47 protein-coding genes (2 of these 47 cut by a window edge) are annotated in these 57,671 nt (G+C 72.7%); 9 read left to right on the top strand and 38 right to left on the bottom strand.

What is annotated here, in order from left to right; genetic code table 11:
• Both ACZ402_RS04395 and ACZ402_RS04390 read right to left on the bottom strand, forming a co-directional pair.
• Positions 1–57: the 5' end (the start) of an NAD-dependent epimerase/dehydratase family protein gene (locus ACZ402_RS04395; protein ID WP_375824209.1), read on the bottom strand. 903 nt of this gene lie to the left of the window's left edge; the window shows 57 of its 960 coding nt (coding positions 1–57); it begins with the start codon at positions 55–57; its stop codon lies off the left edge, out of view.
• Positions 54–1,058, bottom strand: a complete 1,005-nt coding sequence (locus ACZ402_RS04390) for a glycosyltransferase (RefSeq protein ID WP_253053201.1) — start codon at positions 1,056–1,058, stop codon at positions 54–56. Before ACZ402_RS04390 ends, ACZ402_RS04395 begins: the two co-directional genes overlap by 4 nt.
• A gap of 83 nt (positions 1,059–1,141) precedes the next feature.
• On the opposite strand from ACZ402_RS04390, the gene ACZ402_RS04385 reads away from it, so the two are divergent.
• Both ACZ402_RS04385 and ACZ402_RS04380 read left to right on the top strand, forming a co-directional pair.
• Positions 1,142–1,708 (top strand): GtrA family protein, encoded by a 567-nt coding sequence (locus tag ACZ402_RS04385; RefSeq protein WP_465285819.1) that lies wholly within the window; start codon positions 1,142–1,144, stop codon positions 1,706–1,708.
• Positions 1,705–2,544, top strand: coding sequence for a glycosyltransferase family 2 protein (locus tag ACZ402_RS04380; RefSeq protein WP_375824207.1), 840 nt, complete (start codon positions 1,705–1,707; stop codon positions 2,542–2,544). The genes ACZ402_RS04385 and ACZ402_RS04380 overlap by 4 nt, the downstream gene beginning before the upstream one ends.
• 10 nt (positions 2,545–2,554) lie before the next feature.
• On the opposite strand, the gene ACZ402_RS04375 is transcribed toward ACZ402_RS04380, so the two are convergent.
• From ACZ402_RS04375 to ACZ402_RS04310, 14 genes are all read right to left on the bottom strand, one after another.
• Positions 2,555–4,777, bottom strand: a complete 2,223-nt coding sequence (locus ACZ402_RS04375; RefSeq protein ID WP_375824206.1) for a hypothetical protein — start codon at positions 4,775–4,777, stop codon at positions 2,555–2,557.
• Positions 4,774–6,024 carry an acyltransferase family protein gene (locus ACZ402_RS04370; RefSeq protein ID WP_375824205.1) on the bottom strand — a complete coding sequence of 417 codons (1,251 nt, stop codon included), beginning with the start codon at positions 6,022–6,024 and terminating at the stop codon, positions 4,774–4,776. The genes ACZ402_RS04375 and ACZ402_RS04370 overlap by 4 nt, the downstream gene beginning before the upstream one ends.
• A complete protein-coding gene (locus ACZ402_RS04365; RefSeq protein ID WP_253053191.1) occupies positions 6,021–6,917 on the bottom strand; it encodes a glycosyltransferase family 2 protein in 897 nt (298 codons plus the stop codon). Before ACZ402_RS04365 ends, ACZ402_RS04370 begins: the two co-directional genes overlap by 4 nt.
• Positions 6,917–8,587, bottom strand: a complete 1,671-nt coding sequence (locus tag ACZ402_RS04360; protein WP_375824204.1) for a glycosyltransferase — start codon at positions 8,585–8,587, stop codon at positions 6,917–6,919. The genes ACZ402_RS04365 and ACZ402_RS04360 overlap by 1 nt, the downstream gene beginning before the upstream one ends.
• Entirely contained in the window at positions 8,584–9,330 is a 747-nt protein-coding gene (locus tag ACZ402_RS04355) for an ABC transporter ATP-binding protein (protein WP_253053187.1), read from the bottom strand. The genes ACZ402_RS04360 and ACZ402_RS04355 overlap by 4 nt, the downstream gene beginning before the upstream one ends.
• A gap of 11 nt (positions 9,331–9,341) precedes the next feature.
• A complete protein-coding gene (locus tag ACZ402_RS04350) occupies positions 9,342–10,205 on the bottom strand; it encodes an ABC transporter permease (protein ID WP_375824203.1) in 864 nt (287 codons plus the stop codon).
• Positions 10,202–11,389, bottom strand: coding sequence for a UDP-galactopyranose mutase (gene glf / locus ACZ402_RS04345; RefSeq protein ID WP_375824202.1), 1,188 nt, complete (start codon positions 11,387–11,389; stop codon positions 10,202–10,204). Before glf ends, ACZ402_RS04350 begins: the two co-directional genes overlap by 4 nt.
• Before the next feature lie 98 nt (positions 11,390–11,487).
• The gene (locus ACZ402_RS04340) at positions 11,488–13,548 is read right to left on the bottom strand and encodes a DUF6541 family protein (protein WP_375824201.1); all 2,061 of its coding nucleotides are present in this window, start codon (positions 13,546–13,548) and stop codon (positions 11,488–11,490) included.
• A 3-nt stretch (positions 13,549–13,551) separates the two neighbouring features.
• The gene (locus tag ACZ402_RS04335) at positions 13,552–14,385 is read right to left on the bottom strand and encodes a glycosyltransferase (RefSeq protein WP_375824200.1); all 834 of its coding nucleotides are present in this window, start codon (positions 14,383–14,385) and stop codon (positions 13,552–13,554) included.
• Positions 14,382–15,341, bottom strand: a complete 960-nt coding sequence (locus ACZ402_RS04330) for a glycosyltransferase family 2 protein (RefSeq protein ID WP_375824199.1) — start codon at positions 15,339–15,341, stop codon at positions 14,382–14,384. Before ACZ402_RS04330 ends, ACZ402_RS04335 begins: the two co-directional genes overlap by 4 nt.
• Before the next feature lie 140 nt (positions 15,342–15,481).
• Positions 15,482–16,792, bottom strand: a complete 1,311-nt coding sequence (locus ACZ402_RS04325; protein ID WP_375824198.1) for a nucleotide sugar dehydrogenase — start codon at positions 16,790–16,792, stop codon at positions 15,482–15,484.
• A gap of 178 nt (positions 16,793–16,970) precedes the next feature.
• Positions 16,971–19,085 carry a cell wall-binding repeat-containing protein gene (locus tag ACZ402_RS04320; RefSeq protein ID WP_375824197.1) on the bottom strand — a complete coding sequence of 705 codons (2,115 nt, stop codon included), beginning with the start codon at positions 19,083–19,085 and terminating at the stop codon, positions 16,971–16,973.
• Positions 19,086–19,249: 164 nt separating this feature from the next.
• Positions 19,250–20,383 (bottom strand): acyltransferase, encoded by a 1,134-nt coding sequence (locus ACZ402_RS04315; protein WP_375824196.1) that lies wholly within the window; start codon positions 20,381–20,383, stop codon positions 19,250–19,252.
• Between the two features lie 67 nt (positions 20,384–20,450).
• On the bottom strand, positions 20,451–21,677 hold the full coding sequence (locus ACZ402_RS04310; protein ID WP_353708689.1) for a cell wall-binding repeat-containing protein: 1,227 nt from the start codon (positions 21,675–21,677) through the stop codon (positions 20,451–20,453).
• A gap of 275 nt (positions 21,678–21,952) precedes the next feature.
• Here ACZ402_RS04310 and wecB point away from each other — a divergent pair, with 275 nt between their 5' ends.
• A complete protein-coding gene (wecB, locus tag ACZ402_RS04305) occupies positions 21,953–23,032 on the top strand; it encodes a non-hydrolyzing UDP-N-acetylglucosamine 2-epimerase (protein WP_353708688.1) in 1,080 nt (359 codons plus the stop codon).
• Here wecB and ACZ402_RS04300 read toward each other — a convergent pair.
• The 13 genes from ACZ402_RS04300 to ACZ402_RS04240 are packed head-to-tail and all read right to left on the bottom strand — an operon-like array spanning position 23,022 to position 38,031.
• A complete protein-coding gene (locus ACZ402_RS04300) occupies positions 23,022–24,101 on the bottom strand; it encodes a glycosyltransferase (protein ID WP_375824194.1) in 1,080 nt (359 codons plus the stop codon). The two genes, wecB and ACZ402_RS04300, sit on opposite strands and share 11 nt — an antisense overlap.
• Positions 24,098–25,207 carry a glycosyltransferase gene (locus ACZ402_RS04295; RefSeq protein ID WP_375824193.1) on the bottom strand — a complete coding sequence of 370 codons (1,110 nt, stop codon included), beginning with the start codon at positions 25,205–25,207 and terminating at the stop codon, positions 24,098–24,100. The genes ACZ402_RS04300 and ACZ402_RS04295 overlap by 4 nt, the downstream gene beginning before the upstream one ends.
• 22 nt (positions 25,208–25,229) lie before the next feature.
• On the bottom strand, positions 25,230–25,868 hold the full coding sequence (locus tag ACZ402_RS04290) for a hypothetical protein (protein ID WP_375824319.1): 639 nt from the start codon (positions 25,866–25,868) through the stop codon (positions 25,230–25,232).
• A gap of 8 nt (positions 25,869–25,876) precedes the next feature.
• Positions 25,877–26,365 carry an acyltransferase family protein gene (locus tag ACZ402_RS04285; protein WP_375824192.1) on the bottom strand — a complete coding sequence of 163 codons (489 nt, stop codon included), beginning with the start codon at positions 26,363–26,365 and terminating at the stop codon, positions 25,877–25,879.
• Positions 26,362–27,498, bottom strand: a complete 1,137-nt coding sequence (locus ACZ402_RS04280) for a glycosyltransferase family protein (protein ID WP_375824191.1) — start codon at positions 27,496–27,498, stop codon at positions 26,362–26,364. Before ACZ402_RS04280 ends, ACZ402_RS04285 begins: the two co-directional genes overlap by 4 nt.
• Positions 27,495–28,637: a glycosyltransferase family protein gene (locus tag ACZ402_RS04275; protein WP_375824190.1), complete on the bottom strand. Its 1,143-nt coding sequence runs from the start codon at positions 28,635–28,637 to the stop codon at positions 27,495–27,497. The genes ACZ402_RS04280 and ACZ402_RS04275 overlap by 4 nt, the downstream gene beginning before the upstream one ends.
• Before the next feature lie 29 nt (positions 28,638–28,666).
• The gene (locus ACZ402_RS04270; RefSeq protein WP_375824189.1) at positions 28,667–29,797 is read right to left on the bottom strand and encodes a glycosyltransferase; all 1,131 of its coding nucleotides are present in this window, start codon (positions 29,795–29,797) and stop codon (positions 28,667–28,669) included.
• Positions 29,794–30,924 carry a glycosyltransferase gene (locus tag ACZ402_RS04265; protein WP_375824188.1) on the bottom strand — a complete coding sequence of 377 codons (1,131 nt, stop codon included), beginning with the start codon at positions 30,922–30,924 and terminating at the stop codon, positions 29,794–29,796. Before ACZ402_RS04265 ends, ACZ402_RS04270 begins: the two co-directional genes overlap by 4 nt.
• Positions 30,921–33,557, bottom strand: a complete 2,637-nt coding sequence (locus tag ACZ402_RS04260; protein WP_375824187.1) for a glycosyltransferase — start codon at positions 33,555–33,557, stop codon at positions 30,921–30,923. Before ACZ402_RS04260 ends, ACZ402_RS04265 begins: the two co-directional genes overlap by 4 nt.
• 2 nt (positions 33,558–33,559) lie before the next feature.
• Positions 33,560–35,362, bottom strand: a complete 1,803-nt coding sequence (locus ACZ402_RS04255) for an ABC transporter ATP-binding protein (protein WP_375824186.1) — start codon at positions 35,360–35,362, stop codon at positions 33,560–33,562.
• Entirely contained in the window at positions 35,359–36,609 is a 1,251-nt protein-coding gene (locus ACZ402_RS04250; protein WP_375824185.1) for a glycosyltransferase family 4 protein, read from the bottom strand. Before ACZ402_RS04250 ends, ACZ402_RS04255 begins: the two co-directional genes overlap by 4 nt.
• A 1-nt stretch (position 36,610) precedes the next feature.
• Complete coding sequence (locus tag ACZ402_RS04245) at positions 36,611–37,573, bottom strand: glycosyltransferase family 2 protein (RefSeq protein ID WP_375824184.1); 963 nt, start codon at positions 37,571–37,573, stop codon at positions 36,611–36,613.
• Positions 37,574–37,575: 2 nt separating this feature from the next.
• Positions 37,576–38,031 (bottom strand): GtrA family protein, encoded by a 456-nt coding sequence (locus ACZ402_RS04240; RefSeq protein ID WP_375824182.1) that lies wholly within the window; start codon positions 38,029–38,031, stop codon positions 37,576–37,578.
• Positions 38,032–38,164: 133 nt separating this feature from the next.
• Here ACZ402_RS04240 and ACZ402_RS04235 point away from each other — a divergent pair, with 133 nt between their 5' ends.
• On the top strand, positions 38,165–40,162 hold the full coding sequence (locus tag ACZ402_RS04235; RefSeq protein ID WP_375824181.1) for a SpoIID/LytB domain-containing protein: 1,998 nt from the start codon (positions 38,165–38,167) through the stop codon (positions 40,160–40,162).
• A 12-nt stretch (positions 40,163–40,174) separates the two neighbouring features.
• Here ACZ402_RS04235 and ACZ402_RS04230 read toward each other — a convergent pair whose 3' ends face one another.
• The 4 genes from ACZ402_RS04230 to ACZ402_RS04215 form a co-directional block, all read right to left on the bottom strand.
• Positions 40,175–42,973, bottom strand: a complete 2,799-nt coding sequence (locus tag ACZ402_RS04230; protein ID WP_375824180.1) for an FG-GAP-like repeat-containing protein — start codon at positions 42,971–42,973, stop codon at positions 40,175–40,177.
• A 126-nt stretch (positions 42,974–43,099) separates the two neighbouring features.
• On the bottom strand, positions 43,100–44,086 hold the full coding sequence (locus ACZ402_RS04225; RefSeq protein ID WP_375824179.1) for a Gfo/Idh/MocA family oxidoreductase: 987 nt from the start codon (positions 44,084–44,086) through the stop codon (positions 43,100–43,102).
• Positions 44,086–45,186 (bottom strand): DegT/DnrJ/EryC1/StrS family aminotransferase, encoded by a 1,101-nt coding sequence (locus tag ACZ402_RS04220; RefSeq protein ID WP_253053137.1) that lies wholly within the window; start codon positions 45,184–45,186, stop codon positions 44,086–44,088. Before ACZ402_RS04220 ends, ACZ402_RS04225 begins: the two co-directional genes overlap by 1 nt.
• Positions 45,183–45,779: an acyltransferase gene (locus ACZ402_RS04215; RefSeq protein ID WP_375824178.1), complete on the bottom strand. Its 597-nt coding sequence runs from the start codon at positions 45,777–45,779 to the stop codon at positions 45,183–45,185. Before ACZ402_RS04215 ends, ACZ402_RS04220 begins: the two co-directional genes overlap by 4 nt.
• Before the next feature lie 140 nt (positions 45,780–45,919).
• Between ACZ402_RS04215 and ACZ402_RS04210 the strand changes: the two genes are divergently transcribed.
• The 4 genes from ACZ402_RS04210 (at position 45,920) to ACZ402_RS04195 (ending at position 49,909) form a co-directional block, all read left to right on the top strand.
• A complete protein-coding gene (locus ACZ402_RS04210; protein WP_375824177.1) occupies positions 45,920–46,642 on the top strand; it encodes a glycosyltransferase family 2 protein in 723 nt (240 codons plus the stop codon).
• A gap of 12 nt (positions 46,643–46,654) precedes the next feature.
• The gene (locus ACZ402_RS04205; RefSeq protein ID WP_253053131.1) at positions 46,655–47,059 is read left to right on the top strand and encodes a DUF2304 domain-containing protein; all 405 of its coding nucleotides are present in this window, start codon (positions 46,655–46,657) and stop codon (positions 47,057–47,059) included.
• A gap of 179 nt (positions 47,060–47,238) precedes the next feature.
• Positions 47,239–48,456, top strand: coding sequence for an LCP family protein (locus tag ACZ402_RS04200; RefSeq protein WP_375824175.1), 1,218 nt, complete (start codon positions 47,239–47,241; stop codon positions 48,454–48,456).
• Positions 48,457–48,460: 4 nt separating this feature from the next.
• Entirely contained in the window at positions 48,461–49,909 is a 1,449-nt protein-coding gene (locus ACZ402_RS04195; RefSeq protein ID WP_375824174.1) for an LCP family glycopolymer transferase, read from the top strand.
• A gap of 3 nt (positions 49,910–49,912) precedes the next feature.
• Here the strand turns inward: ACZ402_RS04195 and ACZ402_RS04190 are convergent, their stop codons facing one another.
• The 4 genes from ACZ402_RS04190 to ACZ402_RS04175 form a co-directional block, all read right to left on the bottom strand.
• Entirely contained in the window at positions 49,913–52,054 is a 2,142-nt protein-coding gene (locus ACZ402_RS04190) for an acyltransferase family protein (RefSeq protein WP_375824173.1), read from the bottom strand.
• Entirely contained in the window at positions 52,051–54,153 is a 2,103-nt protein-coding gene (locus ACZ402_RS04185) for an acyltransferase family protein (RefSeq protein WP_375824172.1), read from the bottom strand. Before ACZ402_RS04185 ends, ACZ402_RS04190 begins: the two co-directional genes overlap by 4 nt.
• Positions 54,154–54,282: 129 nt before the next feature.
• Positions 54,283–54,822: a 5-(carboxyamino)imidazole ribonucleotide mutase gene (gene purE / locus ACZ402_RS04180; RefSeq protein WP_375824171.1), complete on the bottom strand. Its 540-nt coding sequence runs from the start codon at positions 54,820–54,822 to the stop codon at positions 54,283–54,285.
• Positions 54,819–56,072, bottom strand: coding sequence for a 5-(carboxyamino)imidazole ribonucleotide synthase (locus ACZ402_RS04175; protein ID WP_375824170.1), 1,254 nt, complete (start codon positions 56,070–56,072; stop codon positions 54,819–54,821). Before ACZ402_RS04175 ends, purE begins: the two co-directional genes overlap by 4 nt.
• 158 nt (positions 56,073–56,230) lie before the next feature.
• Between ACZ402_RS04175 and ACZ402_RS04170 the strand changes: the two genes are divergently transcribed.
• The gene (locus ACZ402_RS04170; RefSeq protein ID WP_375824169.1) at positions 56,231–56,755 is read left to right on the top strand and encodes a GtrA family protein; all 525 of its coding nucleotides are present in this window, start codon (positions 56,231–56,233) and stop codon (positions 56,753–56,755) included.
• Positions 56,756–56,785: 30 nt separating this feature from the next.
• On the opposite strand, the gene ACZ402_RS04165 is transcribed toward ACZ402_RS04170, so the two are convergent.
• Positions 56,786–57,671, bottom strand: partial view of an ATP-binding protein gene (locus ACZ402_RS04165; protein ID WP_375824168.1) — the 3' portion only. 446 nt of this gene lie beyond the right edge of the window; 886 of the gene's 1,332 nt are visible here — the last part of the coding sequence; its start codon lies beyond the right edge, outside the window; its stop codon occupies positions 56,786–56,788.

Below are 57,671 nucleotides of genomic sequence, written 5' to 3'. Positions count from 1 at the left end.
GCCGAGCAGGCCCCCCGCGCCCACGACCAGGGTCGTCGCGCCCCCCGCACGGTTCATCGATCGCGTGCGCGTCCGAGCGGGCCCTGCGCAGGGTCGCTCACGATGAGATAGAGCGGCCTGCCCATCGCCATGTTGACGGCCACCCCGATGTACTCGGCGACCACACCGATCGCGAACAGGATGAGACCGGTCGCCAGCAGCATCACGACGATGAGCGACGTCCAGCCGGCAGGGACGGACTCGCCTGCGATGCGGGCGATCGCGAGCGCGACCGCGACCACCACGCCCGCGACGCCGAAGACCGCACCGAGCACGCTCACGATCCGCAGGCCCCGGGTGCCGCTCGAGAGCACCATCCGCCAGAAGTGCGACAGGAGCCGACGCAGCGAGTACCCGGAACGGCGCTCCCCCTCGTCGCGGAGCGCGACGGGTGCCGTGGTGACGGTTCCCGCGACCCAGCCGAGCGCCACGTCGAGATAGACGCTGGGGCCCGCGTACGCGGCCACGGACCGACCGATCTCCCCGAGGACGAGCCGATAGCTCTGGTAGAGCGACGTGTCGGTACCTCCCGCGAGCGCCTCGATCACGCGCTTCGCCGCCTTGGACGTCACGTTGCGGAACGCGGAGTGCGGAGGCGCGTTGGTCGGCGCCGCGTAGACGACGGTCGCCCGCTGCGCGAGCGCCGCGTCCAGCAGCACGCCCATGTCCGCAGGGTCGTGCTGGCCGTCCTCGTCCAGCGTGACGATCCAGTCGCCGCCCGAGGAGGCCATCCCGGCGAGGGTCGCGGCATGCTGCCCGAAGTTGCGGCTCAGCCAGACGGGTCGGACGACGTCGTACTTCGCCGCGAGGTCGCGGATGACCGCCGCGGAACCGTCAGGACCGTGGTCGAAGACGAGCAGGACCTCGGTGACCTGGGCCTGCGCCCCCGCCGGTGTCGCGAACGGGACACAGAGCCTCTCGATCTCCTCGAGGAGTGCCGGGAGCGTGCGCTCACCCTGGTACACGGGAACGACGACGGAGATCTTGTGAAGGACGCCGTCGAGGTCTTCGTTCGTCACGCTGGAGACTATAGTCGTTGGGTTGTCGCAGCCCGTCCGCCCTCGGGTGCGCCCGCGAGCTCCGAGAAGAGGTACCCCGCCCGATGGTCATGGACCCGGAGCCCCCGACGACGGACGCCCCCGGATCGCCGACCCCGGCCCCTCCCGCAGGGATGCACGGGTCGCTCGGCCCCCTCTTCACCCTCGTCAAGGACCAGCGGGTCGCGTTCCTCATCGTGGGCGGCCTCAACACCGTCATCGGCACCGCGTGGTTCGTCGTCTTCGAGATGCTCCTGCGCGACCAGCTCGGCCGGTTCGGCTACATGGCGAGCCTCGTCTGCGCGCACGTCGCGGCCGTGCTCTGCGCGTTCGTGCTCTACCGCAAGTTCGTCTTTCGGGTGACGGGGCACGTCTGGCTCGACCTCGCCCGCTTCGAGGTGGTGAACCTCAGCGCGCTCGGGGTCAACCTCGTCGCCCTGCCGTTCGTCGTCGAGCTCTTCGGGCTCGCGCCGATCCCCGCCCAGCTCCTCATCACCTGCGTCACCGCGCTCATCAGCTACTTCGGCCACAAGGGCTTCTCGTTCCGACGCAAGAAACCGGCGGCCGCGCCCCCCGACGTCGCCGACACCGGTGCCGCCGACAGCCACAGCAGAAAGGACGCCCCCACGTGAGCCCTCGCGTCTCGGTCGTCGTGCCCGCGTACAACAACGGCGACTACATCGCCGCGACGATGCGCTCCGTGCTGGACCAGACCTTCGACGACTTCGAGCTCGTCGTGGCGGACCACTCGTCCACCGACGACACGTGGGAGCAGCTCCAGGCGTTCGCGGACGACCCCCGGGTGCGGCTCGTGCAGACGGACGCGGGCGGCGGAGCCCGGAGGAACTGGAACCGGGTGAGCGAGCTCGCCCGGGGTGAGCTCATCAAGCTCGTCTGCGGGGACGACCTCGTGCACCCCACCATGCTCGCCCGCCAGGTCGCGGCGATCGACGCGGCAGGTCCGGAGGCCGTGCTCGTGGCGTCGCAGCGAGACCTCGTCGACGCGCGCGGAGACGTCTTCGTCCGTGCACGGGGCCTGGGCGACCTCGACGGCGTCGTGGACGGCGCCGAGGCGCTGCGGGCCACCGTGCGCTCAGGCACGAACCTCTTCGGCGAGCCCGCCTGCGTGCTCATGCGCACCGACGCCCTGCGACGCGCGGGGTGGTGGCAGGACCTGCGGTACTACATCGACGCCGGCTCGTACGCCCACGTCATGGTCCAGGGACGGGTCGTCGCACTGCGCGAGTCCCTCGCGTCGTTCCGCGTCAGCGCGAGCCAGTGGTCCGTCCGCCTGATGCAGCAGCAGGCGGAGGAGGCGGCGGAGTTCCACCGCCTGGCGCGTGAGCTGGCGCCCGCCACGATCACCGAGCAGGACGTGCGCCGCGGTGACCGTCTGGCGAAGGTCGTCGCTCTGCAGCGCCGGGCGGCGTACGTCGTCCTCGGGCGCCGGATGCGCCCTCGAGACTGACCCGCCGCGCTCACACCTCGGTGCCGGCGGGGGTCGTGCTCCGTCGGCTCCGGAACCCCTGGAACGCGCAGAGCCCCACCGCGCCCAGCAGCGCCACGACCAGGCCACCGAGCTCCAGCGTCCACCCCGGCGGCCGGAACGACACCTCGACCGTCTCGCCGACGCTGTCGCCGTCGAGCTCGACCGTGAGGAGGAAGTCTCCCGTCGGTGCCGCCAGCTCACCGCCGGCGACGCGGTACCCGGGCCAGGCCATCCGGCTGAGGACGATCGTCCCGCCGGACTCGGGCACGTCCGTCACGCGGAGCGTCGTCACGTCGTCGCTCACCGACTCCTCCACCACCTCGACCCCGTCGGAGGCGTAGGTCACGTGGCCGGGTCCGGGCACCGCGACGTCCCGGGTCCACAGCTCGGTCGAGTGCCCGGTCGTCGCGACGTGCCAGCCCGCAGGCGGCGTGGGAACACCGTCCGGGAACGCCGACAGGACGAGCTGGACGTTGCCGATCCCCATGAGGTCGACGAGCGGGGACGACGTCCCCTCCACCTCCGCGAACAGCGCGTCGAGCGAGCCGGCGCACGACTCCCCCCGGTTGCTCACGCACAGGGTCTCCGAGTACGCCGCGAACCCCACGGGCGTGTAGACGTTCTGCACCGGAGCCGGATTGAGGTACCACGTGTTCGCGAGCAGCGTCTCCTCCCAGACCTCCGGGCCGGGGGCCTGCGTCGGGGCACCCACGACGAACACGTTCTCCTCGACCCCGTCGAGCTGTCGCTGGTACTCGGCCACGGCCGACGGCATGCCGAAGTCGGCGAGCGGTGGGTCCGGCTGGTAGCGGTGCTGCACCACGACGTTCGCCGAGGTCGCCAGGACGGCCACGAGCGCGAGCGGCAGCGCACGCCGCCCGGCGGTGGTCCGGAGGAGGACGAAGTACGTCGCGCCGACCACGAGCAGGACGGCCACCGCGACGGCGAGCGGCCTGCCCCACCCGGGTACCTGGACGAACGCCAGGTAGGCGCCGATCAGGACGAGCGCGACGAAGACCGCGCCCCGCGCGAGGGTCACGCGCGCGACGAGCGCGCGGCTGAGCACGACCGCGAGCAGGACGAGCGCCGCGAGCGAGACGTACGGCATCATCCGCACCGGGATGCGGAGCGGGCCGGCATAGCTCGGCCCGACGACCCACAGGACCATGACGAGGAGGAACAGCCCGATCCCCACGAGCTCCCGAGCGTCGCGTGCGATCTTGCGGACGTCGACGAACGCGACGAGCGGGAGCGCCCAGGAGATGTAGAGCATCGGGACGACGGCGAACGCGCCCCACCAGGCCGAGACCTCGGGTCTCGCCGTCGAGATCGCGGAGGCGAGAAGTCCGTTGAGGTCGGCGACGAGGAAGCCGTCGTTGAGGATCGAGCTTCCCTGGCGCACCGTGACGTCGGCGGAGAGGACGCCGGGGAGGTAGACCGCCACGGCGACGAGCCCGAGCAGGACGCTCGCGCCGAGGACGACGAGAGCGCCCCGCCGCTGGCCCGCGATCATCGCGTCGACCAGCACGGCACAGATGACGAAGACCAGCGCGATCGTGCCGTGGACGTAGCCGACCGTCACGACGAGATACCCGGCGACGAGCATCCCGACCGGGTTGCGACCGCGGGCCGCGCGGCGCGCCATCCACCAGAACCACGGGATGCCCGCCGAGGTGAACAGTCCCGTCACCCAGGTGGTCGCGTCCATGTAGAAGGTGAACCCCGCCAGCGGGAAGCCGATGCCCGCGAGGAGCGCCCAGTGGCGGTGCCCCCCGAAGTCGCGGACCAGGCCGTACGCGCCGACGGCTGCGACGCCCATCACGGCCGCCTTCACCGCGGTCGAGAACACGACCGCGTCCGGAGCGTAGGACGCCAGAAGACCGATCAGGAGCACGACGGGGTTCAGCAGCCCCCACTGCCCCTCGACGAAGTAGTTCCCGGCCGCCCAGGTGTCCGTCTCGAGGAACGAGAACCCGCCCTCGCGCAAGAGCTCGCCGATGCGGAACCAGATCCCGTACGCGCCGATCTGCGTGTCGTCGTTGAAGTAGTAACGAGGCGCTCGCACGAGCGGGACCAGGGCGAGCAGCATCACGACGAGCGCCCCCGAGGCCGCCCACGCGACCTCGACGGCACGCCCTGCCCGCGGTGAGGCGGCCACCGCGCCGGTACCAGCGGCGGACGTCGTCCGCGGTGTCTCGGTCCCGGCGCTCATCCGACCCGCTCCTCGGGCGCCGTCGTGGGTACGCCGACGGACGGGCGTGGTCGCTCGACCGGGCCGGGCGGCGGCGTCCTCCCGGACGACGACATGCGCTTGATCGCCAGCCGCGCAGGCTCCTCGAACCAGCGCCAGAGCGCGTAGCCCACGGCGAGCGCGGCGAACGGCAGGAGCACGAACGCGATCTTCGACCCGGGCGTCCCGGGCGCCATCCACGCAAAGCGGCCCTGCGACCACCACACCGGCTCGATGAGGAGCATGTGCACCATGTAGACGCTGTACGAGGCGGCCCCGCCGATCACGAACCACCGGGTGCCGAGGAGCCTGACGACGTGCCGGTCCCCGATCGCCAGGAGCCCCACGAGGAGGACGAACAGCGGCGTCACGAGCGGTGCGAGCTCGGGGTGGCCGACGGCGTCGACCCCGTACAGCCAGGCCAGGATCAGCAGGATCACCCCGAGCGCGGCGTGGCTCGCGACGGCGCGCGAGCGGGTGGTGAGCCGAAGCTGTCGCACGCCCTCGTAGACCAGGGCGCCCGCGACGAAGCAGCACAGGATGCGGAGCATCCAGGCCCAGGGGTAGTACATCGTGCCGTACGCGACGACGAAGACCAGCAACGGGACGAGTGCGACGAACGCGAGCACGAAGAGGCTGGTCGCCCGGAGCGAGCGGCCGAGCCGGAGGAACAGGAGCGCCATGATCGGGAAGAGCGCGTAGGCGAAGGCCTCGGCGGAGACGGACCAGGCCGGGCCGTTCCACATCAGGCGGTCGGTGTCGCCCTCCGTCCACAGCGCGACGAGGAAGCTCTGGCGCAGGAAGCTCGGCACCGTGAAGTCCCGGGGCGGGACCGGGTCGGTGCTGACACGCATGATCAGCCCGTGCCAGAGACCCGCCGCGAGGAGCGTCACGAAGAACACCGGCCACACGCGGGCGATCCGCGCCCAGTAGAACCGCGCCGTCGACACCCGCTGCATCGAGCGACCCATCCGGGCCGAGTAGTTGAGCGCCAGCACGAACCCGCTGAGCGTGAAGAAGAGGTCGACGCCGAGCTCGCCGTGCGACAGCAGCGGCCCCGCCCAGGACTCCGTCCCGGGGAACTCGCTGTAGAGGTTTCCCCGGATGTGGAAGACGACGACCCAGACCGCCGCGACGATCCGCACTCCGGTGAGGGCACGGACGTGCCCGATCTCCGTCGTCGGGACGTCCGCCCCCGGAGAGGCGGACGCCGCCGCGCCGTTCGTCATCGCGTCGTTCTCGGCTTCTCGATCTCGGGACGGAACACCACACCCTTCGCGGCCGCCTTGACCAGCCGCAGGCGCAGCCGCCACGGCACGCTCGACCGGGTGAGCTGCTTCGTCATGTTCTCGACGAGCGACGCCGCGAGCGTCGGGCTGCGGAAGGCGCGCGCGGACGCGATCTGGTTGCGGACCCCGTACTCGAACTTCCAGATGTTGCCGTCGTTGACGTCGCCGAAGTTGACCCCGCGGTTCTGCGGCAGGAGGTGGTTGACCTTCGACGACGGGAGGAAGATCCCCGGGCGGTACTTCGCCAGGCGCTGGGTGTACTCCGCGTCGTCGTACCAGATGAAGAAGTTCGCGCTCGGCAGGCCGACCGCGTGCACGGCCTCTCGCGTGATGAGGACCGAGACGAACGAGCACGACTTCATCAGGGTGAAGTCGGCACCCATGGCCAGCGGGCGCGCGAAGTCCCACGTCGGCTCCGGGGTGTTCATCTCGCAGAGGGAGCCGTCCTTCCACAGGACCATGCTGCAGGCGAAGCTCGGCAGGTACCCGAGCGTCTCCGTGGCGCGGTCGAGCCCGGAGACGAGCTCGCCGAGCGCCTCGACCTGCGGGACGGTGTCGTCGTCCATGAGCCACATCGCGTCGTACCCGAGCTCGTACGCGAGCTCGGTCCCGGTGGCGAAGCCCCCGGCGCCCCCGGTGTTCTCCGGGAGCCGGCGCACGGTGGCCGGGACGGAGAACTCGCGCGACGAGAGGAACTCGGCCGTGCCGTCGTCCGAGGCGTTGTCGATGATCACCAGGCGATCGGGCAGCCGGTCCTGCGCCTCGAGCGCGTCGAGCGTCTGCTCGAGCAGCGCTCGACGGTTGTAGGTCACGACGACAGCGGCGACGCGCATCAGTTCTTCTCCTTCAGTTCCTCGAGCCGTCGCGCGAGGAACGCGCTGGCCGGCTCGACCTCGTGCAGTGCCTGGATGAGCTGGGTCTGCTCACGTCGTGCGCGCTCGTAGGCGTCCGGGTCTCCGGCCAGGCGTACGAGAGCCTGCGTCGCACCGCTGAGAAAGCCACGGGGCGCGCGGGGGACGAGGAGCATCGGGGCGACGACGGTCCGCTGGCTCCCGACGTCCGCGGACAGCACGAGGACGCCGTGCTCCTCCGCCTCGAGGGACGTGAGCGTCAGTCCCTCGTTGTCGCTCGAGATCACGAGCACGTCCACGTCGTCCATGAAGTCGCCGACGGGCCCCCAGGGGCGCCGCTCGATCACGCCCTCGAGGCCCTCCTTGCGGATGCGGTCGCTCGTCATGGCGCCGAGCACGCCGCTGCCCTGCATGACGAACGCGAAGTCGGCGGGTGCCTTCGCGTGCAGCCGTGCCGCGAGCGCGACGAAGAGGAACGGCCGCTTCTGCGGCGCCAGGCGCCCGAGGTACCCGATCCGCAGCGGGCCCTCTGACCGCCGTCGTGCCGCGGGGACGGGCGGGACACCGGAGGTCAGGGGCCGGTAGACGAGCTTGCGGCGGTCGACCTCCGAGTCGAGCAGATAGAGGTCACGGAGCTCCGGCGAGATCACGTGGTGCTCGTCGATCAGGTCCGAGAGCTCGATGCTCTGACGGACGAACCCGCCCGTACGGTGCTCGACGATGTGGGTGCTGTCCAGCACCTCCACGGACGGCGCGACGTGACGGAGCTCAGGCAGGAACGCGTACGCACGGCGCGAGTGGTGCACGTGCAGCAGCGTCGGCCGGTACGTGCGGACGAGGGCGGTGAGGAACGCGCCCCAGTCCTCCTCGGCGAGGGAGTTCGCCGCGACGAAGACGTCGTCGGTGATCTCGAGCATCCTGTCGAGCTGGCGCTGCGGAGCGGCCACGTCCGCGGTCACCACGACCCGGTAGCCGGCGGCCGCGGCGAGCTCGGCGGACTGCACGGCCCACGACTCGGCCCCGCCGGACTCGAACCAGTGCATCGCGATCCACGCCACCGGCTCCTCCCCCGTCGTCAGCGGGGAGCCGCCGGCGGTGGTGAGGTGCTCGACCTGGGGGCGGAGGACCGAACGCCGGTGCTCGACACGGGTGTTGCGCCCCTGACGCCACTCGTCGAGAAGGAGCGGCGCCTTCTCGTAGATCTTCTTGTACACGCCACCGACGACCCGACGCTTGAGCGAGTCGGGCTGGAGGAAGTGGAACTCGCCCGCCTCGTCGAGGAGCGTCGTCGTCGGGACCACGAGAGTACGGCCGACCGCCTCCTGGCGTCCGGGCTCACCCTCGACCGAGACCCGTCCGACCGCGTCGCCCTCGGCGAAGCGGCCGCCGGCGACGGCTGGGTCCACGTCTATCGGGGCGGGGAAGGGCTCGTGCTCGCTCGAGACGACGAGGAGCTCGAGCGGAGCCCCGGGGTGAGCCAGGGCGAGGCTGCGGACCGCAGCGTCGAACCACGCGGCCCCCAGCCTCTGCGCGATCCCCCGTCCCGTCTCGGTCAGGCTGACCCGTGCGACGCGTCCCCCTAGTCGACGCGTCAGCGCGGCAGCGATCTCCACCTCCACGCCCTGCGTCTCGCTCACGTCGGGTCCACTCATCCGTTTCCTCCTCGCAGGTGGGCGATCGCGTCTCCGACCGGCCCGTCGCTGACGACGTGCCCGTGCTCGAGCAGGATCGCCCGGTCGCACAGCTGCTCGATCATGTTGAGGTCGTGGCTCACGATCACGAGCGCCTTGCCGCTCGCCTTGAGCTCGCGGATCCTCGCCAAGCACTTCTTCTGGAAGGGCTCGTCGCCGACCGCCAGAATCTCGTCGACGAGGAACACGTCGGGATCAGTGTGCACGGCGACGGCGAACGCGAGCCGCAGGAACATGCCGGAGGAGTAGAACTTGACCTCGGTGTCGATGAACGACTCGATCTCGCTGAAGGCAACGATCGCGTCGAACTTCGAGTCGATCTCCGCCTCGGTCATGCCGAGGATCGCGCCGTTGAGGTAGACGTTCTCCCGCCCCGTCAGGTCGGGGTGGAACCCCGCTCCGACCTCGATCAGGCCTGCGATCTTGCCCCGGACCCCGACCCGGCCGGAGTCTGCCCGCATCACGCCCGAGATGAGCTTGAGCAGCGTGCTCTTCCCGGAGCCGTTGAGGCCGAGGAGCGCGACCGCCTCGCCGTCGTCGACCTCGAAGCTCACGTCGTGCAGCGCCACGAAGTCGGACGACTGCTTCTCGCCGCGACGGACGATGGCGCGCACGACACGGTCCTTCAGCGTGTGGGTGTGCTGCAGGACGAACCGCTTGCCGATCCCGGCCACGACGATCCGTGCCTGCTGTGTCTCGACCATGGTGGACAACGTCAGAGCTCCTGGGCGAATCGGCCGTCGAGTCGCCGGAAGACGACCTGTCCGGCGAGGAGGACGAGGAACGAGAGGACGACCGCGGAGATCGTCGACCACAGGAGGCCCGGAGGCATGGCACCCGTCCGGTCGGTCCCGGGGAACCAGAAGCACAGGTGGAACAGCTCGACCGCGGCGGTCATGGGGTTCGCCTGGTAGATCCACCACAGGACGCCGTCCCCGATGGCGTCCCTGACGTTCTGCCACTGGTACAGCACGGGCGAGAGCCAGGTGGCGACCATGAGCATCAGGTCCACGATGTTCTCGGCGTCGCGGAACAGCACGTTCAGCGCCCCGAAGAGCAGGCCGAGGCCGAGCGAGAGGACGGCGATGATGACGATCCCGAGCAGACCCGCACCGAGCTCGAACAGCGACGGCTGCCACCCCGCGATCAGCGCACCGAGGATCAGCACCACGAGCTGCGGCAGGAAGTGCACGACGGCGACCCAGACCGACGCGACGGGGAAGAGCTCACGCGGCAGGTAGATCTTCTTGACCAGGGCGGCGTTGCCCACGATCGAGCGGGTGGCGTTGCCGAACGCCTCGCTGAAGAAGTTGACGGCGACGACGCCGGAGAACAGGTAGACGGCGAAGTCCTCGACGTTCTCGTTCATCCGCAGGAAGACGCCCACGGCGAAGTAGAAGACGACGAACTGGACGGCCGGCTTCACGTACGACCAGAGCAGGCCGAGGAAGGATCCTCGGTACCGCACCCGGAGCTCCTTGCGCACCAGCAGGCGCGCGAGGAATCGGCGGCGGAGGACGTCGAGCAGCCCGGCTCCCTTGCCGGGCTCGACGAACGCCTCCTGGGGGGCGACGGTCACTCTTCGACTCCTCCGCTCTGGATCTCGGCCCCGCCGCCGAAGTGCGGCGCGAGCTTGTTGTCCACCATCGACAGGGCAGCGCCGATGGCCATGTGCATGTCGAGGTACTTGTAGGTGCCGAGACGTCCCCCGAACAGGACGTCGCGCTCCGCGGCCGCGAGGTCGCGGTAGCGCAGGAGGCGCTCCCGGTCTGCAGCCGTGTTCACCGGGTAGTACGGCTCGTCCTCGCGCTGCGCGAACCGCGAGAACTCGCGCATGATGACGGTCTTGTCCGTCGGGTAGTCGCGCTCGGGGTGGAAGTGCCGGAACTCGTGGATCCGGGTGTACGGGACGTCCGCGTCCGCGTAGTTCATGACGGAGGTGCCCTGGAAGTCGCCGACCGGGAGCACCTCCTCCTCGAAGTCGAGCGTGCGCCACGACAGGTCGCCCTCGGCGTAGTCGAAGTAGCGGTCCACGGGCCCCGTGTAGACCACGGGGACGTTGCCGACGACGTTCTCCTTGTTGACCGGCTGCGTCGTGTCGAAGAAGTCGACGCCCAGGCGGACCTCGATGTTCGGGTGGTCGGCCATCCGCTCGAGCCAGGCCGTGTAGCCGTCGACCGGCAGGCCCTCGTGCGCGTCGTTGAAGTACCGGTTGTCGTACGTGTAGCGCACGGGCAGCCGCGAGATGATCGACGCGGGCAGGTCGCGCGGGTCCGTCTGCCACTGCTTCGCGGTGTACTCGCGGATGAACGCCTCGTAGAGGGGCCGTCCGATGAGGGAGACGCCCTGCTCGTCGAGGTTCGCCGGCCTCTTGCCGCCCAGCTCCGCGGAGAGCTCCTTGACGAGCGCGCGCGCCGCGTCGGGGCCGTGCGCGGAGCGGAAGAACTGGTTGATCGTGCCGAGGTTGATCGGCATCGGGAACACCTCGCCGCGGTGCGTGGTGTACACGCGGTGCACGTAGCTCGTGAACGCCGTGAAGCGGTTCACGTACTCCCAGACGCGCTCGTTGGACGTGTGGAACAGGTGGGCGCCGTAGCGGTGCACCTCGATCCCCGTCGTCTGCTCCGCCTCGCTGAAGGCGTTGCCCCCGATGTGCGGCCGTCGGTCGATCACGAGGACCTTCCGGCCGTACTCCTCGGCGATCCGCTCAGCGACCGTCAGGCCGAAGAACCCCGAGCCCACGACGACAAGATCCGCGTCCACACATACTCCTAGTCTTGGAAGACAGCCGCACTAGCGTAGCCGTTCGGCAGGTGCCGGACGGACGGCGTGGTCGGCCCCGCAGAGCCGCCACAGGACCTTCACGAGCCGCCGTCGCCCTCGAGCCCGCACGCGGTGATGCGGTAGAGGCGGGCGTCGCCCTCCTGGGCGACGAGTTCGCCGACACCGGCCTCGACGAGGCCGTCGAGACCCTCGAACCCTGCCGGAGGAGTCCCCCACAGCAGCCGACCGCCGCGCATGACGTACCCGACGTCGAGGTCCTCGACGGCCTCGCAGACGCTCGGGTCGGTGAGGGCGTCGCGCAGGTGGCCCGCGACGAGGAGCCGGTCCTCGTCGAGCCGGATCCCCGTGTGCGGGAAGACCGACTCGCGCCCGGCGAGCGCCCACGTCAGCGAGCTCCCGTCCCACGGGTTGCCCACGACGGCCACGCCCTCCGGGACGACCTCGGCCACCGTCTCCAGGATCTCGATCTCGTCCGCGTCGAGCAGCCCGGCAGACCCCTCTGCGGACGGGTCGACCCGGTACACGTGGGACACGTAGGCGAAGGACTCGCGCATCGTGGCGGTGCGCGGGAGCAGGACCGACACGGCGACCGCGAGGACCACGGTGACGGCAGCGACGACGAGCGCCGCACGCCGTCCGTCCGGGTGCAGCGAGAACGGGCCGGTCGGCACCCGCGCGAGGCGGAGCAGCGCGGTCACCGCCCAGCCCGCACCGACGACCGCGAGCGGCACGCCGAGCAGCGGCAGGAGCGCCGAGATGCGCTGCGGGTCCGCGTACCAGTAGCCCGTGAGCAGGGGGCGCAGCGGGCTGTCGACGCCGCGGACGACGACGTAGAGGACCGCGACGATCCCGTAGGAGAAGGGCAGCCACCGCCAGCGCGCGACGGTCAGGCACACCACGGCACCGAGGACGACGAGACCCGCCACGACCAGGTTGGGGACCCCCGTCGCGAGGTTCTCCGGCTCGGGGAAGTTCGGCGTGGTCGACGGGTGCATCGCCGTCAGGTCGAGGACCTCGCGCGCCGCGTGCCGCCACGACGCCGTCACCTCCCAGGAGCTCTTCTCGCGGAACTGGTCGATCATCGACACCCGTCCCAGCGCCCAGTATCCGATCCCCGCACCCGCCACCGTCAGCACCGCCGGGAGCGCCGCGACCACCGGGCCGTGGCCACGGCGCCGCAACCGCCCCGTCGTCTGGACGAGGGCCGTCACGACCACCGGGACGACGACGTACCACAGCGCGAACAGCCCGTTCGGCTGGGCGAGCACGAGAGTGACCATGCCGAGCAGGGCACCTGCCGCGGGCGGCAGGCGGCGGGGGCCCGTCCTGCGGACCAGCGCCAGGACGCACAGCGCGAGGGCTGCGGGAAGCACCGCGTAGGAGAGGAAGTTCGGGTACAGCAGGCCGAACGAGAACAGCCGGTTCGGGTACTGCGTGAACGCGAAGGACAGCGGCGCGACCAGGCCGAGCAGCACGGGCGACGTCCCCAGGAACGTCCGGGCGAGGGCGAGCAGTCCCGCGACCCAGACGACCGAGCCGACGAGGACCGAGACCCAGTTCGCCGCGACGGCGATGTCCGTACCGGTGAGCTGGACCACCAGGGAGACGATCCCGTGCCACAGACCGGGATAGAACGCCGTCGGGGTGTCCGGGACGGTCAGGTTCATGTGGAGCGAGGACGCGTCGCCTCGATCGAGGACGAGGGCGACCGAGTTCAGGTGGAACGGGGTGTCGAAGGTCTGGGCCACGCGATCCGGTCCCCCGACCGCGACGAGCGTGCGCCGCACCTGGAGCACGACCGCCGTCACGCTCGTCACGAGCACCACCGCCGCGAGCAGGCGTCGCGACGGGTGGGGGCCGCGGGGGCGGGGTGCCCACGGGCCGCACGCCCGCCGGAGCAGGAGCGCGACGGCGGCGATCACGACGCTCCCGGCGACGACCGGCCAGGTCCCCCACGGCACCCCGGCGGCGCCTGCGACGATCGCGACGACCCCGATCGCGCCGCCGCCGAGCAGAGGTGCCGAGCCCAGCGCGACGAGGCCGCGCAGCCCCAGCGCGTACGCGGGCAGGATGCCCGGCAGGAACAGGACGAGCACGGAGGCGACGGCGACGGGCCACGTCGCGAGCCACTCGGCCATCGTTCAACCTCTCCGGTCCGCCAGGAACGTGCGGTACAGCGCCGTCCGGACCTTCTCCGGGACGAGACGGTACCCACCCCGTACGACGACGTTGCGCAGCGCCTGTGCCCGCGACGTGAAGCCGATGCGCCGCATCCGGCGCTGGAGCTCGATCTCCGACCGCAGCAGGCGTGTCCCGCCGCGCCGCGCGTACGCGCCCGCACCCACCCGGTAGAGCAGGAGCGGCTCGGGGAGGTTGCGGCCGCGGGCCCCACGGGCGAGCATGCGGGCGAACAGCCAGTAGTCCTCGAGGAGCGGCAGATCCTGGTAGCCGCCCGCGGCCTCGACCGCGGACCGGCGGTACACGACCGTCGGGTGGTTGAACGGCGAGTGGAAGCGCGCCCCCGAGTCGATGTCGCTGCTCGACAGCGGCGGTACCCGCACGAGGCCCGGCTCGTCCTCGGAGACGAACTCCTGGATCGCGGACCCGACGATGTCGTACCCCTCGGCGACGAGCGGGATCTGGCGCGCGAACCGCTCGGGCCGGCACACGTCGTCGGCGTCCGTGCGGGCGACGATCTCGTGGCTGCACCGCGCGAGCCCCGCCTCGAGCGCGAGCGCGAGCCCCACGTTGCGCTCGAGCCGGACGACGGTCACCTTCTGCCCCACCGACTCGATCTCGGCGACGACCTCGCCGAGCGCGGGACCCACCGGTCCGTCCTGGACGAGCACCACCTCGTCGGGCGGGAGGTCCTGCTCCGACGTCGCCGACCGGAAGGCCCGGCGCAGGTGGGCGGCGTCGTCACCGTGGTAGACCGGCAGCAGGAGCGAGAACGGTGGCAGCGACGCGTCGGTCATGCCGCGGGCCCCCGCCGCCCGCGCCCGACGTCGAGCGCGTCGACCTCCGTCGTCACCGCGCCCATCTCCGCCAGCACCGCGGCGTTGCGCCGCGGACCGCGGAGCAGCCCGTCGCGCGCACCGCGCAGACCTGCCGAACGCAGGAGGTCACGGTTCCGGGAGCCACGGAAGGTGCGCGCCCACCGACGCAGCGACGCCCCGAGGTAGAGGACGCGCTCCTCCGGGGAGAGCGACGGCGACCGCAGCAGCATCCAGAGCTTGTTGCGCACCTCGTAGTAGAAGCGCTCGCCCGGGTCCGCGTCCGTCGACCCGAACTTCTTGGTCCGGTGCTCGACGACGGACGCGGGCACGTGCAGGCCCGTCCCCCGTCGCAGCAACCGGGCCGAGTACTCGAAGTCGTCGTTCCAGATGAAGTAGTCGGCGACCGGCAGCCCGTGGTGCCGGACCGCACGGGAATCCACGAGCATCGAGACGAACGACGACGACCGCACCGGCATCGCACCGGCCTCGCGCGCGTGCGCGATCTGCTCCGCGGACGCTCCCGGCCGTCGGCGCGGCGTGTTCATCGGGTGGTCCCGCCCGTCGTGCCAGACGACGCGGCTGCCCAGCAGCGCGACCGGCCCCGGGTAGGCGTCGCGCGCGGCGAGCAGCTCGGCGAGAGCCGTCGGCGTCGGGATCGTGTCGTCGTCCATGAGCCACACGAGGTCGGCCCCGTGCGCCTCGACCGCGTGCGCGAGGCCGACCGCGAAGCCGCCCGCCCCGCCGGTGTTGCGCGACAGCTCGACGACGTCCGCCCCCACCACGTGCTCCCCCGCCACCGCGGCCGAGTCGTCGTGGGACGCGTTGTCGACGACGACGACGGCGTCGAGCGGACGGGTCTGCGCGGCGAGCGCGTCGAGCGCCTCGACGAGCAGGTCACGTCGGTCGTAGGCGACGACGACCGCGGCGATTCGCATGGAGAACCTCGGGATCTGCTGGACAGGGACGGGCGAGGGCGCTCGTGCAGGATAGTCCACCCGCTGAGGGTGGCTGCGCAGGTCAGGAGCCCTGCCGGCGGGCGGACGGGCGTCGCGCGGAGGGAGGTCCGTCCGGCGGCTCAGGCCGCGTCGGGGGCGTCGCCCCGCCCGAGCACGACGCGCGGCACCCCGGCCCAGCGCCCGGCGTCCGTGACCCCACGACCGTCGACGACGAGGCGCGCGCCGGGCACGCTCTCGCGACCGACCTGACGGTAGTCGGCGTGGTCGGTCTGGACCACGACGACGTCCGCCTCGTCACCCAGGTGGAACGGCGCGAGTCCGAGCGCGGCGAGCTCGGCGTCGGAGTAGAGAGGATCGTGCACGCGGACCGACGCACCCCGCTCCTCCAGCGCCCGGACGGTGGCGAAGACCCCGGAGAACGCCGTCTCCTTCACCCCGCCGCGGTACGCGGCACCGAGCACGACGGCGTTCAGACCGTCGAGCGACCCCAGAAGGTCGGTCGCACGAGCCACGACGCGTTCCGGCATGGATACGTTGACCGCGCGGGCCTCGCGCACGATGGACGCGTCGGGGTCGACCGACAGGTACAGCCGCGGGTACACCGGGATGCAGTGCCCGCCGACGGCGATGCCGGGCCGGTGGATGTGGCTGTACGGCTGGGAGTTGCTCGCGTCGATGACGGCGTGCACGTCGATCCCCTGCTTGTCGGCGAACAGCGCGAACTGGTTGGCGAGGCCGATGTTCACGTCGCGGTAGGTCGTCTCGGCGAGCTTCGCGAGCTCGGACGCCTCGGCCGAGCCGAGGTCCCAGACGCCGTTCGGGCGGTCCAGGTCCGGGCGCTCGTCGAAGTCGAGCACGGCCTCGTAGAACTCGCGGGCGCGCACGGCGCCCTCGGGGGACAACCCACCGACGAGCTTGGGGTACTTGCGCAGGTCGGCGAACACCCGACCCGTGAGCACGCGCTCCGGCGAGAACACCAGGTGGAAGTCCTCTCCCTCCACCAGTCCCGAGATCTCCTCCAGCATCGGCTTCCACCGGTTCCGCGTCGTGCCGACGGGGAGCGTCGTCTCGTACGAGACGAGCGTCCCCGGCGTCAGGTGCTCCGCGAGGGACCTCGTCGCGGCGTCCATCCAGCCGAAGTCCGGCGCTGCCGTCTCCTCGTCGACGAACAGCGGGACCACGAGCACGACGGCGTCGGCACCCGGGATCGCCTCGGAATAGTCGGTGGTCGCGCGCAGCCGTCCGGCCGGGACCAGCTCCGCGAGCTTCTCGGCGAGGTACGCCTCGCCCGGGAACGGCTCCCGGCCCTCGTTGACCGTGGCGACCGTACCGGCGTTGACGTCGACTCCGATCACCTCGTGTCCCTTGGACGCGAACTGGACGGCCAGGGGAAGGCCGATCTTCCCCAGGGCGACGACGGCGATGCGCATCGAGTGTTCCTTCCGGCGAGCGGGTGGTCGGTCCGGCAGCGTGTCCCGGATCCGGGGGACCGCGACGGTGTCGTTCAGCGTCGAGCGGTCGGACCACCGTGCAGGATACGCGAGGCGCCGATCATCGCGGCAGCCGGTCGCTCACCTCGACGAGGAGCGGCACGTCCGAGCGCGTGGGTCAGGGCGCGGGCTCGCTCAGGTACCCGGCGAGCGCGGCGCGCACGGGGTCGGACACCACACCCGGACCACCGAGCACGACGATCCGCGCGGGGTCGAGCCGCTCGAGCTCCGCCGCCACGGCAGCGGGAAGGCTGTCCCTCACGGTGAGGAGCACCGGCCCACCACCCGCTCCGGCCGCGGGCGCTCCGGAGAGCCCATCCGGGAAGTTGAGCCCGTTCGCGACGTAGACGACGGGGACACCAGGGTCGAACGTCGCGGCCGAGATCGCGGCCGACGTCGCGGAGCGGTCCGCTCCCGCGGCGCGGGTCACGCTCTTCGACGGGGTGTACTCGGCGAGCTGCTTCGCGACGGCGGCGGAGACCGAACCGGTGCCTCCCAGCACGACGATCCGGCCCGGACGCAGCCGCCGGAGCTCGGCCGCGACCGACCCGGGGACGGCGTTCTGGCTGATGAGCAGCACCGGCGCCTTCCGAGCCCCCGCCGCGGGGGCGCCGGAGAGCGCATCCGCGAACGCCAGACCGTTCGCGACGTAGGCCACCTCGACTCCGGGGGCGAAGGTGGCAGTCGAGATCGCCGCCGAGGTGGCGAACCTGTCGGCCCCGGAGAGGCGGCTCACCTGCCCTGTCGCCGTCAGGCTCTTCAGCTGGGTGACCACGTCCGCGGAGACCACCCCGGCACCGCCGAGGACGACGATCCGCTCCGGTCGGAGCCGCTTGAGCTCGTCCACGACGGGGTTCGGCACCGTCGTGGGCCCGACCAGGAGCATCGGGGCACCGGAGGCGGCAGCGGCCGGTCCTCCGGACAACGCGTCCGGGAACGCCATGCCGTTCGCGACGTACGCGACCTTCACCCCGGGCGCAAAGGTGGCGGCCGAGATCGCCGCGGACGTCGCGAACCGGTCGGCACCCGAGATCCGCTCGACCGCGGTGCCGAGCTCTCCGAAGTACTGGGAGGCACGGCTCTGGATGTACGACAGCTTCCCGTAGGCGAGCGTGCCGGGGCACTCGGTCTGATGGGTGTCCCGGTGACCGAAGACCTTGGGGAGGACCACCGACTGTCCGGCCTCGAACCGGCCGCCGGCCGTCCTGCTCGCCGCGGTGAACGTTGCCTTCCCTGCCGGGTCGACGCCGTACTGCGCGAGCCGGTAGGCGATGATCTTCGCGACGCCGTCGAGCTGCGCCGTCGAGGGTGCCACGTTCGTGTAGGTGCCGACCATCGCTACCCCGACCGTGCCCGTGTTGAAGCCACCGGTGTGCGCTCCGATGAGCGCTCGCTCGATGCTGCCATCGGCCCCCTCGTAGACGTTCCCCCACTTGTCGACCAGGAAGTTGTAGCCGATGTCGCACCAGTCGTTCCCGGACTGGTGGAACGCCTGGTCGTTCCTGATGATCTGCATGGCCTCGGCCATCGACGTGTAGTCGTTCGCGTTCACCGTGTGATGGACCGCACCGCCCTTGAGCGTCGCTGCCGAGCCCCAGGCGCAGGACGCCGGAGCCGCGCCCCACTGCTCACGCGTGATGATCGTCGGGAAGGGGGTCTCCGCAGCCGAGACCGCAGCGGCCCCAGCCACCGGCGCGGCCCCGGACCTCTGTGCGGCCGCCGAGCCTGTCGGTTCGGAGGAGACCGTCGTGACCTGGACGCCGTCGGGCAGGGTCGCGTCGTCGTCGACGGTGGCGATCTCCACCGCGTCCGAGTCGCCCACGTACACGGTGCTCGACGACACGACGTCGCTCGTCGCGGCGTCCGCTCCGTCTGTCGCCCGGTCCACGTGGGTCCATGGACCCCACGACCCGTCGACGGCCCGCGCGCGCAGCCGGATCTCGGGCACGGCTGCGTCGATCTCGGACGACCACGTCACGGCGGCGGTCTGGAAGCTCTCCGCGACGGCGACGGCACCGTTCTCGGCGACGTCGTGCGTCTCGACCTGAGCCGCCTGAGGACCCACCTGGGGCAGGGCGGCGGCGACCGGTGGCGCGTCAGCCTGCCCCGCCGTTGGCTCGAGCACGGACGACCGGGGCAGGGCGCTCCCCGCCGGTGCGAGCACCACGGAGAGCACGAGCAACGGGGTGACGCCGTACGAGAGAGCCTTGCCCGCGACGGAACGTGCCGACACCGGCGCACTCTTCGTGACGCTCGGCCTCGGTGTGGTCCGTGCAGAGTGACGCGCCACGGGATCGCCTCCTAGGGATGCGCGGAATGTCCGCCTCGACACAGAATGCGGACGAAGGGAACTTAGCCCAGATCACGGCCCGGGAGAAGCGCCGCGTCCTGACGCGCCTACAGGACGCGTCGGACGACCGGGACCCGGCGGAGCAGGAGCACGATCGCGTAGGTCACCACGAGGACGAAGACCACACGCCCGAGCATCAGCGGGGCCGAGCCCGCCGCCTTGGCGCCCCCCAGGACAGGCAGCGCCAGCATCAGGTTCCACACGATCAGGTGGAGCACGAACACGCCGAGCGTCGCGTCTCCCGCGACACGACCAACCGCAGCGGCGCGAGGCGTGGCCAGCAGACCGAGCAGACCGCCCGGCCTCACCACGCTCTTGACGACGAGATACACGAGGACGGCGTAGACCTGGACCTGGACGCCGTAGTACGTCGTCGGCAGGAGCTGGCGCACGAGCTCCGGTGCCGCAGGGTTCTCCCAGAGCCACCACTGCACCACGCCGATCCCCGCCGCGCCGACGGCTGCCGCGGCGAGGACCCAGCCGCGCAGCACGACGTCGCGCAGGCCCCAGCCCAGCAGGTAGAGGCCGAGGTACGGGATCCACCACGTCCAGGCCGTGTGCACCCACGCGACCGGTAGCCCGAGGACACCCTCGGCGGCTGCGGACGCAGCCGTCATCCCGACGAGTGCGGCTCCGGCGACGCACACCGGGCGTCGTCCTGTCGTGCTCACCCACGGCACGAGCACCGGGGTGACCAGCGCGAGCCCGAGCACGATCCAGAAGAAGTAGAGCGCGGTGTAGAGCCGCCCCGTCGCGGACTGCTCGACGAACGCGCGCACGCCGAGGTTCTCGCCCAGCACCGCCACGCAGAAGGCCCACCAGACCAGGTGCCACACGACCACGGCGGGGAGCAGGCGCAGCGCTCGCTTGCGCAGGAAGGCCCCGGCCCCGGCATACCGTGCTGGGTCGAGCAGCAACGCCCCGCTGACCAGGACGAACGCCGGGACGGCATAGTCCGATCCGAAGTCGAGCCAGATCGCCAGGTTGCCGTGGAACGTCCCCCGGGCGCCGTCGACGATGGCGTCGTGACCGACGACGTGGATGCACACGACGGCGGCGATCGCGAGGACACGAAGCCACGAGACCCATTCGAGGCCGGTGACGCCGGCGGTCGGCAGCCGCGACGACGCCGCGATGGCCTCGCGGGAGGGCACCGGGGTGGAAGGAGGGGGGGAGGCCACGGGCAGGAGCGTACCGGGGCCCCCGGACGAGGTGTCCGAGGGCCCCGGCTACCGAGGGCCGGGCGACTCAGCAGGTCGTCAGGTTCTCCACGGCGGCATCGAGCACGCCCGGGCCGCCGATGACGTAGAAGCTCGTGACTCCCCACGAACGCGGGTCACGCACGGCCTGCGCAGGGATGCACGACGGCAGCGACAGGTAGAGCGGCTCGAAGAAGTATCCCGCCATAGCCCCTGCTGAGAGGGCGTCCGGGAAGTTGAGGCCGGAGGTGTAGTTCACGGAGCCCGGCGTCAGCACGCCGTCGGCGTGGAGCAGGCCGAAGAGGTAGGCGTTGATCGCGTTCGCGGTGCCGAACCGGTCGTTGCCGGCGAGTCGCGTCGGGACGGTCACCCAGGGCTGAGCCAGGAGGTTGCGCTCGTAGGCCGACGAGATCGACGCCGCCCCGCCCGCGAGGAAGAGGTACTCCGCGCCGAGCCTGTCGCGCAGGAGGACCGTCGTCGCCGCGTCGGCCGTCGTCGCCCGCCCGTCGACGAGCACCACGGGCGAACCGACCGTCGCCGCGGCCGCGCTCGCCGCGAGGGCGTCGGCGTAGCCCGTGCCGCTGGCGAGGTACGCGATCCTCGAGGCGTCCATCCCGCGCGCGGCGTAGTCGAAGCCGCGCTGGACCACGACGCGCGACGTCTCATAGCGGTCCCGACCGGCGTCCCGCCGGATGTTCGGCTGGATCGCCGCGAGCTGCGCGTACGCCGCGTCGGACACCGAGGCGGTTCCGCCGACGACGACGATCCGTGCCGGGTGGAGGCGCTCGATCTCCCACAGCACGACCTCCGGGATCGCGGCGGCCGGGGTCAGGAGCAGCGGGCCGCGGTTGAACGCCGCGGCCGGCGCCGCCGACAGCGCGTCGGCGTAGCCCATCCCGCTCGCGACGTACACCACCGGCGCCGCCTGCTCGTCGGCGTCGATGCGACCGTTCAGGACACCGGACCGCCCGCCGTCGCCGAGGCCGTAGAGGTGCGAGACGGCGACGGCGGTCTCCCAGCGGTTCTGGCCGTACACGCGGTCGACGCTCTCGTCCGCCGCGACGGCGAGCGCGGCGGGCTCGGCCCCGAACGCCCGAGCGGCGAGGGCTTCGACGGCGACCGAGTCAACGGGCTCGGTGTCCTGGGGACGGAAGGCCCGGAGGTGGGCGACCCGCTCCTGGGCGGCCGCGACGAGCGCCGCGTCGGCGCCGTCCGGGGTGCTGGGAGCGGCCTGGGCGGGAGCTGCGAAGAGGGCACCCGCGGTGACCGTCGCCACCGCGCACGCGAACGCAACGACCCGGGACCGGGCCGTGCGCGAACTTCCTGTTGCCATGGGCATCTCGACTTCCTCGACGATTTGCTCGAAACGGGTGAACCCGTCGACGACGGCCCCCCGAGCGCCGTGATCGTAGCGTTCCCGAACGCGGGGAGGAAGCCGCTGTCCGACCGACACCCACGCGGGGCCGTCGACGGGCACGCCAGCCGCGAGGGCGACCTCTCGACGAGTGCCCTGCGGAGCCTGACGCCCGGCTCCCGTTAGCATCGATGTCCGTGAAGATCCTCAGCGTCGTGGGCGCGCGCCCGCAGTTCGTCAAGCTCGCCCCGATCGCCCACGCCGCGACCGCCGCCGGCGTCGAGCACGTCATCGTCCACACGGGGCAGCACTACGACCCGATGCTCTCGGACGTCTTCTTCTCGGAGCTCGGCATCCCCGACCCGGACGTCCACCTCGGTGTCGGGTCCGGGAGCCACGGCGTCCAGACCGGAGCGATCCTCGGTGCGCTCGACGCCGTCCTCGACGCTCACGCCCCAAGCTGGGTGCTCGTCTACGGAGACACCAACTCGACGCTCGCCGCGGCCTTGAGCGCCGTCAAGCTCCATCGCCCGATCGCGCACCTCGAGGCGGGACTGCGGTCCTTCAACCGTCGGATGCCCGAGGAGCACAACCGCGTGCTCACCGACCACGCCGCGGACCTGTGCCTCGCGCCGACGCAGGTGGCGATGGACCACCTCGCCGCCGAGGGGCTCGCGGCACGCTCCGTGCTCGTCGGGGACGTCATGACCGACGTCCTCCACCAGGTACGCGACGCCGTTGCCGACCGCCCGCTCCCGCTGCTCGCCGAGGCCGGCCTCGAACCCGGGGGGTACTACCTCGCGACCTTGCACCGTGCCGAGAACACCGACGACCCCGCGCGGCTCCGCGACCTCGTCGCCAGCCTCGCAGGGCTCGACCGGCCCGTCCTGCTGCTCGCCCACCCTCGTCTCGTCGCGAAGTGCGCCGAGCACGGTATCGAGCTCGAGACGGGAGCTCTCCGTCCCCGCTCGCCGCTCGCCTATCCGGACCTCGTGGCGGCGGTCTCCGCCAGCGCCGGCGTCGTCACCGACTCCGGCGGCCTGCAGAAGGAGGCCTTCCTCCTGCGCGTCCCGTGCACGACGCTGCGGACCGAGACCGAGTGGGTGGAGACCGTCGAACTCGGCTGGAACGTCCTCGCCCAGCCGGACCAGGTCCGCGACGCGGTGACCCGTCCTGCGCCAGAAGCGACCGGAGCCGCGCCGTACGGGGACGGGCGCGCGGCGGAGCGCGTCATCGACGTGCTGCTCCGTGACGCGCCGGGCGAGGTCAGCGCATGACCTGCCGGTACGCGGACTCGTAGCCCCGACGTACCGTCGCGGCCGAGAAGCGGTCACCGACCGTCGCGGCGACGTCCGCGGCGGAGAGCTCGGCGGTCCGTCCGAGGACGGCACACACCGCACGCGCGTACGCCGCCCCGGACTGCGTGCCCACCAGCTCTCCCACCGCGGGGTCCAGGTATTCGGCGTGACCACCGTTCGCGCCGGCGACGACAGGCCGGCCGTGGACGAGCGCCTCCGCGGCAGAGACGCAGAAGTTCTCGCGGAGCGTGGGCAGCAGGAAGAGGTCGGCCCGGTCGAGCTCGGCGAACACGCGGGGTGCGGGTAGGCGGCCGACCAGCCGGAGCCGGTCCGCGACGCCCCGCTCCCCAGCCCGACGCAGCACGTCCTCGCGCAGCGGCCCGTCCCCCACCCAGGTCAGCGACACGTCCGGTACGTCCGCGGCGAGGAGCGCGAGGGCGTCGACGGCCGTGAGCGGGTCCTTGCCCGGTACGAGACCGCCCACGGCCACGAGCCGGCCCGCCCGCGGCCGGGGCACCACGGCGTCGGGCGGCTCCACGACGCACGGCACGACCTCCACCGGTCCGCGCCGGAGACGCCCGACGGGCCGGGCGAGATACTCGCACACGGCCGTGACGGCGTCGGGCCGGGCGAGCGCGCGGCCGAGCAACGGCATGGCTGCCCGCCACGCCCAGGGGAGCGAGCTCGGGTTGGAGATGCCCGACCAGTGCTCCGTGTGCACCCACGGCACACCCGGGCGGCGGGCGAGGAACGGCAGGAGCGACGGAAAGGCCATCGTGTGCACGACGTCGAACCCCCGCGCGAGACGACGCGCCGCCCGGGACGCGCGGATCCAGTGATCGGGCCGCGCAGGGTCCATCGGCACCTGCCGGACGACGACGCCGCCACGCACCGAGAACGGGTCGCCGGACGCGAGGCGGGGCGCGACGAGATGGAGGACCTCGACGTCGTGCGCGGCCGCCAGCGTCAGCACGTCCTTCTCGACGAACGCACCGGTCGCGGGGTCGTCCACGCTGGGGTACCACGCCGTGACCACGAGGATCCTCATGCCGCACCCGCCCCGCGCGTCGGGCGCGAGCGACCCGCGAGCGCCGACGCGACCATGAACCGTAGCGGGGCCTCGCGGTGGAACGACCACCGCACGTCGCGCGGCACGAGCGTCCCGGGCCGGCCGAACCGTCGCCGCGCGACGGAGGCCGCGACGAGGACGTCGGCTCCGACCGTCGTGTCCAGGACCGCGTCAAGCAGCGCCCGGTCGGCACGAGAGAAGGGCGCGGCCGCCCGGGGGGCCGCACCAAGGAGCTCGACCGTGGCCTTCCGGAGCGCGGTGCGGTCGTCGGGCCCCCAGGCCGTGGCGTCGGGCCGGTTGTGGACGGCGCCGAAGACATGGATACGGACGAGCTTCCGTACGACCGCGTCGCGGACGTCCTGCGGCAGGTCTCGCAGTTCGCGGACGACGCGCGGGACGTAGGCGAGCTCGGTACCGACCGGTCTGGACTCTCTCGTGACCCTGCCCGCAGTGTCGTCCATCACCACGTACGCCGGGCCGCGGTCGAGACTCACGGCCGCACTGGAGAACCACAGCGCGTGCACGTAGGAGATGTCCTCCCCCACCTCCACGTCCGGGGTGAAGCGCAGGGCGCCGAACCGAGCCGTCGACACCAGGCCGAGCGGCGCGCTGCGGTAGGCCAGACGATCGCGGACCCCGTCGAGGTGCGCGCGGCGCCAGGGCCGCGCGGGCGGCGTCCGCATCGGGGGGCCCGCCTCGTGGCGCACCCGTGCGACGACGACGTCCGCACGGTCCCGCCGCGCGGTCCGGAGCCACGAGTCGACCGCCCCCGGCTCGAGCGCGTCGTCCGAGCCCAGGACGGACGTGAACGGTGCCGTGGCAGAGTCGAGACCGTGGTTGAACGGGCCTGCCGGCGATCGGACCCCGTCCCGGTGCTCCAGGACGCGTACCCCCTCGCCCAGGCCGTCGAGGAGCGGAGCCACCGAGTGCGCCCCGATCTCGTGGCAGACCACCGTGACGCGCACGCGCGCCCGGTTCCGTAGCGCCGAGCCCACGGCCCGTGCGACGGGGCGACGGACGTCGTGGACCGCGACGACGACGTCGACGTCGGGTCCACGTTCGGGAGCGGAGACATCAGCATGCACGGAGGGCGACGCTAGCACCGCTCTACAGCACGGACCGAACGACGGGCACGCGCCGCAGGACGAGCGTGGCGGTGTAGGAGATCACCAGCACGCACGCGACGCGGGCGACGAGTTGGACGGAGGACCCCGCGGCCGCGTCACCCCCGAGCGCCGGGATCCCCGCCACGACCGGTACCAGGAGGAGGTGTGAGCAGAAGACCCCGAGGGTGGCCGCGCCGAGCACTCGCCCGACCCGCGCGGGAGCCGGACGTGCCAGGACGCGGCCGACGCCGCCCGGTCTGACGAGCGCGCGGGCGACGAGGAGGACGAGGACCGCGTCCACGTGCACGCCAAGCCCGTAGTAGGAGACGGGCGAGACGACCTGCAGCCAACCGGGCGCCGCGGGGTTGCGCCATTGCCACGTGAGCAGCGCGCCCAGCAGGACCGCGGCGGTGCCCGCAGCGACGAGCGCCACGCCCCGCAGGACCACGTCCCGCAGCGCGCTCCCCAGCAGGTAGAGGCCGAGATAGAACAGCCACCAGGTCCACGGGGTCTCGACCCACACGGGCGCGGCCTCGAGGCCGTTCCGCAGCGCGACCGTCAGGACGGGCATGCTCGCGGCGCACAGCCCCGCGAGGAGGAGTGAGCGTCGCGGGGCCGTGGCCACCCACGGCACGAGCACCGGCGTCACTACGACGAGGCCGAGCACGACCCAGAAGTAGTAGAGGTGCGGGTAGAGCCGACTGTGACGGTCAACTCGAGGAAGTCCCGGACGCCGATCTCCTGGTCAAGGTACACCACCCGGAACGCCCAGTAGACGAGGTGCCAGACGAGGAGTGCCGGCAGCAGGCGGAGCGCGCGTCGGCGCAGGAAGTCCCCCGTGCCACGAAACCGAGCCGGGTCGAGGAACAGTGCGCCGCTGATCATGACGAAGACCGGGACCACGAAGACGAAGCCGATGTCGAGCCAGATCGCGAGCCAGCCCAGTCGCGACGTCCTCGCCCAGGGCGCGAGCGCCGTGGACCCGACGACGTGGATGGTGACCACGCCGACGATCGCGAGCACGCGCAGCCAGTCCAACCACGCGAGGTCGGGGGCCGACCCGCGCGCGGGCGCGTCGACGTGCGCCGGGACCGGGACGCGCGGAGCACCCGCGACGTCGGTCGTGCCCGAGGTCACCCCGGCCTCCTGGCGACGAGCGCCTCGACCGCGTCGAGCCACGGCCGCGACCTGACCTCCGCGGAGAGCTCGCGGGCGGCGCGGTCCGAGGCGCGCCGCCACTCGTCGACCCTCTCGACGTCGAGGCCGTCCAGGATCGTGCGCAACGCCTCGGCGGTGAAGGACTCCGTCACGGTTCCGAGCGCATGGCCGCGCACGACCTCCTCCATCTCGGCAGACGGACCGATGACGACGCCGAGGCGTGCCTGGACGTAGTCGAACAGCTTGTTCGGGAGCGCGGCCGCATAGTTGGGGTTGACCGGCGGAAGGACGAAGACGCCCACGTCGTAGCGGTTGAGCGTCGCGACGAGGTCGTCGTACGCGACCGGCGGAAGCACGCGCACCCGCGCGGAGCCCGCGACGCGTTCCTCGAGCTCGCGGGTGTACACCGGGTCGTTGGGGACGAGGTAGAGGTCGAGCAGGACGTCCGACGACGAAGCCTCCACCGCGTCGATCATGAGCTCGAGCGAGCGGTTCCGCTGCGCGACCCCGCTGTGGACGAGACGGACCGGTCGTGCCGTTGGGTGCGGCGCGAGGTCCGCGTAGGGCGTGGCGTTCACGACGACGTTGACCGGGGCGCCCAGGTCACGTGCGTAGCGTCGTGCGAGTGTCGGAGCGACGGTCGTGAACGAGTCGGCGCCGCGCACCCGTGTCCGCACGAGCCAACGGAGATAGGGGGCCACGAACCAGCGCCAGCGCCGGAGCTCGCTGTTCTGGCCCGGCGCGTACTCGTGCAGGTCCGCGTGCACGCCACCACGGGGGCAGAGCTCCACCGCGAGCGGAACCGCCTCGACGTCGTTGGCGAGGACCACGTCGAACGCGCCGACCGGGAGATGCTCCCGCGCCCAGGACACGGCCGAGTTCCTGCGGTACACCGCCGCGTAGCGGCGCAACAGCAGCAGCCGACGGTCCTTGACCCACGCCATGCGGTCCGCGGGCACCTCGACGTGCGCCGTGACTCCCTCGGGTGCCGGGCCGTGACCGCAGGTCGTGACGTCGTAGTCCTGGGCGAGCAGGCGTACCTGCTTGAGGACACGGGCGTCGGACGCGATGTTCGAGAAGGACAGGACGAGGACCGACGGGCGTTCGCTCATCGGGTACCGACCCTGGCGAGCCCCGCGATGACCTCGTCCCAGACGGCGACCTGAGCATCCGACGCCAGGTCGTGCGCCGACGCGTCCGAGGCGGCCTTGAGCGCCGCGACACGCGCAGGGGTCAGGGCGTCGAGGACCCGCGCCAGCGCGTCCGTGGAGAAGTCCTCCGTCACGAGGCCGATCCCTCGTTCCCGCACCACCGCCGCCATCTCGGGCGACGGACCGACGATCAACGCGACCCTGGCCTGCACGTAGTCGAAGACCTTGTTGGGCAGCGCCCACTGGTTGTTGAAGTTCACCGGCGGGAGGACGTGCACGCCGATGTCGTACCGGTTGAGCGTCGCCACGAGCTCGTCGTACGGCACCGCGTCGTGGACGGTGATCTCACGGTCGCTGCGCGCCGCGCGCTCGCGCAGCTCGCCCAGGTAGCCAGGGTCGTTCGGAGTGAGGAAGAGGTCGAGCGACACCGGGGTCGTGGACGCGTCGACGGCGTCGAGGAGGAGCATCAGGTTGCGCTTGCGGAGACATGCTCCGCTGTGGACCAACCGCACCGGTTCGACGACCGGCACGGGCGACAGCGCGGCGTACGGCGCGGCGTTCGTCACGACACGGCAGTCGACGCCCAGCTCGTCGCGGTAGGCCCGCGCGAGCCCGTCGCCGACGGTCGTCGCCGCGCCGGCGCGCGCTGCATAGCGACGGGCCAGCCAGCGGTAGTACGGAGCGATCCGGCGGACCCAGGCCGGGTTGTCCTCGTGCAGACGCGGCGAGTACTCGTGGAGGTCGGCGAGCACGTGCTCCGGCTCGGCGACGTCGAAGGCGACCGGGACCGTCTCGAGGTCGTTGGCGATGGCCACGTCGAAGCGACGACCCGCCAAGACGCGGCGGGCCGCCCGCACCGCCGGGACGGCACGGTGCACGAGCGGGTAGACCCGGGTCGTCACCAACCGTCCGTCGAGCTCGTGACGCGCGTCGTCGGGGATCGCCACGTGCTCGACGCCCTCCAGGGGTGTCGGCCCGTAGCCGCACGTGGTGACGTCGTACGAGGCGGCGAAGTGCCGGATCTGCTTGAGCACCCGGGCGTCTCCCGCCAGCGGGGAGAACGACACGATCAGCATCGTCCGCCTGCTGCTCTCGGCCATGGGTCCGCTCCAGGGGTCTCGAAGGTGGGTCAGTGGGTAAGGAGCTCGTAGCGCGCCCGCAGCTCGGCGGCGCTCTGCCGTGAGTCTCGCTCCTCGACGACGAAGCGACGCGCCCGGGCTCCCGTCGTCGCCCGCTCGCGCTGGTCCAGCGCGAGCAGCTCCCGGAGTGCGTCCGCCAGCGCGCGCGTGTCCCGCTCGGGGACGACGATCCCGGTCTCGCCGTCGACGAGCATCTCCGGTGCCCCTCCGGAGTCGTACACGACCGCGGGGACGCCGCACGCCTGGGCCTCCGCGGTGACGAGACCTGCCGCTTCCCGCCACTCGCCGTCGCTCTGGGTCGGCATGACGAACACCGCCGCGGAACGCATCGCCTGCCGCACGCGCTCACGGTCGACGAGTCCCTCGGGGCGGATGTGCGGATGCTCCTGCGCGGCGCTCGCGACCACGCCTGCCAGGCTCCCGTGACCCACGACGCGCAGGACGTGCGGGACGTCCGCGGAGAGCATGACCGAGGCCCGGATCGCGTCGCGGATGCCCTTGCGCTCCTCGAGCCCGCCGACGAACAGGATCTCGGGAAGCTCGGTCTCCTGCAGCGTCCCGGGCGTGAAGAAGTCCGTGTCGACGCCCTGGTAGTGCACCTCCACCGAGCGCGCCGGGTAGCCGCGCCGTACGGCCTCCCCGGCGAGCCACTCGCTCACGGTGAGGAGCGACGTCGCGCGGCTGGCGCAGCGTCGGAGGTTGACCGCCGTGAGGAACGACCAGACGTCTCTCACCGGGGCGGAGCGGAGGAACACGTCGTAGCCGTGCAGGGTCGCCAGGAACGGGACACCGAGGTCGGCCGCCGCGCCCGCGCCCGCCAGGCTCCACGTCGCGAAGTGCTGGTGCACCAGGTCAGGTCGGAACCGACGCACCTGCGCGCGGAGCCGTGGGACGGCGGACTGATAGCTGAGGACGGTCCGCCACCCCCCCGCCCCGGACGGCACGACCCCTGTGACGAGGTCCCGGAGCCGCGGGTCCGTGACGTCCGCGGCGATCGCGAAGACCCTCCCGTCCACGTCCGGCATGTGCCTGAGGTGCTCCGCCACGAAGTAGGTCGGAGGGATCGAGACCGGGCCCGTCGTCACCGCCACACGCAGCGCGCCCTGGTCGGGGCCGCTCATCGCCAGAACCTGTCTGCGACGAAGTAGCGGAGCGTGCCCTCGCGGTCGAGGGCGTGGAGCGGGTTCGGCGGGAGCAGCCGTCCGGTCCGCGACGTCTGCGCACGGCGCGCGACGGCCGTGACGATGCGGCCCGCGTCGCTCCGCGGATCGAGGCACGCGTCGAGCAGCACGCGGTCGGCGACCGAGAACGGCCTCAGGACGCCGCGCTCTACCTGCACCAGTCCGCGGGCCACCTCGTGCAGGTACGCCGTCTCTGCCGCAGACCACGAGCCGGCCGGCCCCCGAGCGACGACCGCCCCGAGCACGTGGATGCGCAGCACCTTGATCGCGACCGCGCGGCGGTACGCCCGAGGCATCCGCGCGAACCACGTCTGCGCGAGGAGCGACTCGTACGGTGCCAGCGTGACCGTGAGCGGGCGCGGCGTCGTGGTCACGCGTGTGACGGCGTCCTCGCCGATGACGTACGCCGGGTCCTGACGGCCGAGTTCGACGCGGTCCGCGAGGGCCCACAGCCGCAGGCCGAGTGCAAGGTCCCCGCCGACCTTCACGCCGCTGTCCAGACGGAGCGCGTGCCGGTCGAGCGTCGCGCGACGCAGCAGTCCGAGCGGCGCCGTCCGGTACGCGAGCCGATCCTTGACCGGGTCCAGACGACTGCTGCGGAACGGACGGGCGCGGGGGGTGTTGATGCCGGACCCGCTCTGCGCGCGCAGCCGCGCCATCACCACGTCCGCGCCGGTCGCTTCGGCCCGGTCGGTCCACGCGCGCAGCGCACCGGGCTCGAAAAAGTCGTCCGAGCCGATGATCGAGACGAACGGCGCCGTGGCGGCGTCGAACCCCGCGTTGAAGGGGCCCGACGGGCTGCCGAGGCCGTCGCGCACCTCCAGCAGGCGGACCGACGAGCCCAGCCGAGGGTCGAGGACGTTCGCGACCCGTGCCGCACCGAGCTCGTGGCACGCGACCGTCACCCGGACGGAGCCCGTCGGGCTTCCTGCCGCCGGCCCGACCGCCGACGCCACGGCCCTGCCGACGGGCCGGGTCAGGTCGTGGACCGCGACGACGACGTCGACCCGCGGCGAACGGGCCGCGGAGGCGTCGAACGCGCCCACGGGAACGAGCTCGGACGTCATGCGTCCCCCTCGACAAAGGCGCTGAGCACCTCGGCGCTCCGTGTCCCGTCGTGCACGGTGGCGACGAACGACCGGCCCCTGAGCGCCACGTCACGTGCGGCCTCGCGGTCCTCGAGGATCTCGGCCAGCACGCGCACCACGTCCGGGCCGGTGCTCTGCACGACGGGCAGGTCGAGGCCCGAGGCACGTCGCACCTCGGCGCGCACGTCCGTGGAGACGTACGAGACCACCAAGCGCCCGGAGGCCATCGCTTCGCACGCCGCGACGCCGTAGTTCCCCACCCTGAACTGGTCCAGCACGACGTCCGCGTCGCCGTAGAACGCCGGCATGTCGCGCCAGGACAGGCCCTCGGCCCGTCGGTACTCGATCAGACCCCGGCGGTCCAGCTCCACGAGGCCCGGCTCAACGAGGTCGGTCCCCTTGACCGCGGACCTGCTCGGCGCGTGCACCACCACCGGGACCCGCCGCATGAGGACGTCCTCGCGCGCGGCGCCCGACCACCGTGCGGGGTCCACGACGACGGGAACCCACCGGGCGGACGGGACGTCGGTCAGCAGGTCAGGGGTGGTCACGAACGTCGGGACGCCCGCGGTCCCGAGCTCGTCCGCGAGCGCGCGGTTCCGTCGCGCCTGCTCCTCGTACCGCTCCGCACCGAGAAACGGCGGGTGCGCGAAGTGCGACCACGGTTCCCGCTCCAGGTGGGCGCTCGGGAGGCGGACGTCCGAGCCGTGGAAGAGCAGGGCGACACGCACGCCGTGGTCCAGGAGGTCGCGCACCTCGCTCTCGACCGCTCCCGGGACCGCAGGCGAGTACAGGGTCTGGCCCGACTCGACGATCACATGGGTGAACTGCGAGACGTACTCCCGCTGCCTGCGCTGCCAGCCGCTCGAAGCCAGGTAGACCGACTTCCCGACCACCATGTCCGCCGGGAACAGGAGCGTCCCGGGACCGGGCGACGCCTTCATCGAGACGGCGCCCACGCCCCCGTGCCGCTCGACGGCCCGGGCGTACGCGTCTCCCTGCCCCGCGTAGTTCGTCGGCGCGACGTACAGCCGACGCCCCGACGAGGGCAGGGGTGGCGGCGCGACCTCGTCCGCGGCGGAGAACCCGAACACCGCACGGTCGTAGGCGTCCCGGAGAGGACCGGGGAGCCGGTGGACCGCCCTGTCCACGACCGCACCGAGCCCGGCGGGCAGCCTCCGCCGGTGCTTCGTCCAGGCCGCGACCGCCCGGTGCACGAGGGACCGCCGCTCCGTGCCGGGCAGGAGCACCCGCCGGTAGACCTCGACGAGGTTCTGCACCTCCGACTGCCACGTGAGGGAGCGCGCCGCCGCCCGCGCCGCCGCGCGGTAGGCGTCCCCGTCCTCGAGCGTGTCGAGGATCCGGCGCGCCGCAGCCGACGGGTCGGAGAAGTCGACGACCACGCCCGCACCCGCGTCGGTGACGACCTGACCGATGTCGGGAAGGTCGGACGCGACGACGGGCAGCCCGGCGTGGAGCGACTCGAAGAGCTTGTTCGGCAGCGAGAAGCGCAGGCTCAGGGTCAGGGGCTCGATCGAGACGACGGAGACGTCCGCGTCCGCCGCCGCCTGCGCCACCTGCTCTGGAGGGACCGCACCGACGGCATGGACCCTCAGGCCGACGCCGAGGCTCTCGGCGCGCCGGTCGAGCTTCTCCACGAAGGTCGACGACGCGGGGCCGAGCAGCACGAGGTGGACGTCGGCGGGCAGGTGCGTCAGGACGGACAAGAGCTGCTCGAGCCCGCGCCCGATCGTCACGGCACCGATGTGGACGACGACGCGATCCTGCGGGGACAGTCCTGCGAGCCGTCGCAGCGAGCCCCGGGAGGGGTCGGGCTCGCCCGAGCGCACGGGGACGTTGCGCACGAGGGTCGGCAGCTCGCGAAGCCGCAGCACGTCCTTCAGCCGGTGCGCGATGCTCGGGGAGACGGTCACGACGGCGGCCGCTCGGGGCGCCAGCCGTCTCTCGACGAACGCCTCCCACCGACGTGCCACCGGGCGGTGACCCGCCTTGATCCGGTGGGTCCAGAGCTCGTGCGAGTCGTAGACGAACGGGACCCCGAGCCTCCGCGCGGCCGCCCACGCGGGGACGAGCGTGTTCGCGTCGTTCGCATGGATGGCATCCGGTCGCCACGACACCAGGGCGCGGTAGGAGCGGGCGTGGTACGACGCCAGCCGCAGCGTGTGGTGCATGCGCATCCAGAGGTCGACGACCGTGCCCTTCGCGCCGCGGAGCTCGACCGGTGCCGGCGTGGCGTTCGTCGTGCCCGGGCCGTCGCTCCGCGGCGCGCCGACCGGCGGCGTGGCATCTCCACGCCCGCGTCGCAGGAGGGAGACCTGTCGACGCGCCCAGGCACCGGCCCGGGCCGGTGCGTGGTCGAGCTCGAGGACAGGAACCCTGAGGATCTCGACGTCGCGACCTCGCGCTACGAGGCCGGGTGGTGCCTGGAGGTGCGCCGAGAACGCGACCAGACGGACGACCGCTCCGGACGCCGCGAGCGCATCGGCCGTCTTGAGCACGCGGGCGTCGGTCGACGCGTCGTTGAAGACGAGCAGCGCGATCCGCGGCCTGCGCCCGCCGCGCGCGCCAGGGAGCGAGGAGGATCCCGCCACGGTCACCGCGCCGTCTCGGGGCCGCTGCCCGCCAACCCGGCGAGCACCGCCTGCTTGGCGAACTCCGGGACCGAGGCGACGAGCTCGTCGAAGGTCCCCCGGGCCGTGATCGTTCCGTCCTCCATGAAGCACACCATGTCCGCGTTGCGGATCGTCGACAGCCGGTGCGCGACGGCGATGACCGTGACCTCGCCGTGGAGCTCGTTGATCGCCGCCGTGACCTCGGACTCGGTCTGCGAGTCGAGGGCGCTCGTCGCCTCGTCGAGCACGAGCACCAGCGGCTGCGCGTACAGGGCCCGCGCGATGCCGACCCGCTGCCGCTGTCCGCCCGACAGCGCGACGCCGCGGTCTCCGATCCTCGCGTCGATCCCCCCGGGGCGGGCGTCGACGACGTCGAGCAACCGTGCTTCTCGAAGCGCCGACCGCACCCGCTCGACGTCGTAGTCCTCCTCCCACGTGAGAGCGACGTTCTGCGCGACGCTCGCGTCGAAGAGCGCAACGTCCTGCGGGACGTACCCGACACGCGAGCGCCAGTCCGCGAGAATCTCGTGGAGCGGGACGCCGTCCAGCTCGACCGAGCCTTCGGACGGTTCGAGGAGGCCGAGGAGAAGATCGACGAGCGTCGACTTGCCCGCGCCGGAGGATCCGACCAGCGCGACCGACGTCCCGAGGGGGATCGTGAGATCGACGCCGCGCAGAGCGGGCGTCTCGACACCCGGGTAGGTGAAGGAGACCCCGTTGAGCACGAGCGTGGTGGGGTCGCCGTGGATGGGCTCGTGCCCGACCCGCTCCGCCCTCTCGATGTAGCCGCGGGACGCCTGGATGTCCAGGATGACCGCGCGGACGTGAGGGATCGTGGACGCGGTCTGGGTCATCACGGCCTGGAACCCGGTGAGTGCGGGCACCATCCGGAAGCCGGCGACGCCGAAGAAGGCCACCGCGCTGATGGCGGCCGCCTGCCCGTCGAGCGCGAAGGTCACGCCGCCGACGAGGACGAACCCGCCCACGAGCGCCGTCTCCAGGACGTACTTGGGCACGCTCGAGAGGAACGAGATGTTCGATCGCGCCCGGGTGGAGTGGCGGCGGTTCTCGTGCACCACCCTGGCCACCGCAGGGGCCTGGCCACGCAGCGTGACCTCCTTGAGCGCTCCGACCATCTCGGTCATCAGCCGGCCGACCTTGATCGAGTAGTCGCGGTTCACCCGACCGGCCACCAACGCGCGGCGAGAGACGGCGAGGTAGAGGAAGAGCGCGATGATCCCGAGATAGGCGATGGTGATCGCCGCCGTCACGGGCTGCGCGATCACCAGCACCGTCAGCACCGCCAGGAACGTCGTCGCGAGGGCCGGGAGCGACGCGACGGGGAGGAGGAAGCCGGACGTCGTGTTGCCGATCCCGACGTCCGCGAGCCGCACGAGCTCCGCGGTGTTGCGCTTGAGCCGCTCAGTCCACGGGGCGCGGATGTAGGCGTCGAAGAGCTTGTCGCCGATCTCGAGCTCGTACGCGGCGAACCGTCGCGTCGCGACCCACTGGAGGACGACGCTGAACAGCCCCTTGAGGACGATGAGTCCGGAGACCGCACCCAGGATCCAGAGGATCCCTCCGGCGGGCAGTTGCCCCAGAACAGGCAGGGACACGCCTTCGCCCGCCACCATCGAGGTGAGGGTGAGAGCGAGGAGCGCCAGCGCCGCCACGTCGAGGAGCGCCAGCGAGCTCAGCGCGACGGAGTACCCGACCAGGAAGCGGCGAGCGCGCCTCGGGAGGAGCGGGAGGAGGTCCCGCAGGGTTCCCCAGACTTGTCTCACGCGTCGTGCTCCTCGGTCAAACCAGGCAATGGTCGGACGCCGCCCAGTGTCGGCGCCGTTAGTCTATGGTCCGGGACGCGCGACGCCGCCACGGCGATCCGCGCCACCTCGGCCGCCGACGCCGCGATCGACGCGTGCGACCGCGCCCAGCCGGCGCTGCGCGTCCTCGGGCCGTCGTCCGCGGGGGCCTCGAGCAAGTCTGACATCGCCTCAGCGACGGCGTCGACGTCGTGCGCGACAGCGCGGCCGAGGCCGTTCTCCTCGATCACCCCCCGCGCGGGGCCGGGGCCGGCGTACAGGACGGGTGTCCCCGAGGCCGCGCCGGCGAGCACCTTCGTCGGGAACGCGAAGTCGTAGCCCTGGCCGGGCCGCAGGCTCACGAGGGCGACGGCCGCGCCGCGCAGCCATGCCGCGGCCTCTGCCTGCGGGACCGGGCGTAGCATCCGGACGCACGCGCCGCCGTCGGGCAGCGCGCGCGCCACCGCCTCGAGGTCCGCCCACGCGCTGCCCTGCCCGAGGACGACGAGCGTGGCGCCGGGCACCGCCTCGGCGACCGTGGCCATGGCCCGCACGAACACGTCCGCTCCCTGCCACTCCGACGTCGTTCCCGCGTAGATCGCGTAGGGACCGGCGGGAGCACCGTCCGGGACGGGTCCGTCCGGCCGGAAGACGTCCGTGTCGATGCCGTTGCGCACGACGACGGTCTCGCGGGCGCCCAGCGCCCGGGTGCGCTCGGCGACCTCCTCGGTCACCGCGACGACGCGTCGCGCACCGCGCAGCACCCAGCCCTCGACGCGTCGCACGGCGGCGACGACCGGCGCTGGCGCACCGGTCGAGTTCGCCGCGTCGGACCACACGTCCGCCGCGTAGTACACGTACGGGACCCTCCGCACCACGCACGCGAGGCGTGCGACGAACCCGGTCGTCGGCGGTGGCTCCACCACGACCACGTCCGGGCGGGTCGAGAACAGCAGGCGCAGGAGGAGGGGGACGTCGAAGCTCAGGTACTGCAGATAGCCGCGGACATAGCCGGTGCGGTCGCGTAGCACAGGCCATCGCCGGATGCGCACGCCAGGGTCCGGGTCCTCGGGGGCGGGTGCCTGAGGTGCCGTCGTCGTCAGGACGGTGACGGCCGCGCCGCTCTCGACGAGCGCCCGCGCCAGCGCGCGGAGACGGAACGAGGCCGCCGCCGGCTCGGGTGAGTAGATGCGCGTCGCGAGGACGACCCGTGGCCTGCGGGAAGTCATGTCAGCCCTCGTCGAACGGTGCGAGCGTCGGGGTGTCGGGGCTCTCCTGGATGTCGAGCTGCAACGACGACACGAGCATCTGGACGCCCAGCACGAACGGGGTGACCGCGAGGAGGACCGTCCCGGCCGTGGCAGGCGGTGAGTCCCAGGTCGCGGCGATGATCCAGACCCCGGCGACGACGCCGAGGAGCGTGAGGAGAAGGCCCGAGAACAGCAACAGCGCGACGGCGGAGAACGACCAGAGGACGTACCGGTACCAGATCCGGTACCAGTACCCGCGGAAGAGCAGGCTGAGCAGCTCGGGGACGACCTTGCCCAGACGGATGCTGGACACCTCGGCGCCGTACACGGCGGGGATCGGGACGTCGACCGCCGCGGTCCCGGCCACGTTCAGGTGGATGAGCAGGTCGTTCTCGAAGCTGTAGCGCTCCGCGACGCGGTCGAGCGCGAGCTTCTCGAGCACGGACGTCCGGACGGCCGTGTACCCGTTCTGCGGGTCGAAGAGGTGCCAGTAGCCGGAGGCGAACTTCGTCATGAACGAGAGCACGATGTTCCCGAACACGCGATAGCGAGGCATGCCGGTGTACGAGTCCGGGCGGAAGAACCGGTTCGCCTTCGCGAACCCGTAGCCGCCGGACGTCACCGGGTCGAGGAGGTCGGGCAGGTAGTTCGGGTCCATCTGGGCGTCGCCGGCCATGATGACGTTGACGTCCGACCCGAGCTCCATCGCGGTGCGGTGCCCGGTGATGATCGCCCCGCCGACGCCCTTGTTCACCTCGTGCCGTACGAGCGTCACGCGCGGGTCGTCGAGCGCCTTGACGACGTCGGAGGTCCCGTCGGGGCTGCAGTCGTCCACGATGACGATGTCGTCGACGAAGTCCGGCATCGTGGTGACGACCGTCGCGATCATCGCCTCCTCACGATAGGCCGGCACGACGGCGGCGATCCGCGCACCCTTGTACATCCTCAGCTCTCCTTGTGGTCGTGCTCGACGGGCACCTGGGGCCCTGCTCGGTCGTCGCCGGGAGCGGCGGGGGCCGCGCGCCCGCCGAAGACCCAGTAGCGGTAGGCGAAGTAGTTCCAGACGGTTTGCGCGACGGTGACCGCGACCTTGCCGACCGCGTAGCCCCACCCGAGGTGCTCGAAGAGACCGACCACCGCGATGTTCGCGAGCGAGTTCACCGCCAGGAGGACGCCGTACCGCCACAAGGCGGGCCCGGTCGGCATCGCACCGCCGAAGGCGTAGCGCCGCTGGAGCGTGAAGTTGAACGCGAAGCTGCCCCAGAACCCGATCGCCGTCGCGAGCCACAGCGGCGCGCCGAGCACCCGGTAGCTCAGGGCGAGCAGCCCGAGGTCGAGGAGGAAGGCGAAGCCGCCCACCAGCAGGTAGCGGAACGCCGAGTGCCCGAGCACTGTCCGCACGACGCCGGCCAGGTCTTCCCCCTCGTCTCGGGTCGGGCACGGCGCCCGACGACGCACCAGGGTACCTGCCCACCGGGCGCCCTCTCGTCACCCGACCTACCGTGGATCGGACCGAGGGCTACGGAGGTCACCCATGGGCGCACGGAAGAGGATGACGGCGTCGCTCCTGACGGCCGTCCTGGTCGGGGCGTCGTTCGCGGCGAGCGTCTCCCCCGCGCAGGGAGAGACGCTCACCCAGGAGCGGGTGGTGCTCGGTCCGGGGACGACGGTGACGGTCGCGGGGCGAGGTTTCGGCCACGGCCGCGGGATGTCGCAGTGGGGTGCCCGCGCGGCCGCCGCGCAGGGGGTCGGCTACCAGCAGATCCTGGACGCGTACTACCCCGGCACGGCCCGGGTCACCCAGCCCGCGAGCACGATCAGCGTCCTCATCAGCGGAGACACGGACAACGACGTCCGCATCCTCGCGGTCCCGGGCATGACGGCGAGCGACGCGGTCTCGACCGGCACCCCGATCAGCTTCGGCGGCGCGACGCCGCAGCAGTGGCGCATCGTCCGTGGGTCCGGCGGGTTCGTGCTGCACGGGCTCGTCGGCGGGACCTGGCGACAGTGGTCGCAGGGCGCCTCCCCCGGCTTCCTGAGCATCGCCGCGCCGTCGGGGTTCATCCGTCTGATCAGGCCCGACGGCACGCAGACGGACTACCGCGGCACGGTCCGAGCCGTCCCCTCCGGGGCGAGCCCCGGGCAGCAGACCGTCAACGTGGTGGGCCTCGAGGACTACCTGCGCTCCGTCGTGCCGGCGGAGTCGCCGTCGAGCTGGCCGGCGGACGCGCTGCGGGCGCAGGCCGTCGCCGCGCGCACCTACGCGTCGTACGACCGCGCGCACCGGTCGGGCTCGTGGCAGACGTGCGACACCACCGCCTGCCAGGTCTATCCCGGGCACAAGAGCTTCACCTCGGCGGGGGTCGAGACGCGCCACCACGAGGCGGCCTCGACGGACGCCGCCGTCGCCGCGACCTCGGGGCAGGTGCGTCACTACGGCGGCAGCCTCGCCTTCACCCAGTTCGGCTCGTCGAACGGCGGCTGGAGCGCGGCCGGGTCCTTCCCCTACCTCCCGTCCCGACCGGACCCGTGGGACGCGCAGGGCAACCCGGTGCACGCGTGGAGCGTCTCGCTCCGGGCCGCGGACGTCGGCGCGCGGTATCCGCAGATCGGCTCGCCCCGCAGCATCGACGTCATGTCGCGTACCGGCGACGGCGAGTGGGGCGGGCGCGTGGTCCGGGTCGTCGTCACCGGCTCAGCAGGCTCCGTCACGCTCACGGGCGCGCAGTTCCGCAGCGCCTTCGGTCTGCGCTCCGACTGGTGGAAGCTCACCGGCACGAGCCGGCTCGACAGCGACTCCACCAACGACGGGCGCGTGGACGTCCTCGGCCAGTGGGCGGACGGCCGTCTGACGGCATACCTCGGGGACGGGGACGGCCGGTTCGTCGGCAGCCGCCCGGCGGGCCACGACTGGCAGACGATGCGGCTCGCGGTCCGCGCCAACGATCTCGATCGCGACGGGCGCGACGACGTCCTCGCCGTCGACCAGGCCGGGCGCCTGTGGCGCTACCCGACGACGGCGGCCGGGACGCTCGGCGCCCGTGTCCAGGCGGGCCATGGCTGGGGCTCCATGCGGTTCCTCGTCGCCCCCGGGGACGTCGGGCGCGACGGGTCCGCCGACCTCCTGGCGGTCGACACGTCGGGCCGGATGTGGCTCTACCCCGGTCTGGGCGACGGGAGGCTCGCGAGCGCCGTGCTCGTGGGCGGCGGCTGGGACGTCATCTCGTGGGTCGGCGGCGGCGGTGACTGGGACGGCGACGGCTGGTCGGACCTGCTGGCGGTCGACGCCGCCGGACGGCTCCTGCTCTACCGCGGCGACGGGGCGGGCGGGTTCAGCCCGATGCAGATCGGCTCCGGGTGGCAGGGCATGCGGCTCCTCACCCCGGTGGCCGACTTCGGCCGGGACGGGATCCCCGACCTCCTCGCGTCCGACGCCGCCGGCCGGTTCTACCTCTATCCGTGGACCGGCACGCGGTTCGCCGCCCGGATGCAGGTGGGCTCCGGGTGGAACGCCATCACGAGGACGTTCTGAGGCGTCACCGGCTCACGAGACGGAAGCGCCCGACGGGGCCGTGGCGATCGTCCGCCACGTCCGGAACCCTCCCGACCCGCTGCCCGAGTACAGGACGATCGACCTGTCCGAGCGCGTGGCGACCAGGTCGGGTCGCCCGTCGCCGTCCACGTCGCCCGCACCCACGATGCTCGACATGACGTCCCACCCCGTCCCGATCACCGAGGCCGCCCCGAGCCGTGCGCCGCCGTTGCCCGGGTAGAGCAGGAGCCGCCCGGTGCCGGCCTCGCGCGCGACGAGGTCCGGCGCCGCCCCGCCGCGCCAGTGGCCCGCCGAGACGATCCGGTCGAGGAACTGTGCGCCCTGGGCGATCAGGACGCGGGTCCCGAACCCGCCCCGGCCGTCCCCCGGGTACAGCCAGATCTGTCCCGTGCCCCGCTGGAACGCGAGCAGACCGGGGACGCCCGTCCCGAGCCAGTCGCCGGCCCCGACCACCTGGGTCATGACCTCCCAGCCCGTCCCGACGCGCGTCCCCGACGTCGCGAAGCTCCCGGTCGCGGTGCCGGCGTGCAGGAACAGGTCGCCGTTGCTCCGGCGGGTCATGAGGTCGGGCCGACCGTCACCGTTCCAGTCTCCGGGAGCGACGGCCTCGGCGACGGCCGAGCCGGAGATGCCGGTGCCCACGGCCCGCGTGAAGCCCGCGCCACCGAGATAGGAGTAACGGTGCAGCGTGCCGTCCGCGCCCACCGCGAAGAAGTCCTCGCCCCGTCCTGCACGACCGGCGGGGTGCACCGCGGTGAACCCCTGCCACTGGTGCCCGATCTGCGACCGTCCGAGCAGCCGTCCGGCACCGTCACCCACGTAGCGCCACAGGTTTCCCTGGACGTCCCGTGCGACGACGTCGGGCAGCCCGTCGTCGTTGAGGTCCCCCGCGCCGACGATGGTCGTCATCACGTCCCAGCCGGACCCGACGAGCGTCCGCCCGCTCGCGAACCCGCCGCGCCCGTCACCCGTGTACGTGTAGAGGTTGCCGCCGGTCCGCGCGACGAGCGCCGGGCGCCCGTTGCCGAGGTCTCCCACCATGGCGATCGAGCTCATCGCGTTCCAGCCGGTGCCCACCTGCCGCGGCGTCCCGAAGCCGCCGCGTCCGTTGCCGGGGTAGAGCCAGAGCGTCCCGTCGTGCCGCCTCATGAGGAGGTCCGTCGTGTCGTCGCCGTTCCAGTCGTGCCCGCCGACGATCAGGTTCGCGACGCCCCAACCGACCCCGATCTTCTGCTTCGCGGACCAGCCGCCGTTCGCGGTGCCCGGGTACAGCCACAGGTTTCCCGACGCCGGGTCGACGATCATGAGGTCGGGGGACCCGTCCCCGTTCCAGTCACCAGGGGCGATCACCCGGGACCCGGGCCAGCCGGAACCGACCGCGCGGGTCTGCCCCCACCCCGAGGCCGTGGCCGTGAGCGTCGCGACCCCGGTCGCGGTGCGCGACACCAGATCCGGGTAGCTGTCGAGCCCGAGGTCCCTCCGGAGAGAACGGTCGTTCACGGGACCCTGGCGGGCCGCCGCGAGGGAGCGGATCTGCGGGAGCGCCGCGTACAGCGTGGCCCCGGGGCACGACGTCTGCCCCACGTCCCGGTGCCCGACGACGATGCTCCCGCCCGCTCCGCGCACGCCGTGGATGTCGAGCTTCCACGCGATGACCGAGGACACCGCGTCGACCGCGGCCCCCGAGACCTGCGCGGCGTCGAAGTTACCCATGACCGAGACGCCGAAGCGCTGGGAGTTGACCCCCGTGGCGTGGGCCCCGACGATCCCTCTGTCGATCCCTCCGGCACGCCCCTCCCAGACGCGGCCGAACTTGTCGACGAGGAAGTTGTACCCGATGTCGCCCCACCCGCGGGACTGCGCGTGGTACGCGTAGATGCCGCGGATGAGTGCCGGGAGCTGGTCCGCGGTGTAGTCGTTCGAACCGGCCGTGTGGTGGACGACCGCGCCGACGACGTTGCCGGTCTGGGGCGTCCACGTCATCAGCCGCTCGTCGGCCCCCCACTGGGCGCGGGAGTAGACCGCCGGACGGCTCGTGGCGGTGGGCAGCACGGCCGTCGGCGCGGCGGCAGGCATCACGAGGCCCGCGGCCGGCGACCGCCCGAGGCCGCCCGCTCCGCCCGCACCGCCACCCGCCGTCCCGGCGTCCGCGCCGGGGTCGACCACGACCAGGACCGGGTCGACGGGCGTCGGCCCGGTCCCGGGAAGGATCCGCGCCTCGACCTCGTCGACGTCCCCGACGAACAGCGGCTCGGTACCGTCGCGCTGCTCCCCGGCGCCCCCGGTCGGCTCGGCGTCCTCCGCGTGGACGTCGGTCCACCCGGTCCAGACGGTCCCGGTACGTGAACGCACCTCGACGACGACGTCGTCCCCTGCCGACCCGAGGTCCCAGGTGACGCCGACGACGGTCGTCGCACCGGTCGCCGGGCTGGTCGCGGACCAGGTCCCCTCCGGGCTCGGCGTGTCGTCGGCCGGGACCTCGGGGAGCACCTGCTCACCGGGCCCCTCGGCAGCGCCCGCTTCCGACGGCACCGACGCCGTGGGGGCGTCTCCGGACGCGTCGACGGGTTCGAGCGGTGTCTCGTCGATCTCGGGGGCGACCGGTGCGGGCACGGCCGGCGGGGCGGGTGCGACGCGTGGAGCCGCAGAGGTCGCAGCCCGTGTCGCGGGGCCGGCCGCCACGGCGGTGGTGCTGCCCGTCACCGCCGACGTCACGGTCACCGCCAGCACCGTCAGGACGGTCGTCCACCTCTTGGCCATCGTGCTCACCCCGGTCGTCGCAGAGATCACCCAGGGCTTGCTCGCGCCCCGACGAACCCGGCCAGTATCACAAGGCGGGCACGTTCTCGCAGGACGATCGCCGGGAGAGTCGGGAGTCGGCCCGGCGACCCCACCACGGGGCCGCCGGGCGCCGGCTCAGAGCGTGACGGTCTGCCCCGACGCGGCCGACTCCAGGACGGCCTCGGCGACCTCGAGGGTGCGCAGGCCCTCCTCCATCGTCACGACGTCCTGGCGGATCCCCCGGACGGCGTCCCGGAATGCCTCGTGCTCGACCCGCAGGGGCTCGCGCTTCGCGAACGCGTAGCGCGTGATGTCGCCCTCGGACACGCCGCGGAACGCCGAGACGGCCTCCCACTCGGTCGGGATGACGCCGTTGGCGTAGAAGGTGAGGTCGGCCGTGCCCGTGTCGGCGACGAACGCACCCCGCTCGCCCGTGACGATCGTGACGCGCTCCTTCATCGGGGAGAGCCAGTTGACGACGTGGTTGGTCACGACGCCGTTCTCCAGGCGGCCGGTCGCGGTCACCATGTCCTCGTGCGGGCGTCCGCTGCGGTGCGTGGTCTGCGCGGCGACCGCACGGTACGCGCTCTGGGCGACCCAGGCCGTGAGGTCGATGTCGTGGGTGCCGAGATCCTTCACCACGCCGACGTCGGCGATGCGCGCCGGGAAAGGCCCCTGCCGCCGGGTCGCGATCTGGTAGACCTCCCCGAGCTCGCCCGCCTCCGTGCGGCGACGCAGCTCCTGGAGCGCCGGGTTGAACCGCTCGATGTGCCCGACCGCGCCGACGAGCCCGGCCGCGGCGAACGCCTCGGCGACCTTGCGACCGGCCGCGCTCGTGGCCGCGATGGGCTTCTCCACGAGGGTGTGCACGCCCGCGGCAGCGAGGGCCAGCGCGATCTCCTCGTGGTACACGGTCGGGACCGCGACGACGGCCATCTCGATGCCGGCGCCGATCAGCCCGTCGACGTCGGGCAGGACCGGCAGGTCGCCCGCCACTCCATAAGGGTCACCGCCGGGGTCGGCGACGGCGACGAGGTCGACGCCGTCGATCTCGCGGAGCACCCGGGCATGGTGCCGCCCCATCGCTCCGAGCCCGATCAGGCCCGCACGCAGGTCTGCCATCACGCACCTGCCTTCACGACGGAGTTGACCGCGGTGACGATGCGCTCGAGGTCGCCCTGGGTGAGCGACGGGTGCACGGGGAGGGAGATCACCTGCTGCGCCGCGATCTCGGTCTCGGGCAGGTCGAGACCGGGCGCGAAGTGCTTCAGGCTCTCGAGGCGGTGGTTCGGGATCGGGTAGTAGACCCCGGAACCCACACCGTGCTCCTCGCGGAGAGCCGTCACCACGCGGTCGCGGTCGTCGGCGACACGGATCGTGTACTGGTGGTAGACGTGCACCGCCCCGTCCGCGACCGGAGGCGTGACGACGCCCTCGAGGTTCTCCGACAGGAAGGCCGCGTTGCGCTGGCGGTCCGCCGTCCAGCCCTGGACCTTGGTGAGCTGCACCCGGCCGATCGCCGCGTGGACGTCCGTCATGCGGGCGTTGAAGCCGACGACCTCGTTGGCGTACTGGCGCTCCATGCCCTGGTTGCGCAGCAGACGGACGTTGCGCGCGATCTCGTCGGTCGCGCACGAGACCATGCCGCCCTCGCCCGACGTCATGTTCTTCGTCGGGTAGAGGCTGAACATGGCGAACGCGCCGAACGAGCCCACCGGGCGTCCGTCGAGGGTCGCCCCGTGCGCCTGTGCCGCGTCCTCGAACAGGAGCAGACCGTGCTCGTCCGCGAGCGCGCCCAGCGCCGTCATGTCCGCCGGGTGCCCGTAGAGGTGCACCGGCATGATGGCCTTGGTCCGCTCCGTGATCGCGGCCCGCACCGCGTCGGGAGCGAGGCAGAACTGGTCCGGCTCGATGTCGGCGAAGACCGGCGTCGCACCGGTCAGCGCGACCGAGTTGGCGGTCGCCGCGAACGTGAAGGACGGGACGATCACCTCGTCGCCCGGGCCGACGCCCGCGGCGAGGAGGCCGAGGTGCAGGCCCGAGGTCCCGGAGTTCACCGCGACGCACGTGCGCCCACCGACGAGCACCTCGGCGAACTCCTGCTCGAACGCGGCGACCTCAGGTCCCTGCGCGATCATCCCGCTGCGCAGGACGCGGTCCACGGCCGCGCGCTCGTCGTCCCCGACGATCGGCTTCGCCGCGGGGATCAGTGTCTGGCTCATTCGGCCGCAACCTCTCTGATGGTCTCGTCGTGCTCTTCGTAGCGCGTACCCGTCACCGGGCACACCCAGTGCTCCCCGTCGCGCCGCAACGGCTCGCCCGCGCGCCCCACCCAGCCGACGCGCCGCGCCGGGACCCCGACGACGATCGCGTGGTCGGGGACGTCCCTCGTCACGACCGCGCCCGCGGCCACCGTGGCCCAGGCTCCGATCGTCACGGGCGCGACGCACACCGCACGGGCCCCGACCGCGGCGCCCTCGCCGATCGTCACGCCCACCGCGTGCCAGTCGTCCGCGCTCTTCAGCGATCCGTCGGGGTTCACGGCCCGCGGGTAGGTGTCGTTGGTGAGCACCACGGCGGGGCCGATGAACACCCCGTCGGCGAGAGACGCCGGCTCGTACACGAGCGCGTAGTTCTGCACCTTGCAGTTCCGGCCCATCTGTACTCCGGTACCGATGTAGGCCCCGCGCCCCACGACGCACGACTCTCCCATCGACACCCCCTCGCGCACCTGGGCGAGGTGCCAGATCTGGCTGCCGTCGCCGATCGACGCGTCGTCGGCGACGTCGGCGCTCAGGGCGATCCGGACTCCCATGCGGGCTCCTTCGTGTCGGGACGGTGCGCAGCGACCACGTCGGACGCGGACGCCGCGTCGGCAAGGTTACCTGCCGCCGCTGCCCCTCCGAGAGCGGCGAAGGTCCCGACCTTCCCCGGTCGCCTGCAACAATGAGCGACATGCACGAATCGGACGCGGCGGGACCCGGCCGCCCGCCCGTCGAAGCCATCGGCCCCGTCGAGGACGCCTGCCTCGTCGTCCCTCTGTACAACGAGGGCGCGGTCGTGGCCGACGTGGTCAAGAACGCGCTCGGGACGTTCCCCCGGATCGTCTGCGTCGACGACGGCAGCTCGGACGACTCCGCGCAGCGGGCTCGGGAGGCGGGCGCCACGGTCCTGCGCCACGCCGTCAACCTCGGCCAGGGAGCCGCCCTCCAGACGGGGATCGAGTTCGCCCGCGACCTGCCGGGAGCGAAGTACCTCGTCACGTTCGACGCGGACGGTCAGCACCAGGTGGAGGACGCCGCCGCGATGGTCGAGCTGGCCCGGCGCGACGACGTCGCGATCGTCTTCGGCTCGCGGTTCCTCGACGCGCGGACCCGGCCCGGGCTCCTCAAGCGGGCGGTCCTGCGCACGGCCGTCTGGTTCACGAACCAGAGCACCGGCCTGCGGCTCACCGACGCCCACAACGGGCTGCGGGTCGTCCGCGTCGACGCGGCGCGCCAGGTCGAGCTGCGCCAGGACCGCATGGCGCACGCGAGCGAGATCGTGCTGCAGCTCGGACGCACCGGGCTCCCCTGGCGCGAGTACCCCGTGCACGTCCTCTACACGGACTACTCCCGGGCCAAGGGCCAGTCGCTCTGGAACTCCGTGAACATCCTGGTCGACCTCGTGTTCAAGTAGACGGGAGCGCACATGCTCATCCAGATCGTCCTCGTCGCCGCGATCGCCGTGGTCACGGTCCTGCTCACCCGCTCCACGGTCGACGCCCGGCACCAGGCGATCCGCCGCCTGCTGCTCGTCGGGTTCGTCGTGGTCGCCGGGCTCTCCGTCCTGTTCCCCGAGTGGCTCACCCGGCTGGCCAACATGCTCGGCGTCGGCCGCGGGACCGACCTCCTCCTCTACGCCCTCGTCATCGCGTTCGTGAGCTACATCGCCACGAGCCATCGGCGTGCGAACGCTCTCGCCCGCAAGATCACGCTGCTCACGCGCGAGCTGAGCCTCGCGGAGGCGAGGCTCAGCCGGGTCGACGCGTCGGTCGACGAGCTCGAGCAGCGCGACGGCCAGGGCGGCCGCCCGGACGCTGACGCCGCGGGCTGACCCGACCGGTCCTCGCACCGCACGCGCCTGCACAACTCCTCCACCCCGCGAGCCCGCGGCCCGCGCGGCCAGATCGCACCGCACGCCTATGCTCGACTCCCGTGACCTCCCGTTCCCGTGCCCAGACCAGAGACGCGGCGGCTGCCGAGCCGTCGCGCGGTCCGGCGCACGCGCGGGCCATGAGGTCCCATGGGACAGCCCGCGCCGTCGGGCTCGTCGCCACGGCGGTGCTCGCGTTCGGCGCGGTCGGCGGCGCCGCCGCGGTGTCGAGAATCCAGGGGAACATCGCGCCGTCGGACGGGCTCGAGCTCCTTACGGACCGACCTGAGCAGCCCACCCCGGACCCGAGCGACCCCAACGCCGGGAAGCCCCTCAACATCCTCGTGATGGGCTCCGACGAGCGCGGCGGCGAGAACGGCCACGAGGTCGCGGGCGTCGCGGGCATGCGCTCGGACACGACGATCCTCGTGCACGTCTCGGCAGACCGGACGCGCGTGGAGATGATCTCGATCCCCCGCGACTCACGGGTGGACGTCCCGGCGTGCCACACGACGAACGGCAAGACGACCGCGCCGGCCACCACCCGCTTCAACGCCGCGTTCGCGAACGGCGCGACCGTCGGTGGCGACGTCGACTCGGCCGCCGCGTGCGCGACCCAGACCGTCGAGAGCCTGACCGACGTGTTCGTCGACGGCTTCGTCGTCGTCGACTTCGCGGGTTTCCAGAACATGGTCACGGCGATCGGCGGCGTCCCCATCTGCATCCCCGAGCCGATCGACTCGCCCAAGGCGGACCTTCGGCTGGACGCAGGGATGCAGACGCTCGACGGCGCCCAGGCGCTCGGGTTCGCGCGGGCGCGCTACGGCGTGGGCGACGGGTCGGACCTCAGCCGTATCGGCCGCCAGCAGCAGCTCCTCGCCGCGACGGTGAACCAGGTGCTCTCGAAGAACGTGCTCTCGGACCTCGGCCAGATCTACGGGTTCGTCGACGCGGGCACCAAGTCTCTGACCATGAGCGCGAACCTGTCGTCGATCCCGAGCCTCGCCGGGCTCGCCTTCAGCCTCGAGGGCGCGACCAGTGGCAACATCACCTTCATGACCGTTCCCAACGCGCCGGACCCGCAGGACCCCGACGCGAAGGTCGTCTGGACGTCGGAGGCCGACGAGCTCTGGGCCACGGTGCGCGCCGACGAGCCGATCGCCGCGCCCGCACCCGCGACCGACGAGGCCGCAGGCGGGTCCACCGACGCCGCCGAGGCCACCGAGCCGCCGTCGCAGACCGGGGAGGGCGCAGCCGACCCGACGGGCGACGCGGCCGCCGAGCCCGCCCCGGTGCAGACGAAGGAAGCCGGCAAGGAGGCGTTCTCCGCCGCCGACGAGACCGCGCAGTGCGGGTGACGCCATGACCGACCCCTCGCGCGACCCCCGGTCGCTCCCCCCGAGCTTCACGCCCCAGGGCGGCCGCGCCCCGCGTCCGTCGTCCGTCGACGACGCGATCGCCGTGGGCAACAGCGGGCGCGCCCCGGCGCGCCCCCGCCCCGCCGTGCCCGACGACGCCGTGCGCCTCGAGCCCCGCATCAAGCGCCAGTCGTCGCGCGAGATCCCCGTGACCCCCGCACGCAAGGGCACGCCGCCGCCGGCGCCGCCCGCGCGCGGCGCACGCCCGCGGACGAGCTCCGCGGCGTCCGCGCTCCCGCCGTCGGTCGCGCCGTCGCGCCAGCCCCGCCAGGCGACGGCGGCACCTCCGCGCGTCTCGTCGTCGCCCCACGCGGGTGCGCAGGCCGTGCCCACGACGACGCGGAGCCGTCCGGGCGCGGCGCCGCGGCCGAGCACCGGCCGACCCGGTGGCGGGGGTGGGCGACCGCCGTCGGGCACGGGGACCCCTCGAGCCGGCGGGGGCGGGTTCCGCGTCCGCAAGGGCCGCGTCGTCGGGCTCGTCGCGTGCGTCGTGATCGTCGCGCTCCTCGCCTGGCCGGTCGGCCTGCTCATCTGGGCGAACGGCAAGATCCAGCACGTCGAGGCCCTCTCCGGTGCGCCCGGCACGCCCGGGAACACCTATCTCCTCGCGGGCTCCGACGCGCGCGGCGAAGGCATCAGCGAGGACGGCACCGAGGGCGCGCGCACGGACACGATCATGGTCCTGCACGCCCCGCCGAGCGGCCCGGTCGCGCTCATCAGCCTGCCGCGCGACACGTACGCGGAGATCCCGGGCAACGGCGCGAGCAAGCTCAACTCGGCGTACTCGTGGGGTGGCCCGCCGCTGCTCGTGCAGACGGTCGAGCAGCTCACCGGCCTCACGGTCGACCACTACGTCGAGGTCGGGTTCGGCGGGGTCGAGGGCATCGTCGACGCCGTCGGCGGCGTCGAGCTGTGCCTCGACTACGACGTGAACGACGAACGCAGCGAACTCGTGTGGACCGCCGGGTGCCACGTCGCCGACGGCCACACCGCGCTCGCGTTCTCGCGGATGCGCTACTCCGACCCGAAGGGCGACATCGGCCGCGCCGAGCGCCAGCGCCAGGTCATCGGCGCCATCAGCTCGAAGGCGGCGAACCCGAGCATCCTGTTCCGCCCCGGCGACCAGGTCTCGCTGCTGGACTCCGGCCTCGGGTCGCTCACCGTCGACGAGAGCATGGGCATCGTCGACCTCGGCAAGCTCGCCCTCGCGTTCCGCAAGGCCAACGGTCCCGACGGCATCACGGGCACGCCGCCGATCTCGAACCCCGACTACCGGCCGGGCGGCAACGTCGGGTCCACCGTGCAGCTGAACCCCGAGACCGTGGGGCAGTTCTGGATCGACATCCGTGACGGCAACCTCACCCCGGGGCAGGTCGGCGGCCTGCCGCAGTAGTCGTCACCACCACCCGGTCGCGACGCCGAGCCGCTCGTCGAGCACCGGGCTGAGCGTCACGGCGTAGGTCGCCGTCAGATGGTTATCGTCGCGGTAGACGAACCGGTTGCCCTGGACGGGCCGACAGACACGGTCCGGGCAGAGGACGTCGTTGAGGTCGAGGACCGTCGTGTTCCAGAGCTCCTGGACGGCGTCGAGCGCAGGGTCCACGTCGTCCAGGACGTCCTCCCACGCCACGGCGCACTCGTCCGACTCCGAGCCGTGGACGGTTGCGCACTCGGGCATCCAGTACGGCAGCCACGGGTTGTCGCGGATGGCCACGACCGGGACGTCGTCCAGCGCGAGCCGCTCCCAGACACGGACGTACGCGTCCGGGACCACCTCACGGGGCCCGTCCGACTTCGTCGGACGCGTCGAGGTCGTGATGACCACGTCAGGTTCGAGCGACAGGACGTAGTCCATCGCGTCGCGCTGCCAGGTCGCGCACTCGCCGTCGACGTCGCCGTCCTCGGGGTCGAGGAAGAGGCACCCCGCCTTGAGGACGGGGACGACACGAAAGCCCCGACGGTCGGCGATCGGTTCGAGCGCGGCGAACCAGTGCTCGCTGTGCGACGCACCGACCAGCGCGACGACCGTCGCGGCATCCTCCGGGCCGTACGAGCACCGCTTGACGTCGCTCTCCCCGTCCCCCGTCATGCAGCCGTCCAGGACGACCCGCGACGTGTCCTCGAGCACGGCCTCCACGGCGGGCACCGGGTCGGCAGCCGCCGCCGCGTACGCGCCCGGTTCGAGGACGGAGAGCGCCCCCGGGTACGCAGCGACGTCGACGTCCTGCAGGGTGCCCTGGTACGAGCGCTGGACCGACAGGACGTGGGCGTGCCACGCGAGCGGCACGACCGCGACGGTCACGGTGACCACAGCGACGAGAGGACGCAGCACCCACCGCGGAGGCCGTGTGCGCGTGGCGCCTCGCGCATCTCGAGGGTCCCGACGGAGCACGTCCTCGACGAGCTGCTTCGTCAGGACCGCCAGCACGGCCGAGAGGCCGAGCACACCCACCCCTGCGAGCCAGCCCACCGGCCGGTCGCGGAGGACGATCGTGAACACGAGCACGGGCCAGTGCCACAGGTAGAAGGCGTACGCGTACCCGCCGGCGCGGGCGACCGGAGCCCACGCGAGGAGCCTCGAGACCGACCACGCGGGAGCGACAGCGATCCCGCGCGGGTCGGGCGTGCCCGCGACGACGACGAGCGCGGCGCCTGCGAGAGGAACGAGCGTGGCGGGGCCGGGGAAGAGCGCCGCGCCGTCCACGAGGACGCCGCTCGCGACGACGAGGGCAAGCCCGACCCACCCCGCGACGACACCCCACGCACCTGCCAGCCGCACGCGCGTCACCAGGAGCGCGAGCAACGCACCCGCAAGGTACTCCCACGCGCGGGCCAACGTGTCGTAGTAGGCGAACGCCTGGTCGGCGCGCACCGCGACCACGGCGTAGACGAACGAGGCGACGGCGCCGGTCACCACCGTCGCGTGCACGATCGCCAGGCGCGCCGCGATCCCCGCGCGACCTGCCGCCCACCAGACGAGCACGAGAAGGACGGGAAGCACGACGAAGAGCTGCCCCTGGACGGAGAGGGACCAGACGTGCTGGAGCGGGCTCTGTCCCACGTCCGCCGCACCGTAGGCCTGCTCCGCGGCGGCCAGCCGCCAGTTCTCGGCGTAGAGCAGGGATCCGAGCACGTCGCCCGAGATCCCCGTCCACCGGGTGCGCGGGAGGAGCACCGCGCTCGCGACGAGCACCGCGGCGAGCACCAGGACGAGCGCGGGCAGGAGCCGACGCGCGAGCCGCGGGAGGTACGTCCGTAGCCGCACCGGCGTTCCACGGGCGAACGAGCGGAGCAGACCCCCAGCGACGAAGAACCCCGAGAGCATGAGGAAGACGTCCACCCCGCCCGAGACGCGGTGGACCCACACGTGGTACACGGCGACGAGCAGGACCGCGAGAGCGCGCAGGCCGTCGAGGTCGTGCCGGTAGGACGTGGCCGCGCCCGTCGACCGGCCGGCCGCACCCGACCGCGCATGACGGGGCGTCGTCGGCCGGGTCGGGCCGGGGGAACGCGCCCCCGCGCCGACAGCTCCGGTCATGACGGCTCTCCCTGCCGCGCCGCCGCGCGGTCGGTCCACGGCAACAGCTCGTCCTCGAGGAACGGGGCGAGCGAGCGCGCGTAGTCCCACGTGAGATGGTTGTCGTCGAGGAAGACGTGCACGTTCCCCACCACCGGGACGCACCACCCGTCGGGGCACACCGCCGCGGAGAGGTCCGCGAGCGCCGATCCCTCCCCCACCCGGAGGTCTTCGGCGGGGTTCCGTGCGGCGGAGCGGGACGCGAGGTCGTGGCGGCAGGCGTCCGCCTCGGGCCCGTGCTGCTCGGCGCAGACGAACATGTCCGTCGAGAACCGTGGGTTGTCCCGGATCCCGAGGAGCGCGATCCCCGCGTCGGAGAGCACGTCGACCGCCTCTTGGAGCCCGACGACGACGGACTCGCCCGGGCCGTCGACCTCGGCGGCCGTCGTGACGGTGAAGACCGCGTCCGGACCGAGCTCGAGGACGTAGTCGAGCACCTGCTCGTTCCACTCCCGGCACGGGTGGCCCGCCGTGCCGAACGAGCATCCCCCGAAGAGGACCGAGACCAGGGTCCAGCCCTCGCGCTCGGCGACGGGGATCAGCGCACCCATGAACTGCTCGCTGTGCGAGTCGCCGACCACCACGACCGTCGGCCCCTCAGGAGCCAGGGGAACGAGCTGGCCGCACCGCTTCGCGAGCTCGACGACGTCGGGCGCGAACCTTCCCGAGCAGCGCTCCGTGAGCGACACCCACTGGGCATCGAGCGCGGTCGCGGCGGGGACGGGAGGTGCCGTCGGGTCCGGCGCGCCGTGGTACCCCGGCAGGAGCACTCGCGCTCCTGGGTTGTCGGCGGAGGCACCCACCAGCGCCTCGGCGGCCCGGGCACGCTCGGCCGACTGCCAGGCGGTGAGGGGGACGGCCACGACCGTGATCGCGACGAGCACCGCGACCGCGCCGCGCCACGGGACAGTCCGCGCCCACTCCAGGTCCCGGACGGGGCGCTCGACGAACGAGGTGAGGAGGCGGGCGAGGACGAGGGACACGACCACGATCACCGCACCCTCGTGCCAGGACGGGACCTGACGTCCCGTGACCACCCGCCAGGTGATGAGCAGCGGCCAGTGCACGAGGTAGAGAGCGTAGGCGTCCCGTCCGAGCGACCGCAGCACCGGGTGCGCGAGCACGTTGCCCACGGCCCACGGGTGCGCCGACGTGCCGGCGACGATCACCGCGGCGGCCGCCATCGTGGGCCACAGCGCGAAATAGCCCGGGAACCCGCCCTGGACGTCGAGCACGAGTCCGCAGGTCACGATCAGGGCGAGCCCCACCCAGCCGACGACCACGGCGGCCCGGGCGGGAAGCCGGACGAACGGCAGCACCACCGCCACGAGGGAACCGAGGGCGAACTCCCACAGTCGCGTCCGGGTGTCGAAGTAGGCGAGCTCTTGGTCCGACGCCGTCTCGACGACGGAGAAGGCCAACGACGCCACGAACACGGCCCCGAACACCGTCAGGAGCACCGGGGTGACGGAGAGCCTCAGGCGCCGGACGACGAGCCCGGACAGGAGCAGGAGGAGCGGCCAGAGGACGAAGACCTGGCCCTGGACCGAGAGCGACCAGTAGTGCTGGAGCGGGCTCGCGACCGCGCCGTCCCGAGCGTAGTAGTCCACGGACTCGCGGGCGAGCTCCCAGTTCTGGACGTAGCCCAGCGACGCCCAGGTCTGGGTCCAGACCGACGGCCACGACGACGGCGGATAGAGCAGGTACGCGGTCCCGAGGACACCGAGGAGCACCACCGCGGAGACGGGGACGAGGCGCTTGAACGTGCGCGCCCAGTACGCCCCGACGGCGACCCCGCGCCCGGCGCTCAGGCGGCGCGCGAACGAACCCGTGAGGAAGAACGCCGAGAGCATGAGGAACACGTCCACGCCACCCGACACCCGGCCGAGCCAGACGTGGTAGACCACCACGAGGAAGATCGCGACCGCCCGGAGGCCGTCGAGGTCGTAGCGGTAACCGTCGCGCGAGGTCGCGGCCCTCGGGCGCGCGTGCCGTCGGACAGCACCTGGGGTCGCGTCGGACGACGCCGTCGGCGCCCAAGCTGCCTGCGGTGCTGCCACGTGAAACTGCTCCGGGTGGGTGTCGGACCGACCCGCCACGGACCGTCGTCGGTCCAGCCCCCTGCGTCGCGAGACGCGCCCGCAGGCTAACCCGACAACCGCCTGCCGCAGAAACCCGCGGCGCGCCGGTCAGGCGCCGAAGCCCGTGCGCTGCTCCCCGGACCGCGACGCGCGCAGGCGCGCACCCTTCGCGCGCGCCTGGTCGCCCAGGTCCGCCTGGAAGGCGACCATCCTGGCCCGGAGGCGCGCGGCGTCGTCGTCGGTACCGGCCGCGAGGATGCGCGCGGCGAGCAGGCCCGCGTTGCGCGCCCCGCCGACGGAGACCGTCGCGACGGGGACGCCCGCGGGCATCTGGACGATCGACAGGAGCGAGTCCATGCCGTCGAGGTGGCGCAGCGGCACGGGGACGCCGATCACCGGCAGCGGCGTCACGGCGGCGAGCATCCCTGGCAGGTGCGCCGCTCCCCCGGCGCCCGCGACGATCACGCGCAGCCCGCGCTCGGCGGCGGTGCGGCCGTAGTCGATCATCTCGACGGGCATGCGGTGCGCGGAGACGACGTCGACCTCGACGGGCACGTCGAACTCGGCGAGCGCGTCGGCCGCGGCCTCCATGACGGGCCAGTCGGAGTCCGACCCCATGACGATGCCGACGACAGGGTTCTCGCTCATGCTCGCTCCTCGTTCTCGGGGTCCTCGTCGGTGCTCGCGGGACGCTCGCCCCGCAGGGTCGCGGCTGCCGCCAGGGCCCGACGCCGGACCTCGTCCAGGTCGTCGCCGCTCACGTTCACGTGGCCCAGCTTGCGCCCGGGGCGCACGCCCTTGCCGTACAGGTTGACCTTCGCGTCGGGGAAGGCGGCGAGGACGTCGGGCAGCGCGTCGGTCAGCTCGTCGAGCGTCGAGCCGAGCACGTTCGCCATGACGGTCCAGCGGGCCGTGGCGGCGGTGTCGCCGAGCGGCAGGTCGAGCACGGCGCGCAGGTGCTGCTCGAACTGGCTGGTCACCGCCCCGTCGATGGTCCAGTGCCCGGAGTTGTGGGGGCGCATCGCGAGCTCGTTGACCAGCACGCGCGGCCCGTCCTCGCCCACGACCTCGAACATCTCGACCGCGAGCACCCCCGTGACGTCGAGACCCTCGGCGATCCGGACCGCCGCGTCGCGGGCGCGGTCCGCCTCGGCGTCGGTGAGACCGGGCGCGGGCGCGATCACCTCGGCGCAGACGCCGTCGCGCTGGATCGACTCGACGACGGGCCACGTGCGGACCTCGCCGGTCCCGTCGGGCCCTCCCGACGGACGGCGTGCGACGAGCACCGCGAGCTCGCGCGTGAAGGGCACCTTCTCCTCGACGAGCAGCTCGGGGCCGCCCGCGGCGGCCGCCTCGATCCACTCGGCGACCTGCTCGGGGCCGCCCGCGGCGACCGAGACGACCCGGACGCCCTTGCCGTCGTACCCGCCGCGCGCCGTCTTCACGACGGCCTCGCCCCCGACCTCGGCGAGGAAGTCCGCGAGAGCCGTGCGGGCGGCGTCGGGCGCGGTGGGGAGCGCGGCCCAGCGCGGGCAGGGCACGCCGAGCTCGGTCAGCCGACGCCGCATGACGATCTTGTCCTGCGCGTGCACGAGCGCGTCGGGGCCCGGGCGAACGGGGGTGCCGTGCTCGAGGAGGTCGGTGAGCAGCGCGTTCGGGACGTGCTCGTGCTCGAAGGTGAGGACGGCCGCGGGCTCGCCGACGGCGGGGGCGATGAGGGAGCGGATCGCGGCCTCGTCGGACGCGACGCCCACGGGCGCGTCGACCACGACCTGAGCCGCGGACGAGTCCGGGGCCTCGACGAGCACGCGCAGGTGCACCCCGAGCTCTCCCGCCGCGGGGGCCATCATCCGTGCGAGCTGTCCTCCGCCGACCACGGCGATCACTGGGGCTGCCACGTGGACCCACCCTAGTGCCTGGGCGCCGCGGGACCGCGCCGGGACCGGACTCCGGACGCGGCGGCCGTCGTCGGTCCGTCGGCCCGCCGGCCGTCCCCCGCCCCGGCGACCGCCCCGGCACCCGGGCGACGCTCAGGAGCGCCCGGTAGCCTCGGAGGGTGACGAGCGACCTGGACCGGCGAGCCGAGGCGAACGCGGCGGCCCTGCCGCGGCGCGAGCGCGTCCTCGCCCGGGTGCGGGAGCTCGCGAAGTTCGGGTCCGTCGGCGCGGTCGCCTACGTCGTCGACCTGGGCCTGTTCAACCTGCTCAGCTTCGGACCGGGCGAGGTCCTCGGCCACAAGCCGCTCACCGCCAAGATCGTGTCCGTCGCGGTCGCGACGCTCGTCGCCTGGGTCGGCAACCGCTACTGGACGTTCTCGACGCGCCGGACGCAGACACGCGGCCGCGAGCTCGCGGCGTTCGTCGTCGTCAACGTGGGCGGGATGCTCATCGCGGTCGGCTGCCTCGCGATCTCCACGTACGCGCTCGGCCTCACGTCGCCGCTCGCCAAGAACATCTCGGCGAACGTCGTCGGGCTCGCGCTCGGCACCGCCTTCCGCTACGTCGCCTACCGGCGTCTCGTGTTCACGGGCGACCGTGCGGCGGACGCCCATACCGCGCCCCAGGAAGCCGCGGCACGCTGACGCGCCCGGCGCAGCACGCGCGGGGAGACGTCAGCCGCGGCGGCGCCGACGCCGGCCGTGCGCGGAGACCGCGACCCCCGTCGGCAGGACGACGCGCGGGTCGAGGCGCCGCGGCACCCCCGCGAGGAAGAGCGCGAACACCGCGGGCCGACGCTGCGCCAGCTCGAGCCGACCGCCGTCGGACGCCGCGAGGTCGCGCGCCAGCGCGAGGCCGAGGCCCGTGCCGGCGCCGGAGGTCACCTCGCGCTCGAAGATGCGGGGGGCGAGGTCGTCGGGGACGCCGGCGCCCTCGTCCGACACCTCCGTGACGATCGCGCCGCTCGTGCCGGACGGGCGCGCACGGACCGTCGTCGTCCCGCCGCCGTGCTTGAGCGAGTTCTCGATGAGCGTCGCCAGGACCTGCGCGAGCGCCCCCGGCGTCGCGAGCACCTGGTACTCCGCCGGGACGTCGACGACGAGCTCACGGCCCGCCTTCGCGAACGTCGGGACCCACTCCTCCTCCTGCTGGTGCACGACGTCGAGCAGGCTGACGGCCTCCGTCGTCCCGCCCTGCGCGCGCCGCGACGAGGCCAGGAGGTCGTCGACGACGCCGACCAGGCGCTCGACCTGCTCGAGCGAGATCCGGGCCTCCTCCTGCACGGCCGGGTCGTCCGAGGCCAGGGAGATCTCCTCGAGCCGCATGCTCAGCGCCGTGAGCGGCGTGCGGAGCTGGTGCGACGCGTCCGCGGCGAACTGGCGCTCCGCCGCGAGCCGGCCCGCCAGCCGGTCGGAGCTGCGCGCGAGCTCGGCGGCCACGAGGTCGATCTCCTCGACCCCCGACGGCTCGAGCCGCGGGCGGACCTGTCCCGAGCCGAGCTGCTCGGCGGACGCCGCGAGGTAGACCAAGGGTGCCGAGATGCGGTTCGCCTGCCACACC

Source organism: Cellulosimicrobium sp. NPDC030954, from assembly GCF_055571305.1.
Note: the sequence above shows the minus strand (reverse complement) of the source record. Positions and strands in the feature narration are given on the sequence as shown.

What these genes read in the sequence shown, in the direction of transcription:
- ACZ402_RS04335 (WP_375824200.1), bottom strand. Translation starts at nt 14,385, where the DNA reads ATGACCGACGCGTCGCTGCCACCGTTCTCGCTCCTGCTGCCGGTCTAC.
- ACZ402_RS04190 (WP_375824173.1), bottom strand. Translation starts at nt 52,054, where the DNA reads ATGACCGGAGCTGTCGGCGCGGGGGCGCGTTCCCCCGGCCCGACCCGG.
- ACZ402_RS04210 (WP_375824177.1), top strand. Translation starts at nt 45,920, where the DNA reads ATGCACGAATCGGACGCGGCGGGACCCGGCCGCCCGCCCGTCGAAGCC.
- ACZ402_RS04195 (WP_375824174.1), top strand. Translation starts at nt 48,461, where the DNA reads ATGACCGACCCCTCGCGCGACCCCCGGTCGCTCCCCCCGAGCTTCACG.
- ACZ402_RS04330 (WP_375824199.1), bottom strand. Translation starts at nt 15,341, where the DNA reads ATGCGAATCGCCGCGGTCGTCGTCGCCTACGACCGACGTGACCTGCTC.
- ACZ402_RS04325 (WP_375824198.1), bottom strand. Translation starts at nt 16,792, where the DNA reads ATGCGCATCGCCGTCGTCGCCCTGGGGAAGATCGGCCTTCCCCTGGCC.
- ACZ402_RS04235 (WP_375824181.1), top strand. Translation starts at nt 38,165, where the DNA reads ATGGGCGCACGGAAGAGGATGACGGCGTCGCTCCTGACGGCCGTCCTG.
- ACZ402_RS04205 (WP_253053131.1), top strand. Translation starts at nt 46,655, where the DNA reads ATGCTCATCCAGATCGTCCTCGTCGCCGCGATCGCCGTGGTCACGGTC.
- ACZ402_RS04375 (WP_375824206.1), bottom strand. Translation starts at nt 4,777, where the DNA reads ATGAGCGCCGGGACCGAGACACCGCGGACGACGTCCGCCGCTGGTACC.
- ACZ402_RS04250 (WP_375824185.1), bottom strand. Translation starts at nt 36,609, where the DNA reads ATGACTTCCCGCAGGCCACGGGTCGTCCTCGCGACGCGCATCTACTCA.
- ACZ402_RS04300 (WP_375824194.1), bottom strand. Translation starts at nt 24,101, where the DNA reads ATGAGGATCCTCGTGGTCACGGCGTGGTACCCCAGCGTGGACGACCCC.
- ACZ402_RS04340 (WP_375824201.1), bottom strand. Translation starts at nt 13,548, where the DNA reads ATGGCCGAGTGGCTCGCGACGTGGCCCGTCGCCGTCGCCTCCGTGCTC.
- ACZ402_RS04385 (WP_465285819.1), top strand. Translation starts at nt 1,142, where the DNA reads ATGGTCATGGACCCGGAGCCCCCGACGACGGACGCCCCCGGATCGCCG.
- ACZ402_RS04275 (WP_375824190.1), bottom strand. Translation starts at nt 28,637, where the DNA reads ATGGCCGAGAGCAGCAGGCGGACGATGCTGATCGTGTCGTTCTCCCCG.
- ACZ402_RS04215 (WP_375824178.1), bottom strand. Translation starts at nt 45,779, where the DNA reads ATGGGAGTCCGGATCGCCCTGAGCGCCGACGTCGCCGACGACGCGTCG.
- ACZ402_RS04200 (WP_375824175.1), top strand. Translation starts at nt 47,239, where the DNA reads ATGAGGTCCCATGGGACAGCCCGCGCCGTCGGGCTCGTCGCCACGGCG.
- ACZ402_RS04370 (WP_375824205.1), bottom strand. Translation starts at nt 6,024, where the DNA reads ATGACGAACGGCGCGGCGGCGTCCGCCTCTCCGGGGGCGGACGTCCCG.
- ACZ402_RS04280 (WP_375824191.1), bottom strand. Translation starts at nt 27,498, where the DNA reads ATGAGCGAACGCCCGTCGGTCCTCGTCCTGTCCTTCTCGAACATCGCG.
- ACZ402_RS04225 (WP_375824179.1), bottom strand. Translation starts at nt 44,086, where the DNA reads ATGGCAGACCTGCGTGCGGGCCTGATCGGGCTCGGAGCGATGGGGCGG.
- ACZ402_RS04265 (WP_375824188.1), bottom strand. Translation starts at nt 30,924, where the DNA reads ATGACGTCCGAGCTCGTTCCCGTGGGCGCGTTCGACGCCTCCGCGGCC.
- ACZ402_RS04355 (WP_253053187.1), bottom strand. Translation starts at nt 9,330, where the DNA reads ATGGTCGAGACACAGCAGGCACGGATCGTCGTGGCCGGGATCGGCAAG.
- ACZ402_RS04360 (WP_375824204.1), bottom strand. Translation starts at nt 8,587, where the DNA reads ATGAGTGGACCCGACGTGAGCGAGACGCAGGGCGTGGAGGTGGAGATC.
- ACZ402_RS04245 (WP_375824184.1), bottom strand. Translation starts at nt 37,573, where the DNA reads ATGTACAAGGGTGCGCGGATCGCCGCCGTCGTGCCGGCCTATCGTGAG.
- ACZ402_RS04270 (WP_375824189.1), bottom strand. Translation starts at nt 29,797, where the DNA reads ATGAGCGGCCCCGACCAGGGCGCGCTGCGTGTGGCGGTGACGACGGGC.
- ACZ402_RS04220 (WP_253053137.1), bottom strand. Translation starts at nt 45,186, where the DNA reads ATGAGCCAGACACTGATCCCCGCGGCGAAGCCGATCGTCGGGGACGAC.
- ACZ402_RS04365 (WP_253053191.1), bottom strand. Translation starts at nt 6,917, where the DNA reads ATGCGCGTCGCCGCTGTCGTCGTGACCTACAACCGTCGAGCGCTGCTC.
- purE (WP_375824171.1), bottom strand. Translation starts at nt 54,822, where the DNA reads ATGAGCGAGAACCCTGTCGTCGGCATCGTCATGGGGTCGGACTCCGAC.